This window comes from Faecalimonas umbilicata (assembly GCF_004346095.1).
GTDB classification, from domain to species: Bacteria; Bacillota; Clostridia; order Lachnospirales; family Lachnospiraceae; genus Faecalimonas; species Faecalimonas umbilicata.
The window spans coordinates 1-57671 of the sequence record NZ_SLZV01000020.1 but is presented as its reverse complement, the minus strand read 5'-3'; the positions used below and the strand labels follow the sequence as shown (position 1 = coordinate 57671).

54 protein-coding genes, 1 pseudogene and 1 other annotated feature (1 of these 56 running past the window's edge) are annotated in these 57671 nt (G+C 43.1%); all 55 genes and pseudogenes read left to right on the top strand.

Translation table 11 applies throughout. From position 1 onward, the window contains the following. Positions 1–232, top strand: the final stretch of a protein-coding gene (locus tag EDD74_RS10060) for a carbohydrate ABC transporter permease (protein WP_009262538.1). The gene continues 572 nt to the left of window position 1, outside the view; only the last 232 of its 804 coding nucleotides appear in the window; its start codon lies off the left edge, out of view; it ends in the stop codon at positions 230–232. Between the two features lie 20 nt (positions 233–252). Next, positions 253–1701 (top strand): ABC transporter substrate-binding protein, encoded by a 1449-nt coding sequence (locus tag EDD74_RS10055; protein WP_116441925.1) that lies wholly within the window; start codon positions 253–255, stop codon positions 1699–1701. Between the two features lie 109 nt (positions 1702–1810). Further along, positions 1811–2060: a binding site (T-box leader), on the top strand. A gap of 398 nt (positions 2061–2458) precedes the next feature. After that, positions 2459–3478, top strand: coding sequence for an ABC transporter substrate-binding protein (locus EDD74_RS10045; protein WP_116441927.1), 1020 nt, complete (start codon positions 2459–2461; stop codon positions 3476–3478). A 27-nt stretch (positions 3479–3505) separates the two neighbouring features. Beyond that, entirely contained in the window at positions 3506–4387 is an 882-nt protein-coding gene (locus EDD74_RS10040) for an ABC transporter permease (protein WP_116441928.1), read from the top strand. Beyond that, entirely contained in the window at positions 4380–5153 is a 774-nt protein-coding gene (locus EDD74_RS10035; RefSeq protein ID WP_009262533.1) for an ABC transporter ATP-binding protein, read from the top strand. Before EDD74_RS10040 ends, EDD74_RS10035 begins: the two co-directional genes overlap by 8 nt. Before the next feature lie 226 nt (positions 5154–5379). Further along, positions 5380–7500, top strand: a complete 2121-nt coding sequence (nrdD, locus tag EDD74_RS10030) for an anaerobic ribonucleoside-triphosphate reductase (RefSeq protein WP_008975994.1) — start codon at positions 5380–5382, stop codon at positions 7498–7500. A gap of 1 nt (position 7501) precedes the next feature. Next, the gene (nrdG, locus tag EDD74_RS10025) at positions 7502–7993 is read left to right on the top strand and encodes an anaerobic ribonucleoside-triphosphate reductase activating protein (RefSeq protein WP_008975993.1); all 492 of its coding nucleotides are present in this window, start codon (positions 7502–7504) and stop codon (positions 7991–7993) included. Between the two features lie 177 nt (positions 7994–8170). Beyond that, complete coding sequence (locus EDD74_RS10020; protein ID WP_009262530.1) at positions 8171–8686, top strand: dCTP deaminase/dUTPase family protein; 516 nt, start codon at positions 8171–8173, stop codon at positions 8684–8686. A gap of 268 nt (positions 8687–8954) precedes the next feature. Continuing rightward, positions 8955–9707, top strand: coding sequence for a 30S ribosomal protein S2 (gene rpsB, locus EDD74_RS10015; protein WP_008975991.1), 753 nt, complete (start codon positions 8955–8957; stop codon positions 9705–9707). Positions 9708–9786: 79 nt separating this feature from the next. Further along, a complete protein-coding gene (gene tsf / locus EDD74_RS10010) occupies positions 9787–10707 on the top strand; it encodes a translation elongation factor Ts (RefSeq protein ID WP_009262529.1) in 921 nt (306 codons plus the stop codon). Between the two features lie 590 nt (positions 10708–11297). Continuing rightward, complete coding sequence (locus EDD74_RS10005; RefSeq protein ID WP_116441929.1) at positions 11298–11939, top strand: hypothetical protein; 642 nt, start codon at positions 11298–11300, stop codon at positions 11937–11939. Positions 11940–11952: 13 nt separating this feature from the next. Next, positions 11953–12564 (top strand): AbiTii domain-containing protein, encoded by a 612-nt coding sequence (locus EDD74_RS10000; RefSeq protein ID WP_116441930.1) that lies wholly within the window; start codon positions 11953–11955, stop codon positions 12562–12564. Between the two features lie 363 nt (positions 12565–12927). Continuing rightward, a complete protein-coding gene (locus tag EDD74_RS09995) occupies positions 12928–15015 on the top strand; it encodes an ATP-dependent DNA helicase (RefSeq protein ID WP_116441931.1) in 2088 nt (695 codons plus the stop codon). A gap of 167 nt (positions 15016–15182) precedes the next feature. Beyond that, positions 15183–16013: a ParA family protein gene (locus EDD74_RS09990; RefSeq protein ID WP_116442498.1), complete on the top strand. Its 831-nt coding sequence runs from the start codon at positions 15183–15185 to the stop codon at positions 16011–16013. Then, positions 15967–16926 (top strand): ParB/RepB/Spo0J family partition protein, encoded by a 960-nt coding sequence (locus EDD74_RS09985; RefSeq protein ID WP_116441932.1) that lies wholly within the window; start codon positions 15967–15969, stop codon positions 16924–16926. The genes EDD74_RS09990 and EDD74_RS09985 overlap by 47 nt, the downstream gene beginning before the upstream one ends. A 239-nt stretch (positions 16927–17165) precedes the next feature. Then, positions 17166–17363: a hypothetical protein gene (locus EDD74_RS15125; protein ID WP_165851593.1), complete on the top strand. Its 198-nt coding sequence runs from the start codon at positions 17166–17168 to the stop codon at positions 17361–17363. Beyond that, positions 17360–20467, top strand: a complete 3108-nt coding sequence (locus EDD74_RS09980) for a VaFE repeat-containing surface-anchored protein (RefSeq protein ID WP_165851594.1) — start codon at positions 17360–17362, stop codon at positions 20465–20467. Before EDD74_RS15125 ends, EDD74_RS09980 begins: the two co-directional genes overlap by 4 nt. 73 nt (positions 20468–20540) lie before the next feature. Continuing rightward, positions 20541–20768, top strand: coding sequence for a hypothetical protein (locus EDD74_RS09975; RefSeq protein WP_116441933.1), 228 nt, complete (start codon positions 20541–20543; stop codon positions 20766–20768). An 866-nt stretch (positions 20769–21634) separates the two neighbouring features. Next, on the top strand, positions 21635–22075 hold the full coding sequence (locus EDD74_RS09970; RefSeq protein WP_334295633.1) for a TnpV protein: 441 nt from the start codon (positions 21635–21637) through the stop codon (positions 22073–22075). 1484 nt (positions 22076–23559) lie between these two features. Next, a pseudogene (locus EDD74_RS09965) lies at positions 23560–27543 on the top strand (N-6 DNA methylase); the annotation flags it as partial. Then, positions 27524–27898 carry a TnpV protein gene (locus EDD74_RS09960; protein WP_001129922.1) on the top strand — a complete coding sequence of 125 codons (375 nt, stop codon included), beginning with the start codon at positions 27524–27526 and terminating at the stop codon, positions 27896–27898. The pseudogene EDD74_RS09965 and the gene EDD74_RS09960, both read left to right, overlap by 20 nt. A gap of 366 nt (positions 27899–28264) precedes the next feature. Beyond that, positions 28265–30184 (top strand): tetracycline resistance ribosomal protection protein Tet(O), encoded by a 1920-nt coding sequence (tet(O), locus tag EDD74_RS09955; RefSeq protein ID WP_002596250.1) that lies wholly within the window; start codon positions 28265–28267, stop codon positions 30182–30184. 51 nt (positions 30185–30235) lie between these two features. Continuing rightward, positions 30236–30409 (top strand): cysteine-rich KTR domain-containing protein, encoded by a 174-nt coding sequence (locus tag EDD74_RS09950; protein WP_008724758.1) that lies wholly within the window; start codon positions 30236–30238, stop codon positions 30407–30409. A 490-nt stretch (positions 30410–30899) separates the two neighbouring features. Next, positions 30900–31409, top strand: coding sequence for a sigma-70 family RNA polymerase sigma factor (locus EDD74_RS09935; protein ID WP_002596252.1), 510 nt, complete (start codon positions 30900–30902; stop codon positions 31407–31409). Between the two features lie 95 nt (positions 31410–31504). Next, a complete protein-coding gene (locus EDD74_RS09930; protein ID WP_002596253.1) occupies positions 31505–31936 on the top strand; it encodes an RNA polymerase sigma factor in 432 nt (143 codons plus the stop codon). 76 nt (positions 31937–32012) lie between these two features. After that, positions 32013–32486, top strand: coding sequence for an RNA polymerase sigma factor (locus EDD74_RS09925; RefSeq protein WP_002596254.1), 474 nt, complete (start codon positions 32013–32015; stop codon positions 32484–32486). 155 nt (positions 32487–32641) lie between these two features. After that, entirely contained in the window at positions 32642–33673 is a 1032-nt protein-coding gene (locus EDD74_RS09920) for an AAA family ATPase (RefSeq protein ID WP_002596255.1), read from the top strand. Positions 33674–34003: 330 nt separating this feature from the next. Beyond that, entirely contained in the window at positions 34004–34183 is a 180-nt protein-coding gene (locus EDD74_RS09910; protein ID WP_004613323.1) for a hypothetical protein, read from the top strand. Between the two features lie 6 nt (positions 34184–34189). Continuing rightward, positions 34190–35155 carry a MobV family relaxase gene (gene mobV, locus EDD74_RS09905; protein ID WP_002596256.1) on the top strand — a complete coding sequence of 322 codons (966 nt, stop codon included), beginning with the start codon at positions 34190–34192 and terminating at the stop codon, positions 35153–35155. An 8-nt stretch (positions 35156–35163) separates the two neighbouring features. Further along, a complete protein-coding gene (locus tag EDD74_RS09900; RefSeq protein WP_002596257.1) occupies positions 35164–36018 on the top strand; it encodes a ParB/RepB/Spo0J family partition protein in 855 nt (284 codons plus the stop codon). 45 nt (positions 36019–36063) lie between these two features. Beyond that, the gene (locus EDD74_RS09895; RefSeq protein ID WP_002596258.1) at positions 36064–36294 is read left to right on the top strand and encodes a YdbC family protein; all 231 of its coding nucleotides are present in this window, start codon (positions 36064–36066) and stop codon (positions 36292–36294) included. A 70-nt stretch (positions 36295–36364) separates the two neighbouring features. After that, on the top strand, positions 36365–36556 hold the full coding sequence (locus tag EDD74_RS09890; protein WP_002596259.1) for a hypothetical protein: 192 nt from the start codon (positions 36365–36367) through the stop codon (positions 36554–36556). Between the two features lie 54 nt (positions 36557–36610). Continuing rightward, positions 36611–38542 carry a recombinase family protein gene (locus EDD74_RS09885; RefSeq protein ID WP_116441935.1) on the top strand — a complete coding sequence of 644 codons (1932 nt, stop codon included), beginning with the start codon at positions 36611–36613 and terminating at the stop codon, positions 38540–38542. Further along, positions 38521–39408: a hypothetical protein gene (locus tag EDD74_RS09880; protein ID WP_132038452.1), complete on the top strand. Its 888-nt coding sequence runs from the start codon at positions 38521–38523 to the stop codon at positions 39406–39408. The genes EDD74_RS09885 and EDD74_RS09880 overlap by 22 nt, the downstream gene beginning before the upstream one ends. Positions 39409–39666: 258 nt before the next feature. After that, a complete protein-coding gene (locus tag EDD74_RS09875) occupies positions 39667–41001 on the top strand; it encodes an AAA family ATPase (RefSeq protein ID WP_116441937.1) in 1335 nt (444 codons plus the stop codon). A 2-nt stretch (positions 41002–41003) separates the two neighbouring features. Beyond that, positions 41004–41663 (top strand): RloB family protein, encoded by a 660-nt coding sequence (locus tag EDD74_RS09870; RefSeq protein ID WP_116441938.1) that lies wholly within the window; start codon positions 41004–41006, stop codon positions 41661–41663. A gap of 23 nt (positions 41664–41686) precedes the next feature. Then, on the top strand, positions 41687–42094 hold the full coding sequence (locus EDD74_RS09865; protein ID WP_132038451.1) for a hypothetical protein: 408 nt from the start codon (positions 41687–41689) through the stop codon (positions 42092–42094). 146 nt (positions 42095–42240) lie between these two features. After that, positions 42241–43212 carry a DUF3991 and TOPRIM domain-containing protein gene (locus tag EDD74_RS09860; protein ID WP_165851595.1) on the top strand — a complete coding sequence of 324 codons (972 nt, stop codon included), beginning with the start codon at positions 42241–42243 and terminating at the stop codon, positions 43210–43212. Beyond that, positions 43209–43613 (top strand): hypothetical protein, encoded by a 405-nt coding sequence (locus tag EDD74_RS09855; protein ID WP_116441941.1) that lies wholly within the window; start codon positions 43209–43211, stop codon positions 43611–43613. The genes EDD74_RS09860 and EDD74_RS09855 overlap by 4 nt, the downstream gene beginning before the upstream one ends. Beyond that, complete coding sequence (locus tag EDD74_RS09850; RefSeq protein ID WP_132038450.1) at positions 43541–43930, top strand: hypothetical protein; 390 nt, start codon at positions 43541–43543, stop codon at positions 43928–43930. The genes EDD74_RS09855 and EDD74_RS09850 overlap by 73 nt, the downstream gene beginning before the upstream one ends. Next, positions 43917–44885: a DUF5688 family protein gene (locus EDD74_RS09845; RefSeq protein WP_116441943.1), complete on the top strand. Its 969-nt coding sequence runs from the start codon at positions 43917–43919 to the stop codon at positions 44883–44885. Before EDD74_RS09850 ends, EDD74_RS09845 begins: the two co-directional genes overlap by 14 nt. Continuing rightward, positions 44882–45247, top strand: a complete 366-nt coding sequence (locus tag EDD74_RS09840) for a plasmid mobilization protein (RefSeq protein ID WP_116441944.1) — start codon at positions 44882–44884, stop codon at positions 45245–45247. Before EDD74_RS09845 ends, EDD74_RS09840 begins: the two co-directional genes overlap by 4 nt. Position 45248: 1 nt before the next feature. Further along, positions 45249–46697 (top strand): relaxase/mobilization nuclease domain-containing protein, encoded by a 1449-nt coding sequence (locus EDD74_RS09835; RefSeq protein WP_116441945.1) that lies wholly within the window; start codon positions 45249–45251, stop codon positions 46695–46697. Continuing rightward, positions 46672–47535, top strand: a complete 864-nt coding sequence (locus EDD74_RS09830) for a PcfB family protein (RefSeq protein ID WP_116441946.1) — start codon at positions 46672–46674, stop codon at positions 47533–47535. Before EDD74_RS09835 ends, EDD74_RS09830 begins: the two co-directional genes overlap by 26 nt. Positions 47536–47540: 5 nt before the next feature. Further along, a complete protein-coding gene (locus EDD74_RS09825) occupies positions 47541–48470 on the top strand; it encodes a hypothetical protein (RefSeq protein ID WP_242990163.1) in 930 nt (309 codons plus the stop codon). A 67-nt stretch (positions 48471–48537) separates the two neighbouring features. After that, the gene (locus EDD74_RS09820) at positions 48538–48741 is read left to right on the top strand and encodes a hypothetical protein (protein ID WP_116441947.1); all 204 of its coding nucleotides are present in this window, start codon (positions 48538–48540) and stop codon (positions 48739–48741) included. Then, positions 48728–50554 carry a VirD4-like conjugal transfer protein, CD1115 family gene (locus EDD74_RS09815; RefSeq protein WP_116441948.1) on the top strand — a complete coding sequence of 609 codons (1827 nt, stop codon included), beginning with the start codon at positions 48728–48730 and terminating at the stop codon, positions 50552–50554. The genes EDD74_RS09820 and EDD74_RS09815 overlap by 14 nt, the downstream gene beginning before the upstream one ends. Before the next feature lie 31 nt (positions 50555–50585). Further along, the gene (locus EDD74_RS09810; RefSeq protein ID WP_116442499.1) at positions 50586–50933 is read left to right on the top strand and encodes a glutamyl-tRNA amidotransferase; all 348 of its coding nucleotides are present in this window, start codon (positions 50586–50588) and stop codon (positions 50931–50933) included. Between the two features lie 74 nt (positions 50934–51007). Further along, positions 51008–51847: a VirB6/TrbL-like conjugal transfer protein, CD1112 family gene (locus EDD74_RS09805; protein WP_116441949.1), complete on the top strand. Its 840-nt coding sequence runs from the start codon at positions 51008–51010 to the stop codon at positions 51845–51847. A gap of 15 nt (positions 51848–51862) precedes the next feature. After that, positions 51863–52228: a PrgI family protein gene (locus EDD74_RS09800; RefSeq protein ID WP_116441950.1), complete on the top strand. Its 366-nt coding sequence runs from the start codon at positions 51863–51865 to the stop codon at positions 52226–52228. Continuing rightward, positions 52221–54563 carry a VirB4-like conjugal transfer ATPase, CD1110 family gene (locus EDD74_RS09795; RefSeq protein ID WP_116441951.1) on the top strand — a complete coding sequence of 781 codons (2343 nt, stop codon included), beginning with the start codon at positions 52221–52223 and terminating at the stop codon, positions 54561–54563. The genes EDD74_RS09800 and EDD74_RS09795 overlap by 8 nt, the downstream gene beginning before the upstream one ends. 16 nt (positions 54564–54579) lie before the next feature. Then, positions 54580–54984 carry a DUF6075 family protein gene (locus EDD74_RS09790; RefSeq protein ID WP_116441952.1) on the top strand — a complete coding sequence of 135 codons (405 nt, stop codon included), beginning with the start codon at positions 54580–54582 and terminating at the stop codon, positions 54982–54984. Between the two features lie 4 nt (positions 54985–54988). After that, positions 54989–56683 carry a lysozyme family protein gene (locus tag EDD74_RS09785; protein WP_116441953.1) on the top strand — a complete coding sequence of 565 codons (1695 nt, stop codon included), beginning with the start codon at positions 54989–54991 and terminating at the stop codon, positions 56681–56683. A 140-nt stretch (positions 56684–56823) separates the two neighbouring features. Beyond that, a complete protein-coding gene (locus tag EDD74_RS09780) occupies positions 56824–57183 on the top strand; it encodes an MmcQ/YjbR family DNA-binding protein (RefSeq protein ID WP_174704853.1) in 360 nt (119 codons plus the stop codon). A 205-nt stretch (positions 57184–57388) separates the two neighbouring features. After that, the gene (locus EDD74_RS09775) at positions 57389–57595 is read left to right on the top strand and encodes a response regulator (protein ID WP_330410004.1); all 207 of its coding nucleotides are present in this window, start codon (positions 57389–57391) and stop codon (positions 57593–57595) included. The last annotated feature ends 76 nt before the right edge of the window (positions 57596–57671 follow it).

Sequence of the window (57671 nt, the reverse complement as noted above, 5' to 3'; positions counted from 1 at the left end):
CACGCAATCAATCTGGACATGGAACTCTTTCCTGTATCCACTTATTTTGTCTGTGAATCAGCCGAAAATCCGTACACTTTCTGTCGGTCTGTATTCTTTTCAGGGAGAAAATATTGTGGAGTGGGGAAGTATTGCAGCGGGAGCTTGTATTACCATTCTTCCGATGCTATTGTTGTTTGTAACATTCCAAAAATATTTTATCCAGGGAATTTCAGGGGCAGTCAAAGAATAGCGGAAAGAAAGGGATGCCATATGAGAAAAAGAATTGCAGTGCTGTTGGCAGGAGCATTGATAGGTATGACTGGCTGTGGTGGAGTAAAGGTTGTAAGTCCGGAAGCAGGAAACAGCAGTCAGAAAGCAGAGTTTGAAAAAATTAAGACACCGGAAGATGAAAAAGTCGTATTGAATATCGTCGACTGGAGTGACAGTACAAAAGATGCCAGAGAAAAATTGAATGAGCAGTTTATGAAGGATCATCCAAATGTCACTGTAAATTATACGACGCTGACACAGGCGCAGTTTAATGAAACGATGCTGTCCGGAATTCGGGCAGGAGATGCTCCGGACTTATTTCCATTACCGTCTACGGTTACGTTTTCCACGGCAGTCAGTGAGGGATGGTTTCTTCCGATGAATCTATATTTGGAAGAAGATTTCTTTGCGCAGATCCAGCCGGAATTTCTATGTGAAAATGTTACAATGAAAGGGGAAGATGTCTATCTTCTTCCAGAAGCGGTAGACATTCCGAGTGCACTTTTATTTTATAACCGGGCTCTCTTGGAAGAAGTGGGGGCAGAGATTGATCCGGAGAAAGTAACCTGGGAGGAGCTTCGACAAATCTGCGAGCAGGTTACGGAAAATGGAGATGGCAAGTATTACGGCATGGTTGCAAGCGGTGCACAGAAAAATCGTATGGATATTGAGCTTCGTGCCTTTTCAGAAGTAGGAGGAGCAAAATTAGGACCGGCAGGACAAGTATTTTTGCAGAAAGAGCAGACAACATTTGCAGATCCTGAGGTGGTTCAAGCGTTTGACCTCTATCAAGAGTTGTATGAAAAAGGATGTTTTCATCCGGATACAGCATCGTTGACAGCGCCGGAGGCAAGAAAGCTGTTTGGAGAAGGCAAGGCAGCATTTCTTGTGCAGGGAGCATGGTGCATTCCAGTTTGGGAGAAGGATAATCCGGATTTGGATTTCGGAGTGATGAAAGTTCCGGTGAATGAAAAACTTCCGGATGGGAAACTACTGCGTCCATTTACAAAGGGATGGATGGGAATTTCAGCGAACAGTAAACACCCGGATATTGCGGCAGAATATTTAAAATATCTCTATTCTTATGAATATCAGAAAAAACTGATGGCGCAGGGAGGATTTGTGTCTGTGCGAGGAGATCTCGGAGAAAAAGATATTGAGAATGAACATATGAGACGTTATTATCAATATGCGATGGAGCAGAGCATTGCTGTTCCGAATCCGGTGGCAGAAAATGGCAATATCGAGCTGGTTTACAGTATGATCCAGCCGGTTGTTCCAGATTTTGGTGACATTGCCTCTTCTATTTTTTCTGGAAAAGAGATTTACAAAAAAGAATTAAAAAACTACGCGAGTCAGATGCAGGAGAACCTGAAACGATCTGTAGAAACCGTGAAGAAGCAGAAGGATATCTCTTTGTCAGATTTTAATTATAAGGACGGAAGGTAGAGAAGTTCCTTTTGAAATTGCTTTAGACAGAAAAATAAAAATGTTTTGAAAAGATGTAAAAAGTATTGACAAATTTATATTTCTGTAATAAATTAATAAAAAATAACTTTTTAAACCGTTGAGAAAGAGGAGTAGGTTATCAAACGACATTCCAGAGAGTGGCAGGAGGTGCGATTGCCATATGAAGTTGATGATTGAATGGACTTTCGAGGGCGGCCTGAAATCAGTAGGAGAGTATGGTACGTCGGGAACCGAACCCGTTATCAATCAGGAGTGTATGTTAGTACATGAGAAAGAGGACAGTACGTGTCAATTTGAGTGGTACCGCGATAATAATACCTATTATTACCGTCTCAAGCAAGAGCTTGAGGCGGTTTTTTTCGTGTTGGCAAGGATCGTGAGCATTTTTCCAGGAAGGCGCTCGTTGTGCTCGCACAAAAGAGAGCATTCCTGGAAAAATATTCGCGGGCTGCCCGCGACTGAGAGGCGAAGCCTCGAAGTGCTCACGATCCCATTGCGAAATGTGAAGCATAAGAAGGCGCTCGTTGTGCTCGCACAAAAGAGAGCATTCCTGGAAAAATATTCGCGGGCTGCCCGCGACTGAGAGGCGAAGCCTCGAAGTGCTCACGATCCCATTGCGAAATGTGAAGTCTCGAAGGAATCACGATCCGAATTGTCTAATCTTTGCTAACATCATAGTTATCTGCCTGGCAAGTGGATATCAGCATAATTAAAAAAGGAAAAGGAGCAGAGAAAGATGATGAGAAGAATGAGTAAAAAGGTAGGAAAATTAACAGGAAGTCTGGCAGCTGTGCTAGCGATTGCGGCAATCACAGGCTGTGGAAGCAAGCAGGAAGCAAAGAACGAGCAAGGAGAGCAAATCTATCGTATCGGTATCTCGCAGTTTGCGGAGCATGCCTCTCTTGATAACTGCAGGGAAGGGTTTTTGGAAGGATTAAAAGAAGAAGGGTTGGAAGAAGGGAAAAATCTAAAAATCGAAGTGAAAAATGCAGCGGCGGATATGGGCACTGCAAGTCAGATTGCGGATCGGTTTGTGGCAGATCAGATGGATCTGATCTGTGCAATCGCAACCCCAAGTGCACAGACTGCATTTAATGCGGCGATGGATACAGAGATTCCAGTCATCTATACGGCGGTGACAGATCCAGAAACGGCAGAGTTGGCAGGAAAAGATAAAAAGCCGGCAGGGGAAGTGACCGGGACAAGTGACAGACTTCCGATCAAGGATCAGCTTGAAATGATTCGTCAGATTCTTCCAGAAGCGAAAAAAATCGGGATTCTCTATACGACAAGCGAAGTAAACTCTTTGTCCGCAATTCGAGTATATGAAAACTATGCAGAAGATTATGGATTTGAGATTGTGACAGCAGGTGTCAGCAATACATCGGAAATTGCGATGGCAGCAGAAGCATTAGTAGGAAAGGTAGATTGTCTGACCAATCTGACAGATAACACGGTAGTAAATTCCCTTCCGACGATTCTTGAACGAGCAAAAGAAGCAGAGATTCCAGTATTTGGAAGCGAAATTGAGCAGGTCAAGCTTGGATGTCTGGCGGCAGAAGGACTTGACTATGTGGAACTTGGAAAGCAGACTGGGAAAATGGCAGCAAAGATACTGACAGGAGAGGCAAAGGCATCGGAATTGGAATATGAAGAGATTTCAGGAGGAAATCTTTATTTGAATACTGCAGTGGCAGAACAACTGGGGATCTCTTTTGGAGAAGAACTTTTGGAAAACGCTGAGATATGCGAATAAAGGATATGAGGAAAGGATGGCAGGAAAATGAGCTTGATCATAACAACAATGGAGCAGGGGTTAATCTATGGAATACTTGCTCTTGGTGTCTATATTACTTATAAAATACTGGATTTTCCAGACTTAACTGTAGATGGAAGTTTTCCGCTCGGCGGAGCGGTAGGAGCTGCGCTGATCACAAAGGGAATGTCCCCATTTCTGGCACTGCTTCTGGCATTTCTGGCAGGAGCGCTGGCAGGAATGCTCACTGGATTGATTCATGTGAAAGGAAAGGTCAGAGATCTTCTGGCCGGGATCATTATGATGACAGCTCTGTGGACGGTAAACTTACGGATTGCCGGGACGTCAAATGTCCCACTGTTTTCTCAGAAAACCATTTTTAAAAATGATCTGATCGATAGGATGTTTCCGGGAACACTTAGAAACTATGCCACACTGGCACTGATTTTTGTTATTGCGGTTGGGGCAAAATTATTGTTGGATCTTTATTTGGGAACAAAGTCAGGATTTCTTCTGCGGGCGGCAGGTGACAACGACAAGTTAGTCACTTCTCTTGCAAAAGATGCAGGAAATGTAAAAATCATCGGACTTGCGATTGCCAATGGTCTTGTGGCACTTGCGGGATGTGTATTCTGTCAGGAGGAGAGGGTTTTTGAAATTTCTATGGGAACCGGGGCGATGGTCATCGGGCTTGCCAGTGTGATCATCGGAACGAGCCTGTTTCGCAAGCTTTCCTTTCTGAAAACAACTACTACTGTCTTTTTCGGAGCGGTGATTTACAAGTTGTGTGTCGGTATTGCAATTAAAAACTTTGAACCAAGAGACATGAAATTGATCACAGCAGTGCTGTTTCTTGTGATTTTGTTGATCAGTACGGAGAGAAAAAGGAAGGTGAAAGGAAATGCTTGAATTAAATCATATTTATAAATACTATAATCCCGGGACGGTTCATGAAATGTGTTTATTTGAAGATTTTGGAATGAAAATAGATCGGGGGGATTTTGTTTCTGTGATTGGAAGTAATGGGTCAGGGAAAACCTCTCTTCTAAATCTGATCTGTGGCAGTATCCTGCCGGAAGCAGGGCAAATCTGCATGAACGGGAAAGACATCACAAAAGAAAAGGAGTATAGGAGAAATCAGAAGATCGGAAGAGTGTATCAGAATCCTGCATTTGGTACTTGTCCTGGGATGACGATTCTTGAAAACATGGCGATAGCGGATCACAAAGGAAAACGTTATGGATTTGCAAGAGGAATCAATAAAAAACAGATTTCCTATTATCGGGAACTATTATCTTCCTTAAGGCTTGGTCTGGAAGAAAAGTTGGAGACAAAAGTGGGAGCATTGTCCGGCGGACAAAGACAGGCAATGGCTCTTCTGATGGCTACTATGACACCGGTGGATCTTCTGATTCTCGATGAACATACAGCGGCGCTGGATCCAAAGACGGCAGAGCGGATCATGGAGCTGACAGATGAAATTGTGAAAAAGAAACAATTGACAGCGATCATGGTGACACACAATCTTCGCTATGCTGTAGAGTATGGGAATCGGCTCTTGATGATGCATCAGGGAGAGATCATAATGGATCGGTCAGGCAAAGAAAAGCAGCAGACAAGTGTGGAAGAAATTTTAAAGTTGTTTAATGAAATCAGCATTGAGTGCGGCAACTAAAATAGAAGAGAGAAAATAAGGATGGAACAGCAATGTCCATCCTTATTTTTCACAAAATTTAGAAGAACGGAAACGAAGATTTTTGTATAATATTTTCGCGCAGTTCTTGTTGACGGTGCTTGCAGGAAGTGGTAATATTGTTCGTGCAGACACATTATCTAGTTTGCTAAAAGATAATAAAACACTAAATATAGATGAAATAATGGGGAAAGGAAGCAAGTGTAGTATGGTGAAAGTAATCAAGAAAGACGGGACTTCAGAAGAGTTTAATGTACAGAAAGTAGTAGTCGCAGTCAATAAATCAGCTTATCGTGCATTGATCCAATTTACAGATGCAGAGCTTGAATTTATCTGTAAATTTGTGGAAGAGAAAGTAAGAGATATGGGAGTGGAAGAAGTCCGGATTGCCGAGATGCACAACATCGTAGAAGGTGCATTGGAGAAAGTGAATCCGCTTGTGGCAAAGAGCTATCGTGATTACCGCAACTATAAGCAGGACTTTGTGCAGATGCTTGACGAGGTGTACAAAAAGAGTCAGTCAATTATGTACATCGGTGATAAGGAGAACAGTAATACAGACAGTGCGCTCGTATCTACAAAGCGCAGTCTGATTTTCAATGAACTGAATAAGGAACTTTACAAGAAGTTTTTCCTGACAACAGAAGAGATTCAGGCATGCAGAGATGGATACATCTATATCCACGACATGTCCGCGAGACGCGATACAATGAACTGCTGTCTGTTCGATGTAAAAAACGTGCTGAGCGGGGGATTTGAGATGGGAAATCTCTGGTACAATGAGCCGAAGACACTGGATACAGCATTCGATGTGATCGGAGATATTGTTCTAAGTGCAGCAAGCCAGCAGTACGGTGGATTCACTGTGCCAAGTGTAGATGATATCTTAGAGCCATTTGCAGAGAAATCATTCCATAACCATGTGGAGAAATATCTGGGACTTGGAATCGAGCGGGAGAAGGCAGAAGAGGTCGCATGGAAAGATCTGGAAAAAGAGATGGAGCAGGGATTCCAGGGGTGGGAATACAAATTTAACTCCGTATCTTCCAGCAGAGGAGATTATCCGTTTATTACAGTGACAGCAGGAACCGGAAGAAGCCGTTTTGCAAAGCTTGTCACGATCACGATGCTGAAAGTCAGAATGAACGGACAGGGAAAAGAAGGTCATAAAAAGCCGGTATTGTTCCCGAAAATCGTATTCCTCTATGATGAGAACCTGCATGGACCGGGAAAAGAACTGGAAGATGTATTTGAAGCAGGAATCGAATGTTCAAGAAAGACAATGTATCCGGACTGGCTGAGTCTGACTGGAAAAGGTTACATCGCAAGTATGTATAAGCAGTATGGTAAAATCATCAGCCCGATGGGATGCCGTGCATTTTTATCCCCATGGTACGAAAAGGGTGGTATGTATCCAAAAGATGAGACAGATACGCCGGTATTTGTCGGAAGATTTAACATTGGTGCAGTAAGTCTTCACTTGCCAATGATCTATGCAAAGGCAAAACAAGAGAACAAAGATTTCTATGAAGTACTTGATTACTACTTAAATCTGATCCGGAAGCTCCATATTCGTACATATGAGTATCTCGGGGAGATGAAAGCATCGACAAATCCGCTTGCATACTGTGAAGGTGGATTTTACGGTGGAAATCTTGGTCTGCACGACAAGATCAAGCCTCTATTAAAATCAGCGACTGCTTCCTTTGGAATCACAGCATTCAATGAGCTTCAGCAGCTTCATAATAAAAAATCACTTGTGGAAGACGGCGCATTTGCACTGGAAGTATTAGAGTACATCAACAAGCGTGTCAACGAATTTAAAGAAGAAGATGGACATCTGTATGCAATCTATGCGACACCGGCAGAAAATCTCTGCGGGCTTCAGGTAAAGCAGTTCCGCAAGAAATACGGAATCGTAGAAAACGTATCTGACCGTGAATATGTCAGCAATGGATTCCACTGTCATGTGACAGAAGACATCACACCGATTGAAAAGCAGGATCTGGAGTATCGTTTCTGGGAACTCAGCAACGGAGGAAAAATCCAGTATGTGAAATATCCGATCAACTACAATAAAGAAGCAATCAAAGCCCTTGTGCGCCGCGCGATGGATATGGGGCTTTATGAAGGGGTCAATCTGTCTCTGGCGTACTGCGACGATTGCGGACACGAAGAACTTGCGATGGATGTCTGCCCGGTATGCGGAAGCAAAAATCTGACGAAGATCGACCGGATGAATGGATACCTTTCTTATTCAAGAGTCAAAGGAGATACACGTCTGAACGATGCAAAGATGGCGGAAATCGCAGAAAGGAAGAGTATGTAAGATGCGATATCACAACATAACAAAAGACGATATGCTAAACGGGGATGGACTTCGTGTCGTATTGTGGGTGGCAGGCTGCTCTCACTGCTGCAAAGAATGCCACAACCCGATCACATGGGATCCGAACGGGGGATTGGATTTTGATCAGGCAGCAAAAGAAGAGATTTTTGAGGAACTTTCCAAAGATTATATCAGTGGAATCACATTTAGCGGAGGAGATCCGCTTCATGTCAGAAATGCTTATGATGTCAAAGAACTGGCAAAAGAAATCCGAGAGAAATTTCCACAAAAGACAATCTGGCTTTACACAGGTTCTCTCTGGGAGGAAATTAAAAACACGGAGATTGTGAAATATCTCGATGTGCTTGTAGATGGCGAATTCGAGTGTGATAAAAAAGATGTAAGTCTTCACTGGAAGGGAAGCGCAAATCAGAGAGTCATCGATGTGCAGGAGTCTCTTCGCCAAGAGAAAGTGATCTTGCACGATTCCTAAAATTTCATTTTTGTCGGCGAAAATGTAAGCTTGTCCGGCAGAAAGACTGGGAAAGAAAACGATAGATTAGCCGGGACTTCTTATGATTTTCAGCATGGAGGAACCGGCTATCTGTTTCGGAATACAGAAACATAAAGAAGAAACGACAAGAGAGAAAATAGAAACGGGAGAAAACAAATGAAACGAATTGCAAAATTTCAGAAAGTAAGTTACGAGCAGTTTACAGAGGGATGGATCGACACTTTTGGTGCTACCAATGCAGAAGAAATCAAGACGATTTACGATCATATCAAACTTCCAAAGCGTGCTACTTCAGGATCGGCAGGATATGATTTCTATGCACCGGTGACATTGACAATGAAACCAGGGGAAACTGTGAAAGTTCCTACAGGAATCCGTGTGGAGATGGAAGAAAATTGGGTTCTAAAATGTTATCCGAGAAGCGGTCTTGGATTCAAATATCGTCTGCAATTAAATAATACGGTTGGAATTATTGACAGCGATTACTTTTACTCTGATAATGAGGGGCATATTTTCGCAAAGATCACAAATGATACAAACGAAAATAAAACCGTTGAGATTCCAGAAGGAACAGGATTTATGCAGGGAATTTTTGTGGAATATGGAATCACAGTTGATGATGATGTGACAAGTGTGAGAAACGGTGGTTTCGGAAGTACGACACAGTCATAGAAAATGCGAAAACTGTAAAAAAAGTATGATAAAGTACTTGCAATCCATAGATTTGCTATGCTATACTTAAACGGTCGTAAAAAACACGCATATGGTAATCTCTGCCGGTGCCAATATTCTTCAATGGATTCTGAATAGGATTTTCATCTGTATCTCATTTGAGAGAAAGATGGAAGCCAGATAAGATCAGGACCGCATTATATATAGAAGAAACGGTTGCAGAGTACAGGAAATATGCGGAAGAGTAAAAACCAATGGAGGAAAAATCATGAGCGTTATTTCAATGAAACAGTTATTAGAAGCAGGTGTTCACTTTGGACATCAGACAAGAAGATGGAACCCTAAAATGGCAGAGTACATCTACACAGAGAGAAACGGAATCTACATTATCGACTTACAGAAATCAGTTGGAAAAGTAGATGAAGCTTACAAAGCAATCTCTGACATCGCAGCAGAAGGAGGAACAATCCTTTTCGTTGGAACAAAGAAACAGGCACAGGATGCAATCAAATCTGAAGCAGAACGTTGCGGAATGTTCTATGTAAACGAGAGATGGTTAGGTGGAATGCTCACAAACTTCAAGACAATCCAGAGCAGAATCGCACGCTTAAAAGATATCGAAAGAATGGCAGAAGACGGAACATTCGACGTATTACCTAAGAAAGAAGTTATCGCAATCAAAAAAGAGTGGGAGAAACTTGAAAAGAACTTAGGCGGAATCAAAGATATGAAGAAAGCTCCAGATGCAATCTTTATCGTAGACCCTAAGAAAGAAAGAATCTGTGTTCAGGAAGCACACACACTTGGAATTCCGTTGATCGGTATCGCAGATACAAACTGTGATCCAGAAGAATTAGACTATGTAATTCCAGGAAACGATGATGCAATCAGAGCAGTTAAGTTAATCGTTGCTAAAATGGCAGACGCTGTAATCGAAGCAAACCAGGGTGTTACAGGAGAAGAAGAAATTTTTGAAGAAGTAACAGAAGAAGCAGCTGAAGAAGTAACAGAAGAAGCTTAAGATTGGAACTAAATGCTTCAGCCTGAATACAGGTTGAAGCATTTTTTTAAAGAAACTATTATCAATGGAGGAAATGATCATGGCAATCACAGCTAGTATGGTAAAAGAATTAAGAGAGATGACAGGTGCAGGAATGATGGACTGCAAAAAAGCTCTTAATGAAACAAACGGAAACATGGACGAAGCAGTAGAATACTTAAGAAAGAACGGACAGGCAAAAGCTGACAAGAAAGCAGGAAGAATTGCAGCAGAAGGTCTTGTAAAAGCTGTTGTAAAAGATGACAAAGTAGCAGCAATCGTAGAAGTAAACTCTGAGACAGACTTCGTTGCTAAGAACGCTGACTTCCAGGCATATGTAGAAGAAGTTGCAAATCAGGCAGTAGCAACAGAAGCAGCTGATATGGATGCTTTCTTAAGCGAAGCATGGTTAGCAGACAACACAAAGACTGTAAAAGATGCTTTGACAGAGAAAATCGCTGTTATTGGAGAAAACTTAAGCATCAGAAGATTTGAAAAAGTAGTTACAGACGGATGTGTAGTACCTTACATCCACGGTGGCGGAAGAATCGGTGTTTTAGTAGAGGCTGAGACAGACGTAATCAACGACGAGATCAAAGCTTGCTTAAAGAACGTAGCAATGCAGGTAGCAGCTATGTCTCCAAAATACGTTTCACGCGATGAAGTATCTGCAGAATACTTAGAGCACGAAAAAGAAATCTTATTAGCTCAGGCTAAGACAGAAAACCCAGAGAAGCCAGACAACATCATCGAAAAGATGATCATCGGACGTCTCAACAAAGAATTAAAAGAAATCTGCTTATTAGATCAGGCATACGTACAGGATGGTGACTTATCTGTTGCTAAATATGTAGAAAAAGTAGCAAAAGAAAACGGTGCTAACGTAACAGTTAAGAAATTCGTTCGTTTCGAAACTGGAGAAGGATTAGAGAAGAAAAACGAAGACTTTGCTGCTGAAGTGGCTGCACAGATGGGAAACTAAATTCCTAGATAAAATGCAGGTTAAACCCCTTGAAAAGCTCAGAAAATGGGCATTTTCAAGGGGTTTTTGCAGTTGGAGAGAAAATTCATAAATTATCGTAAAATACCGTATTTTATCATTAGATTTGGGGGAAATTTGGGGGAAGACTTGGGGGAAAAGCTTCCCCCAAATGCCATCTTAAACTTTGCCTCTTTCTTCTGAATAAAGAGGAGAAGTTTGCTTGTCGTTTCTTTTTGGGGGATAACGCTATCCCCCAAATTTGAACGTAAAATAGTATATCTTCCCCCAAATTATCGTAAGTTATCGCATGGAAAATAGGGATTGTGGAAAGACGGGGGATAATTTATAATATAAAGAAAGAGACAAGTGAATACGTGGCAGAATATTTTGTCTCCTAGTGTGTCGGAGCCTTAAAAAGCGTGATATTTGGCAGTATTTAGTGCTGTTTTGTACGGAATTTGCGGATATAGAAGATCTAAATGGACAGGATGATACGAGCCGAATGGATGGAATTTGTGACTTTTTGTGGAGAAAATTCGTAATGAGAATAGTACATGCATAAAAAAAGTGGTGTAGTGTGGAGGAAAAGAATGAGATTACTTGCAAGAGATTTGAAACCAGTAACATTAATGAAAGTAAACGGTGACCTTTATCATGGTATAAGAGTGAATCTGCAAAGTTCGGTAAATAAACTATTAACGCAAGCTTTTGATATACCTTTTGAAGAAGGTGATTTTATTGAACGGGAACTGAAGAATGGTATAAAAGAAAAATACATAATTTTAAAAATAAATTATTCTACAAATGTGATTAACATGGATATTGAGAAGGTTACAGATTTAACTAAAAATAGAGGAGAGAAGATCATGGAGGAGAGGGAGAGAATAGTAAATAACACAAATAATTTTTATGGAGAGGCAACAGGAATACAAATTCAGCAAGGAACAAACAATTCTTTACAAGAGCAGACAATAACCCAAGAGTTTAATTATGCTAAAGTGAAAGAAGTTTTAGAGCAAATTAAAAAGTATGATAGTATGTTTGATGAAGAGTATGGAGAAAAAGCACCGGAGCTAAGAAATATGATTGAAGAAATAGAAGTTTTATTACAAAAGAGAGAAAATCCGAGTAAAATAAAAATGGTATTGACTGAAATTAAAAATTTATCTATTGGTATAGCAGGCAGTTTAATTGCTTCGGGTATCCTTGCAACTATTGCTCCGATATTATAGGTGGTGAACAAAAGTGGGAATAGTAATTGAATTACAAAGAGAGGCGTTAGATGAAAAAATATCTATTGAATCTTTGATGAGAAAGGCTTACTTAGTAGCCAGAAAGCTTAATCTGAAAGAGTTTGAAGAATGGATAAGCCAAGAGCAAAATGGGTACAAACAAGAAGTTCCGGAATATCGGAATATAGCAGGTGAAATTAAAGCATGGAATCCTTATCATGGCTGGATTCCAATGGTCTTATCTGCTGACATATCAGATTTGGTTTCTAAAATGCCGATACCTACTTCAATTTCAGAATTACAAGATGTGTATAACTCAAGTGAAGGTACAGTATGTTTATCTGTAAATGGAACCTTAACCGAATGGTTTAATTCTAATATGGATTTTATACCCACCAAGTATCAATTTTTTTCTACGAAAAGTGAATTGTATAGAATTATGAGTACGGTGAGAAATAAGATTTTGGATTGGGCATTACTTCTTGAAGAAAATGGAATAGTGGGCGAAGGAATGACATTTACCGATATAGAAAAGAAAATAGCTCATAACACTCAAGTTATCAATAATTACATAAATAACTTTTATGCTGAAGTTTCTGATATAGATATGCAACAAGGACAATAATGAGCTTTATATATCTAAAAGATTTTTTGCATTTTTGAAAATTCAAAGCATCATTTCTATTACTATAAAATTAAAGCGGAGGTGTTGATAATGACATTCAGAGAGGGTGTAGTTATTTCTGCTTATATAGGGGGGGCTTTGTGAATTGTTTCGATTTGTTCACGAATACATCAAGGAAATATTGGGAGGGGAACTGTTTAGATATTAAAAAGTTTAATATTTGGCGATATTCAGAGCTGTTTTGTACGGAATTTGAGGATGAAAGAGGACTAAACGGACGGGATGATATGAGGTAAATGGATGGAATTTTTGACTTTTGGTTTTATAAAGATTTATAATAGGGAAAATTGATTGGGAGGATACATGGCATTAGATTTTTGGTACAATGAAGCTGAGAAAAAAGAACAAGATGAAAAATGGAAGCAGGATTTTAAAAATATCGGAGGAGATGTATATTCCTTTTTTATAGACACTGCGATTGAAAAAGGATATGAAAATCGAGAGGGACAATGGGATATGTCTTTTGAAATAACAGATGCAATGAAGAATCGACAGCATATTGTAGTCGAAGCAGGCGTTGGAATTGGAAAGACATTTGCTTATATTGTACCTCTTTTATATTATCATAAGAGATATAAAAAGCCGATAGTAATAGCGACATCCACCATTGCATTACAGGAGCAGTTAGCAGCGGATATTAAAATCATCGAGGATATAATTGGATACTATCCAGATATAGTTCTTGCAAAAGGGCAGAATCATTTTCTATGCAAATATAGATGTGATGCGTATTTCCTTTGTGAAAAAGATGAAACGATTAGAAAAATATATGCGGAAATTGAAAAAGGCGGATGTCAGAAGGCAGATTGGGATATTTATATACCAGATAATATATGGAATCAAATAAATGTAAAAGAGTTTAATCCTGTATTTTGTAGGCAGAATTGCGTTCATAAAGATTACTGTTTCTATTATAGCTTGAGGCATGAACTATTAACCACAAATGGAATTATTTTATGCAATCAGGATTTATTGACGATAAATTTAAGAAAGCGTCATAATTTTTCAAAAGAAATTATTACAGATAGATTTCAATTCGTTGTAATAGATGAAGCACATAACTTGGAAGGTAAAGTTAGAAATTCATATACAACAGAGGTAAGTTATATTTCACTGCAAAGGACCGTTGAGCAAGCAAGAAAAATTGCCAGAGGATTGGGAAATACAATTGATAAGAAACTTAAAAGATATTATAAACATTTGGACAGCGTTTTTGATTCTTTAAACTTACAAGTAAAAGATCAGGATAGAATAGCAAAAAAAGAAAATCGTGAAATTGAGAGATATTATCTTGACCGAAACATTCCGGCATTGCAAGGATTAAAAGACTGTGTTCATGATATATTTTTGGAAGTATCTATGCAGTTTGGAGTAGATGATTCTTATAGAAATAAAGATTATGATGCAGAATTAGAAGCATTGGAGTTACAGGAAGAGTTTTGGACAGCTATGCTGAAAGAAGAGTGTGAAGATATATTTTGGATGACTTTAAATGGAAAAGGGAAAAAGGGAATAGTATTAGCAAATTGTCCAAAGGATGTTAATAAATTAACTGAACGTCTCTTTTTTTCGGATGCTGATTTTACAACAATACTGACATCAGCAACGATAACAAGTGGCGTCGGGGAAGATTATGAAGAAGGTTACAAATATTTTATTGCAAACACAAATTTCCCGATGGAGAAAGGTTTTATTGCTGAACCTAAATATTCTCCTTTTAACTATGATGAACATGCAATGATTTATTACACAGAGGATATGCCTCACCCAAGTCATGAACGGAAGAGGTTTATTGAAAGAGGGATTGACGAGATTGTACGGATATTGGAAATATCCAAAGGAAAGGCATTGATCCTTTTTACTGCTAAAAGTGATATGCTTGAAGTATACGAAGGGTTAAAAGAAAGAGTGCCATATAGAGTTTTAATGCAAAATGGAAGTGCATCACAAAGTGATACAATTGCTGAATTTAAAAAGGATGTTAATTCGGTATTGTTGGGAACGGGTACATATTGGGAAGGTATCAGTGTTGAAGGAATAGCATTGTCAAATTTAATTATCTTTAAATTACCGTTCCCAGTTCCAGAACCGATTATTGATTATAAAACAAGTATTTGCCAAGATGGCTTAATGGAAGTGTTAGTACCTGAGATGATTATAAAATTGAAACAAGGAATTGGTAGGTTAATAAGAAGTGAGAAGGATTTTGGAATTGTTTCAATTATTGATTCAAGAGTAGGTGAAAAATCTAAAGCAAAATATAAAAGGAATATTTGGGAAGCACTACCTATAAAGAATAGAACATCCGATTTTGATGAAATTGAAGAATTTTATAATTTATTGAATAGCGGCAAAAAGGAAGATGTATGTTTACAAAAGAGGAATCGGTAATAAAAAGTATTTTACTGATTCATAAGGAAATATTTACAGCAAGATATTACATACCCAGTTGGTTTTACAAGAATCAACTGGGATTTTTTATGCCTAAATTTCCATACATAGCCATTCCCCACAAAGGAGTGGCTATTAAATTTGAGAAGAAAGGAGGAAGTCAGAGGATGACATCAAAGTGTAAAGTAATTGCGATTGCGAATCAGAAAGGAGGCACAGGGAAAACAACGACAACGGTAAATCTTGGAGTGGGATTGGCAAATGAAGGGAAAAAGGTGCTTTTAGTAGATGCTGATCCGCAGGGAGATTTGACCACATCATTAGGTTGGGCAGATCAGGATAATCTTCCGGTAACACTTGCAACACACATGGAAAGTATTATCCGGGATAAGAGTATAAAACCGGATGAAGGAATGCTGCACCATGCGGAAGGCGTTGATTTAATTCCAGCAAATATTGAATTGTCAGGAATGGAAATGTTGCTCGTAAATGCAATGAGCAGGGAAACAACATTGAAAACGTATCTGGAAACGTTAAAGAAATCTTATGACTATGTTCTGATTGATTGTATGCCAAGTTTGGGAATGCTGACAATCAACGCATTAGCGGCAGCAGACAGCGTGATTGTGCCGGTTCAGGCGCATTATCTGCCTTTAAAGGGAATGACGCAGTTAATGCAGACGATTAAAAAGGTACAACGCCAAATCAATCCGTCTTTGAAAGTAGATGGAGTGCTGCTTACGCTTGCGGATATGCGGACAAATCTTGCCCGTGCCACAGAGAACAGCCTGAAAGAAAACTATGGAAAATTTATCAAAGTGTATCAGACTGTAATTCCGGTTGCAGTAAAGGCAGCAGAGACAAGCGCCGCCGGCAAGAGTATTTACAGTTATGACAAGGACAGCACGGTAGCGAAAGCATATCAAGCCTTTACAAAGGAGGTGGTTCGGGATGGCGAAAGGCAGAGAAATCAACTTCAATCTTCCCTCAGCCGATGATTTGTTCAGTACGCAGGAGGAACGAGATGAAGCGAAACGGGAAATGATTATGGAAATTTCTATTGAAGAGATCTGTGATTTTCCGAATCATCCGTTTAAAATCCGAATGGATGAGGAAATGGCGAATCTGGTGGAAAGTGTAAAACAGTATGGTGTTCTTTCGCCGGTGATCGTCAGACCAAAGGACGATGGCAGCTATGAAATGATTGCCGGGCATCGGAGAAGATATGCAAGTGAACTGGCAGAAAAAACAGAAATTCCATGTATTGTAAGAAATCTTTCCGATGAAGAATCGACTATTCTCATGGTTGACTCCAACTTACAGCGAGAGAAGATATTGCCATCAGAAAAAGCGTTTGCCTATAAAATGAAACTGGATGCCATGAAACGTCAGGCAGGAAGACCAAATAAAAATTATGTGCCAGTGGCACAGGATTTAAGGGGAAAGACATCAAGACAGATATTAGGAGAACAAGTAGGAGAAAGTCAAGACCAAATCCGTCGTTTTATCCGTTTAACAAATCTTATCCCGGAGTTGTTAGAGTTAGTGGATAATTCTGTACTAAAGGAAAAAGATAAGTTGCAGATTGCTTTGCGTCCGGCGGTGGAGTTATCGTATCTGTCAGAAGAGGAACAGTCAGATTTATATGAAACGATAGAATCGGAAGACTGTACGCCGAGTCATGCGCAGGCAATTAAACTGCGGAAGTTATCGGAAGAGGGACGGTTGGATGAAAATGTGATTTTTTCAATCTTGACAGAGGAAAAGGGAAATCAAAAGGAGCAGTTTCGGATGCCGAGAGAGCGGATACAGAAATATTTTCCACCGAAAGCAACGGAAAAGCAGATTGAGGATACGATTGTGAAAGCGTTGGAGCTGTATCGAAAACGGGAACGCAGTTTAGAACGATAAGGCTTGCCATTTTGGGAAACATGTCCCCGCATCTGGACAGCCTTTTTCTTTTTGTTCCCCCTTCCCACACCCTACCCCCTCAAGATTACCAGCAGTTTACCAGCCGAAAAAAGAATAAGGGGAATGTGGCTATCCACAATTTCCAACAGTTGTAGTAGATTTGGAGCAAGTTAAAAGTGAGAGAGAAACAGGAAATACCCCGCAGTTTGTGGGGATTTTTTTATGAAAGGATTTAGACTATGAGAAAGAAATTCAAAAGAAACAGCCGAAGAGTGCTGGCATTTATGTTAGGTGTTTTGACAATGCTGACAGCATTCGGAACATCAGTAACTACCGCATTTGCAGCGGACGGAACGCTGCATTTGCAGCGGACGGAACGCTGCATTTTAATTCCGGAGAAACCATTGCGTATGGAGATTATTATACAACAAGGATGACGTTTGATGGGGAAAACACAGCTTACTGTTTGGAACCTTTGAAGAAAACGCCGGAGGCGGGAGAGTATGAGTATAATTTACTTCCGCAGGACTCACCAATCCGCAAGGCATTGTATTATCTGAATGGTGGATATGGCTACGAAACGATTACAAGAGACCAGTGTTTTCATGGATGGTCTGATACGGATGCGTATGTGATCGGACATCTGACGGTTGCCTATATCTATGATAACTATAATGATGCAGGTGGGGCATTTTATGGCGCACCGCAAAATTTTATTGACAAGACAAAGGAAGTCGTAGGTGTGATCAATTCCCTGCCGGAACCGCCAAAATCGTTCCGTGCCTTTATTCTTCCGGCGGCAGATCATCAGACTGTTGCAGGAAGTTGGTATGAAAAACCGTATGGCTGGATTGAGCTGTATAAGAGTTCAGCAAATGGCAGTATTTCAGATGGAAATGGAAATTACAGTCTGAAAGGTGCAAAGTATGGTATTTATCAGGGAGAGACGCAGGTTGCAGTGCTTACAACGGATGAGAATGGGTATGCAAAGTCCGGGGAATTGGAAGAGGGCAGTTATACGGTGCGTGAAATCGAAGCTAGTCCCGGATTTGCGATTGATGCCAATGGATATGATGTGTCAGTTGAGTCAGATGTAACTGCGACGTTAAAGGTGCAGGAAGTTCCGCAAAACAACCCGATAGATATTGTGCTTCAGAAAATAGATTCTGAGACACAGAAGAATGAACCGCAGGGAGCCGCATCTTTGGAACATGCAGAGTTTACGGTAAAATATTTTAAAGAGCAGATGGACAGTAATCCAGAAGAGGCGGGAAAGACAGCGGAGAGAACGTGGGTATTTCAGACAGATCAGGAAGGGAAAATAAAATTTACAAAAGAATATCTTCTTTCCGGGGATGAATTTTATTATCAGATGGATGGAGCGACTCCATGTCTGCCGCTTGGAACAGTAACGGTGCAGGAGACAAAGGCGCCGGAAGGCTATCTGATCAATCCGGAGATTTTCGTTCAGAAGATTACCGGGGACGGGAAAGCAGAGACAGTTTTCTGTTATCAAGCAGCATCCGTTCCGGAGCAGGTGTATCGTGGAGATTTGGAATTTGTAAAAGTGGGAGACGGAGAACTGAACCGACTTGCAAATGTTCCATTTACGATTATCTCAAAGACAACTGGTGAGAGCCACACCCTTGTGACAGACAAAAATGGATATGCCAGCACATCTTCCGAGTGGGTAAAACATTCACAGAATACGAATCAAGGAGAATCTTCTGCCGATGGAATCTGGTTTGGAAACGAACCGGTAGATGACAGCAGAGGAGCACTTCCCTATGACACCTATCTATTGGAAGAACAGAGATGTGAAGCAAATGAGGGCATGAATCTTTTAAAAATCGAAGTCACAATTTATAAAGATTCCATTACTGTACCGCTTGGGACATTGACGGATGATCAGATTGAAATCGGGACAACTGCGCTGGATCAGGAAACGGAGTCTCATATTTCCAAGCCGGATGAAAAGGTGACGCTTGTGGATACCGTGGAATATGAGGGCTTGAAGAAAGGGCAGGAATATCAGTTGATTGGAACGCTGATGGATCAGAAAACAGGGGAACCGATTCTGATTGATGGGAAGCCTGTGACAGCAGAGAAAACGTTTAAAGCAAAGAAGAGCAGCGGAACGGTAACTGTAACATTTACGTTTGACGGTGTTTCCTTGAAAGGGAAAACCGTAGTTGTATTTGAAGAACTGTATCAGGAAGATTTAAAACTGGCAGTACATGCGGATCTTTCCGATGAAGACCAGACCATTCATTTCCCGGAAATTGGAACAACTGCGAAGGATGAGGCAACCGGGGAGAATTTCGCGCATGCAGGGGAAAAGGTGACGCTGATTGATACCGTGGCATATCAGAATCTGCTACCGGGACAAGAATATCAGGTAGTTGGAACTTTGATGGATAAGGAGACAGAGAAACCGGTAGAAGTAGATGGAAAACCGGCTACTTCCGAGGCGGTATTTACACCGGAGAATGCAGATGGGACGGTAGATGTAACCTTCACATTTGATGGAAATGTGCTGAAAGGGAAGACAGTTGTTGTATTTGAATCCTTATTATGGAAAGAAAAAGAGATTGCGGTACATGCAGATCTTTCGGATGAGGGGCAGACCATTTATTTCCCGGAAATCGGTACAACCGCAAAAGATACAGAGACGAATAGTCATGTATCGAAAGCAGATGAGGAAGTAACGATTGTAGATACGGTTTCTTATCAGAATTTGGTTCCAGGGAAAGAGTACAAAGTTTCCGGTGTGCTTATGGATAAGGAAACCGGAGAAGAACTGTTGGTGGATGGAAAGAACGTGACTGCGGAGACCGTATTTACACCGGAAAAAGCAGAAGGAACCGTGGAACTTACTTTTGTGTTTGATGGAAGCGCTTTAGAGGGTAAAACGATTGTTGCCTTTGAAACACTCACCTATCAGGAGAAAGAAGTTGCAACACATACCGATATCGAAGATCAGGAGCAGAGTATTTATTTCCCGCAGATTCATACAACAGCGAAAGATGGAACTGATGGAGATCAGGAAGTTACGGAGTCTGAGAAAGTGACGCTTGTAGACACGGTAGCCTACGAAAATCTGGAAACAGGAAAACAATATAAAGTGGCAGGCATGCTGATGGACAAAACGACCGGAAAAGAATTGCTGATTCAGGACAAGCAGGTAACAGCGGAAACCGTTTTTGAGGCGAAAGAAGCAAAGGGGACGGTGGATGTGACTTTTATTTTTGATGGAACCGGACTTGCGGGAAAGGAATTGGTTGTATTTGAAAAACTGTATCTTGTAAGCGAAGAAGGCGAGATTGAAGTAACCGCACATGAGGATCTGGAAGATCAGGGACAGACGGTAAAAGTTGTGGAAAAAGAGTTGCCGCCAAAACCGGAAACACCAAAATCAGATGCACCGAAAACGGGGGATCGCAGTCAGGCTATGTTGTGGTTGATTGTAGCGGGTATTTCCGCAGCAAGTGTAGCAGGCTTTTCTATTTGGAAACGAAGAGAAAACCGTAAGAAAAAATAAGAAACAGATAAAAGAAGTTATGTCAGGGGCGGAGTAATCTGCCCCTGTTTGAAAGCAGGGAGATGATCGATATATGGCACAAATCAATCAAAAAGCGGTGAAATGTCTGTCTAAGTTAATTAGTGAGGGATTTGATACCGAAAAAGCCGTTCTTGCAATGACAATGGATGAAATCTTATCCATACCCGGAATCACGGTGGCAGAAATCAGTCTGATCAATGAGATTCAAAAAGCAGTAAAAGCGAATAAGGTTTTTAGCTTTTTAGCGGGGACAGATAAGGAACAGAAAACAGAGGATTAAGTAACAAGAGGAAGGTGTTTGAAATGGCACGTTATGTTATAAGAGCAGAAACGGATCAAGAGATTCGTGTATTAGAAAAGGTAGGGTTGAAGCTATGGCGAAGAAATATGATTTGATTACAGAGTTGTATGCGGAAGGAATCAAAGAAGTAACAGCAACCGCAGAACAATGGCTTCACTTTTTAAATTCTGCCTGCCGGAATTTCCGGCTGCCCTTTGATGAACAGCTTCTTGTTTATTTGCAGAGACCGGAGGCGTCCGCAGTTCTGGGAATGGAAGACTGGAATCGGAAGTTTGGACGGTGGGTAAAACATGATTCCAAAGCGATTGCTGTATTTGACAAAAGTGGAAGTACCACAAAGCTGAAATATTATTTTGACGTCACGGATACGTCAGAAGGAAAATACAAGCGTTTGGTTCGCCCAGTTCCTTTGTGGGAAATTACAGAAGAAAACCGGGGAGCAGTTCAGGAAACGCTCCGCAATGCATTCCGGGTATCAGAGGATGTGACAGAATTTGCAGAGGTGATTTTGCAGGCAGCACAGCATGCGGCGGAAGATAACCTGTTGGATTATATGCCGGATATTCTTGCATACAGACAAGACAGCTTCTTAGAAGAACTGGATGCGTATAGTGTAGAGGTAGAAACGAGAAAACTGTTGTCAAACAGTATTGCATACATGTTAATGGTTCGGTGTGGGATCGACTCTGAGTTATATCTGGAAAAAGAAGATTTTCGCAATATCCGGGATTTTCATACACCAGAGCTTGTCAACTTATTTGGAACTGCTACCAGTGATGTGGCAGAGATGGCGTTAGCGGAGATATCCGATACCATCCGAACATTACAACAGGAACAGAAACGGAATGATCGCACCTTTGCACAAACAGAAAACGTTTCTTATACTGAAGAAAAAGGCAGGAAAACAGCCGAAAGAGAAAGGAGTTTTGCACATGAGAAGCGTGACATACAGCAGGCAGGGCGATTATCTGTTACCGAATCTGACCGTACCGGACGAACCGGAAGTACACATTGGGAAATATGGCTCCCTTCGTCTGAATTATCTGAAAGAACACCGTTACGGAATTTATCTGAATCTTCTGACGCAAGGGAAACTGAGCCGGCATTTGAAAGAGATACAGGAAACAGCACAGAGCAGAATGGAACAGCTGGTAACAGAGATGATGAAAGCACAGAACGTGACGGAAGAGATGAAAGCCAGCGATCCGATGCAATGGGTAGGAATGGTGAACAACATCCGGCAGTCAGCGGAGGAGATCGTGAGGACAGAATTGATCAACCGTTAGCATGGTATGACAGAAGTAAGGAAGATAAAAGCCTTCCATTTTTTCATCGGGATCAAGATATCAAAGAACTTTTGCTTACCACACCTTATTTGAAAGCGAAGAAAGCAGAAATCCGTGCATTTTTTGAATGGGAAGACGATCGGGAAAGACGCAGAGACTATATCAAGAATATTTTTAATAATGAACCGACAGAGTTGACATTGCAAGATGGCAGAACAGTTGGTTATAAAACCTATCAGAATGTGTTACATCTATGGGAAGGAAGCGTTTCTTCTCGTACTGCGCAAAGTTATTATGACTGGAGTGTGATTGCGGATTATTTTGAGGGCATGCGGCTGCTTGGGGAACTGCGGGATCAGACAGAACCCTTACGAACCGTGGATGGACAATTTGAATTTTTACAAGATTTGGCAGAGGAAAAGACCTCTGCTTTTTCTTTTTCACAGGAAATGGTAGATTATGTGCTGCGAAGCGGGAGCGGAATCCAGCATGGAAAGTTCCGCATTTACTCTTATTTTTTGCAGGGGCATAGCAGGAGAGAGCAAGAAGAGTTTCTGAAAGAAGAGTATGGAATGGGCGGACGGTCTCCAATTTTAAGTGGGACGGGAATCAGCGAAGAGCATAGTGCAAAAGGATTAAAGCTGAGCAGAGGATATCAGGAGGGAGCACCTCAACTTTTATTGAAATGGTCGCAGGTAGCGAAACGGATTGAAGAGCTGATAGCTGCTGAACGGTATATGACAGCGAAAGAACTGGAATATCTTCCAGAATATGAGAAACACATTCTTACTAGAGAAATCTATCATTTTTATTCTGATCAGCCGGAAGAGGTGATACGACCATATGAGCGCGGAGCGGTGTATGACGAAGCAGTCCGGCAGATACGACCACAGCTGGAAGAGAAAAAACGTGTGGAACAACTGGCGGAAGAAATGTCTGCTATTCTTGCCAATACCGCAGATTTTGATCGGAAGTATGCGTCTATGCAGAAGACATATCGGGATGTGTGCGAGTTCCGGGATGGTGTTTTCAGTTTGTTTACACCGATACCAGCCGAAAAAGAAACGGTTCCACTTTCTATGCTAGAGCCGATTCCTTCCCTTGAGCATATAGAGGAAGAAACGGAAAAAGCGGAAGAGAATACAGAAGATTTAGCGCCGGATCAGGAAGAACTCTATGAGTTACAGACAGATACGCTTGTATATATCGGAGTGGATGAATATGAGATTCTTTCCATTTCTGAGGATGTAGTTCGCCTGCGTAATCAGAAGTATCCGATTTTCACAGAGGAAATGCCACGAGAAGAGTTTGAGCGGAAACTGCGAGAAAATCCGGCAAATGATTCTTTGAAGAAAGGGAAAGGGACAGAAGAGATCTCTTTGCAAGAACCGGATTTACCAGCCGAAAAAGAAACCGCTCAGGACTTATCTCCGGCGTGGGAAAAAGCCACGCCGAGAAGGAAGGATTCTTTTGATCTCCATCCGGAAATTCCACAGTCCCAACGACTTCAGTTTCAGATCACAGACGATGCGCTTGGAAGGGGAACTGCAAGAGAAAAGTTCCGGGCAAATGTGAAAGCCATTCAGGTGCTGAAACAATGCGAAGCACAGAATCGCTATGCGACAAGAGAAGAACAGCAGATTTTATCTGGTTATGTTGGCTGGGGCGGATTAGCGGATGCGTTTGATGTGTCTGTTTCCGCATGGAATCGTGAATATGTGGAACTGAAGAGTATTCTGACAGAGGAAGAATATCGGGCAGCAAGGGAATCGACCATGACTGCTTTCTATACGCCGCCGATTGTGATTCGTTCCATTTATCAGGCATTAGAGAATATGGGAGTACAATCCGGAAACATTTTGGAGCCGTCTTGTGGAATTGGAAATTTTATCGGGATGAAACCGGAGCATTTATCTGACTGTAACATCTATGGAGTGGAAATTGACTCTATTTCTGGAAGAATTGCGAGGCAGTTATATCAGAAATCTGCGATTGCAGTACAAGGATATGAGGAGACAAACCTGCCGGACAGTTTCTTTGATGTGGTCGTTGGAAATGTGCCTTTTGCCAATTATAAAGTTTTAGATAAGCGGTATGATTCCTTAAACTTTTTGATCCATGATTACTTTATAGCAAAGTCTATTGATAAAACAAGACCGGGCGGCGTTCTTGCGCTGATAACATCTAACGGAATCAGCGGCGGCACAATGGACAAACGAGATAACCGGGTACGGAAGTATATCGCAGAGCGATGTGACCTGCTGGGAGCGATTCGTCTTCCGAACAATACTTTTTTGGAAAATGCAGGAACTATCGTCAACACGGATATTCTGTTTTTGCAGAAGAAAGAGAATCCTAGAAGTACAGAACTGCCGGCATGGGTGGACGTAAATGTTCTTCAGCGAAATGATTTTACAAATGAAAATGGAGAAACGAAGCATCGAATCGTCTGTATCAATCCGTATTTTCAGGAGCATCCGGAGATGGTTTTGGGGAAATTGGAGATTGTATCCGGTGCATATGGACCGCAGCTTGTCTGTAAACCATTTGCAGATGCCGATTTGGGAGAAATGCTTTCAGAAGCGATCCAAAATATTTCTGCACAGATTACAGAGTATGAAGTAGAAGAACTAGTAGAGACAGAAGATCATTCCATTCCGGCAGAGCCGGATGTGGCAAATTTTTCGTATGCGTTACGGGATGGGAAAATTTATTACCGGGAAAACAGCAGGATGCGTCCGGTGGAATTATCTATAACCGGAGAAAATCGGGTAAAAGGTATGATCGCCATCCGGGATTGTGTACGGGAACTGATTGCATATCAGATGGAAGAATATTCAGATGAAGTCATTGCAGACCAGCAAAGAAAATTGAATCGTTTGTATGACCAGTTTCAAAGCAGATATGGATTATTAAATTCCAGAGCAAACAGTCTTGTGTTTTCGGAGGACAACAGCTACCCGCTTTTGTGTTCTCTTGAAATTGTGGCAGAGGATGGAACATTAGAACGGAAAGCGGATATGTTTACCAAGCGTACGATCAAGCCGCATCAAACCGTTACACGGGTAGATACAGCCAGCGAAGCCTTGTCTCTGTCGCTGTCAGAACATGCGCGTGTGGATATGGAATATATGTGCACCTTGACTGGAAAGAGCGCAGAGGAGATTGAAAAGGAACTGGAGGGCGTGATTTTCCGTCTTCCGGATCTGTCGGGAAAAGAGCCGACGTTTGTATCGGAAGATGAATATTTGTCCGGAAATGTCAGGGAAAAGTTAAAAGAGGCAATGTTTGCTGCTGAGAGTTCGGAATTATATCGACCAAATGTAGAGGCGTTAAATCGGGTACAGCCCAAAGACCTGAGTGCATCTGAGATCAATGTCCGACTTGGAGCAACATGGATACCACCGGAAGATATCAAAGACTTCATGTTTGAATTGTTGCAGACACCGAATTACTGCCAATGGAAAATGAATGTCCGGTTTGTTCCTGTGACCGGAGAGTGGTATATCGAAGGGAAAAGCATTGATAAGGGAAATGTAAAGGCAAACAGTACCTATGGAACCCATCGGGTAAACGCCTATCGGATTTTAGAAGATACCTTGAATCTGCGGGATGTCCGTGTGTATGACTATGTGGAGGACGAGGCGGGAAGGAAGAAACCCATTCTCAACAAGAAAGAAACCGCCATTGCACAGGGCAAACAAGATTTAATCAAACAGGAATTTCTGAACTGGATCTGGAAAGAACCGGAACGACGCCAGCGGTTGACTGCGTATTATAATGAAAAGTTCAATGCCATCCGTCCGAGAGAGTACGATGGAAGTCATTTGAACTTTTATGGAATGAACCCGGAGATTCAGCTGCGCCAGCATCAGAAAAACGGAGTAGCCCGTATCATTTATGGAGGAAACACACTGCTTGCCTATGTGGTAGGAGCTGGAAAAACCTATACAATGGTTGCCGCCGCAATGGAGTGTAAACGTCTTGGTTTATGTAATAAGTCAATGATCGTTGTGCCGAATCATATCATTGATCAGTTTGCGGCAGAGTGGTTACAATTATATCCCTCTGCCAATTTGCTTGTGGCAACGAAAAAAGATTTTGAGACGAAAAACCGGAAAAAATTTTGTGCGAGAATTGCTACCAGCGAGATTGATGCAGTCATTATCGGACATTCTCAATTTGAAAAAATCCCGTTAAGTGTGGAGCGTCAATGCCGGATGCTGCAGGAACAGATTCAGGAGACGGTGCAGGGAATCCAGGAGGCAGGAAGGGAGAGAGGGAATCGGATTACAGTCAAACGACTGGAGAAAATGAAGAAAACGCTGGAAGCGAGACTAAAAAGGCTCAATGATCAGAGTAAAAAGGACGATGTGGTTTGTTTTGAAGAGTTGGGAATTGACCGTTTATTTGTAGATGAAGCGGATTCGTACAAGAATTTGTACCTTTATACCAAAATGCGGAATGTGGGTGGAATTGCACAGACAGAAGCGCAGAAATCTTCAGATATGTTTATGAAAACAAGGTATATGGATGAAGTGACTGGAGGGCGAGGTGTTATTTTTGCTACGGGAACGCCGATCAGCAATTCGATGGTCGAGTTATATACGATGCAGCGTTATTTACAGTACAACACGTTGGTGGAACACAATTTGCAGTTCTTTGATGCGTGGGCGTCTACCTTTGGGGAGACGGTTACTGCGATTGAGCTTGCCCCGGAGGGAACAGGATACCGGCTGAAAACAAGATTTGCAAAATTCTATAATCTACCTGAATTGATGATGATGTTCCGTGAGGTGGCAGATATTCAGACTGCTGATATGTTGAATCTTCCAGTACCAGAAGCAGAATACCGGGTAATCAGCGTAAAGCCAAGTGACATGCAAAAGGAGATGGTAACAGAGTTAGGGGAACGTGCGGAACGGGTGCGAAATGGTATGGTCAATCCGACAGAAGACAATATGCTTTTAATTACCAATGAAGGAAGAAAGCTGGCGTTAGATCAGAGGCTTGTCAATGAAATGCTCCCAGATGATGAGAACAGTAAGGTCAATGCCTGTGTTGATGAAGTATATCGGTTTTGGTACGATACGAAAGAAGATAAACTGACACAATTATTATTTTGCGACTTGTCTACACCGAAAAAGGACGGAAGTTTCAGTGTGTACAACGATGTGCGTGATAAGTTGGTTTCAAAAGGTGTGCCAGAAAAAGAGATTCAATTCATCCACGATGCGAATACGGAAGTCCGAAAAAAAGAACTGTTTGCAAAAGTGAGGAAAGGGGATGTTCGTATTTTGATGGGCAGCACCTTCAAGATGGGCGCCGGGACGAACGTGCAAGATTTGATTATTGCCAGTCATGATCTCGATTGCCCGTGGCGTCCCCGTGATGTAGGACGGATTTTGCGGACATTCAAAATAAAAAAGAATGTGGAGGTAACAGACAATGGCAAAATCATTATTTGAGGAACTGGGCGGCAAATACGAAAGGCAAGGGGATTATTTGATACCGTGCTTAACTGTACCCGCCGAAGAAGAACAGGCAATAGGCATCTGGGGGCAACGGCATTTAGATTATCTAAAACAGTACCGTAAAGTTACATACACCAATCTTCTTACAAGCGGCAGGCTAAACGCCTACCTTGCCGACATCAACAGACAGGCACAGGAACGCTTTGAAAGGCTCATAGAGGGTATGAAACAGGCACAGGGCATAACGGAACAGCTAAAGGCAGAAAACGCCTTAGAATGGACAGGATGCCTCAATAACATAAGGGCTTGTGCGAGGGAGATTGTGGAAAAGGAAATTATTTTTGCATAAACAGATGATTAGTGGCAGGGGGAAATCCTGCCGCTTTTTCTGCTTTAGTTTGTCAGCTTGACAAATAAAGGGTTAAGGAATATAATTAGATTCAGTATTATACAAGGAGTTAATAAATATGCGGCAAGGTATTCTTAAATAAACTGTCAATTTGATAGTGGGAACAAAAAGTAGCAGTCTCGTTTCACTTTTAATATGGGGCTTAGTTTTTTGTACCCAGTTTAAGAATACTTTTATCATGTAATTTTATATGCCCGAAAACATATAAGTGTTTTGGGGCTATTGGAGTTATTTACCCAGTGATAGGAGTATTTATCACTGGGTATTTTTATGCCCTTTTTTGGGTGTTGATAGGAGGAAAATCACATGAAAATAATTAACTTAGGCATTCTGGCTCACGTTGACGCAGGAAAGACAACATTAACGGAAAGTTTATTGTATACCAGTGGTGCAATTGCAGAACTAGGGAGCGTAGATGAAGGCACAACAAGGACAGATACAATGAATTTGGAGCGTCAAAGGGGAATCACTATCCAGACAGCAGTGACATCTTTTCAGTGGGAGGATGTAAAAGTCAACATTATAGATACGCCAGGCCATATGGATTTTTTGGCGGAAGTATACCGTTCTTTATCCGTATTAGACGGAGCAGTATTATTAGTTTCTGCAAAGGATGGCATACAGGCACAGACCCGTATACTGTTTCATGCACTACAGACAATGAAGATTCCGACAATTTTTTTCATCAATAAAATTGACCAAGAGGGGATTGATTTGCCAATGGTATATCGAGAAATGAAAGCAAAGCTTTCTTCGGAAATTATAGTGAAGCAAAAGGTTGGGCAGCATCCCCATATAAATGTAACGGACAATGACGATATGGAACAGTGGGATGCGGTAATTATGGGAAACGATGAACTATTAGAGAAATATATGTCAGGGAAACCGTTTAAAATGTCAGAACTGGAACAGGAAGAAAACAGGAGATTCCAAAACGGAACGTTATTTCCCGTTTATCACGGAAGCGCTAAAAACAATCTGGGGATTCGGCAGCTTATAGAAGTGATTGCCAGTAAATTTTATTCATCAACGCCTGAAGGTCAATCTGAACTATGCGGGCAGGTTTTTAAGATTGAATATTCAGAGAAAAGGCGGCGTTTTGTTTATGTGCGTATATATAGCGGAACATTGCATTTGAGGGATGTTATTAGAATATCTGAAAAAGAGAAAATAAAAATCACAGAGATGTGTGTTCCGACAAACGGTGAATTATATTCATCCGATACAGCCTGCTCTGGTGATATTGTAATTTTACCAAATGATGTTTTGCAGCTAAACAGTATTTTGGGGAACGGAATACTGTTGCCGCAGAGAAAATTTATTGAAAATCCTCTCCCTATGCTCCAAACAACGATTGCAGTAAAGAAATCTGAACAGCGGGAAATATTGCTTGGGGCACTTACAGAAATTTCAGATGGCGACCCTCTTTTAAAATATTATGTGGATACTACAACGCATGAGATTATACTTTCTTTTTTGGGGAAAGTGCAGATGGAAGTCATTTGTGCCATCCTTGAGGAAAAATATCATGTGGAGGCAGAAATAAAAGAGCCTACTGTTATATATATGGAAAGACCGCTTAGAAAAGCAGAATATACCATCCACATAGAAGTCCCGCCAAATCCTTTCTGGGCTTCTGTCGGGTTGTCCATAGAGCCGCTCCCTATTGGAAGCGGAGTGCAGTATGAAAGCAGAGTTTCACTTGGATATTTAAATCAATCGTTCCAAAATGCGGTTATGGAGGGGGTTCTTTATGGCTGCGAGCAGGGGCTGTATGGATGGAAAGTGACAGACTGTAAAATCTGTTTTGAATATGGATTGTATTATAGTCCTGTAAGTACCCCCGCAGACTTTCGGCTGCTTTCCCCTATCGTATTGGAGCAGGCTTTAAAAAAAGCAGGGACAGAACTATTAGAGCCATATCTCCACTTTGAAATTTATGCACCGCAGGAATATCTCTCACGGGCGTATCATGATGCTCCAAGGTATTGTGCAGATATTGTAAGTACTCAGATAAAGAATGACGAGGTCATTCTGAAAGGAGAAATCCCTGCTAGATGTATTCAAGAATACAGGAACGATTTAACTTATTTCACAAATGGGCAGGGAGTCTGCTTGACAGAGTTAAAAGGATACCAGCCAGCTATTGGTAAATTTATTTGCCAACCCCGCCGCCCGAATAGCCGTATAGATAAGGTTCGGCATATGTTCCACAAGTTAGCTTAACAGCTTGCAAAAGTCATATAAAATGAGATTTGAAAGGATTAGAGACTAATTATGATGAAATGCGAATGGATATTGTGTCCTGTTTGTGGGAACAAAACCCGTAATAAAATTAGGAAGGACACTGTTTTGGAGAATTATCCCCTTTATTGTCCAAAATGCAGACAAGAAAGATTGATTAAAGTTGACAACTTGAAGATAACTGTCATCAAAGAGCCAGACGCTTAAGACGCAGAGCCGATGAAATTGTGGAACAATTCACGAATCATCGGCTCTTTTTGTTTCGTATTTGAAAGAACAAACTCACCAAATAAAAAAAACGATATTCGGGTGGGTTATTTTGTTATACCCTAAATTACCCTCTGAATTTGTTTTTAAATTTGGAGGGATTTTTTTATGTCCTTTTTTCGGGCAGTTATCTATCTGCTCATACGAAGCAAAATTTATCAATACATAGCATATCAGAGAACGGCAGGAAACCAGTTAAAAAAATTTCTGCCTATGCAACGGCACTTCCTGCCTTGAATGTAGAAGTACAATCTCCATACAACAGAATTAATATTTCCCATAACCGTAAAGGTCATAGAGCCTTTGCGGTTTTTCTTTTGTCGATTTTTGTTGGAAAGTGCCATAGGGCTATTAGTGGTGTTAGGTGTCGTTCGCCACCTCTCCATCTGGATTTTGAACATTTCAAAAATTCAGATGGGAGGTACTTACAGTGAAATACGCACCGAGAAAGGTATATATCAAGGAAAGCGGCAGATATGTGGAACTGTCCTATACGGATTTCTGCCGCCGCAGGGAATCCGACCAGACCTATATGGACAAGCTGTTTATCCCCATTCAAGGCTGTCTGCTTGAAGTCGTGAGGGAGCAATACACGGACTTCTACCGAGATAAGGAACGGTGGCGTTATCTGAAAAAATTAGATACGAAGAACAGCCTGCTTTCTCTGGATGGATTTACGGACAGCGAGGGGAAGCCTTTAGACTTTATCGCTGATGAAGCGGCAGACATTGCGGAAACCGTTGTCAATGCGGTTATGGTGGACAGGCTGAAAGCCGCCCTGCCTTTGCTGTCGGATAGTGAACAGGAATTGATACAGGCAATCTTTTTTGACGGACTTTCTGAGCGTGAAGTCGGGGCGAGGTTCGGCATAACCCAGAGCGTTGTGAACAAACGCAAAGCCAGAATCCTAAGAAAACTAAGAAAGATAATAGAAAATTAAAATTTAAGGCGTTCAGCCCCCTTGTTTTTTCCTTTGGGAAAATGAGGGGGTTTTTCTCTGCCCTCTCAATCAATTCTGATTGGAGGAAAAGAAGCATGGCATATAACCACGGACGGGAGGACAGGAAATGGCGTATCTGGAAAGAAGCGGAGGAAAAGCTGCTGCGTGAGTGCGGCGTTGATGAAGCGACCATTGAGCAGATACGCATTGCGGACAGGGCAGACTTCAATTCCAACAGGCGGTTTTACCGATGGACGAATGACATTGCGGAATACCTTGAGGACATGGCAGACAGGGAGCGGCAGACGGAAGTGGGTACGGTTGCGGAGTTACTGGACGAGATTGAGAGCGAAAATCTCTATCAAGTATTAGTCGCGGTGGACGGGCGTACCTTGAAAATCGTCCTGCTGAAAATGCAGGGGTATTCCACAAAGGAGATTGCCCCGCTCGTGCATTTGACGACTGGTGCCATCTATGCGAGGTTAGACCATCTGCGGAAGAAGCTACGAAAATTTTATAGCGTCTAAAACAGCCTGCCGTCCTGCGGGCTACTGGGTGAGGGATGGAAATCCCCTCACTTATTTTTTGCAGGAGGCAAGCGGGATGGCATACAGAGTTAAGGCGTACACGCTTCGGGAGGAATCCACGGAAAGCGGCACAAGGTATTTTATCAGCTTTAAGGACGGGCAGGGCAAATCCCACGAGTTGGAAGTGTCGGAACAGTTCTTTATGGAGTTTCGGCAGATGGAACGCAGGAACAGGAATCTCCTCCAATGGGACGAGCGGCACAGGGAGTTTTCGGAAGTATGGGACGAAACGCTGAACAGGCGGGCGTTGAAGCTGCCTAAGAGCATAGAGGAACAAATGATTGAGGCAGAACGGGCAGAACTGCTCTGTAAGGCGGTTGACGGACTGCCAGAGATACAAAGGCGGCGTTTCCTGCTCTACTACGAGTATGAGTTCAATTTTTACCAAATCGCCGCTATGGAGCATTGCACCGCTTCGGCAATACAGAAATCTGTTGCGATTGCAAAGGAGAAAGTAAAGGCGGAAATGAGGAAGTATCTCCAACCGTGACCGACACCGCCCGAAAAAGAAATCTGTTTTTTATTTGTGTGGGATTGGCGGCATTACATACTCTCACTTTTTCTTCGTGGGAGTAAATCTATTTTTAAGGAGGTCAACGCCTATGTGCAACGAAAACAAAAACACCGCCCGAAAGGAGGAAAGCCATGCAGAAGTTACAGACAGTCAACGCCGAAACGCTCCTTTATGAACCGCTTGAGAAGCCGTCCTTTGTGGTGGACAGCCTTATCCCCACAGGCTTGTCGCTGTTCTGCGGCTCACAGAAGATAGGAAAGAGCTGGCTCATGCTGAAGCTATGTTTATGCGTGTCGCAGGGACTTCCCTTGTGGGATATGCCGACAATGGAGGGCGACGTGCTTTACCTCTGCCTTGAGGACACGTTCTGCCGTATACAGGACAGGCTGTTCCGATTGACGAACGAAGCGAGCAGGCGGCTTCACTTTGCCGTGGCAAGCTGCAAGCTGTCAGACGGTCTTATCGTGCAGCTTGAAGATTATCTGAAAGATTACCCAAACAGCAGGCTTATTGTCATTGACACTTTGCAGAAAGTCCGTACAGCTTCAAAAGACAATGCCTACGCAAGCGACTATGGGGACATCTCACTAATCAAAGACTTTGCCGACAGGCATTCATTGGCGGTCATTGTCGTACACCACATCCGAAAGCAGAATGACAGCGATGTGTTCAACAAGGTGTCTGGGACGACAGGCTTAACGGGGAGTGCGGACGCTACCTTTGTTCTGGAAAAGGAGAAACGGGCATCCGACACCGCCAAGCTGTATGTGACGGGCAGGGACACGCCCTATCAGGAATACACGCTGCGTTTCCGTGATTGCAGTTGGGAACTTGTGGAGAGAAAAACGCAGGAGCAGCTTGCGAAAGAAACGATACCAGACGTCCTTTTTCGGTTGGTGGATTTTATGAGGGATAAGGAAGAATGGGCAGGCACGGCAACGGAGCTGTTAGCCGCTATGAGGGAAACGGAAACCATACCCACGGTGATTACGAAATGGCTCAATGAATACCGCACCACATTTTTAAATGAGAACCATATCGTTTATCAGTACAGCCGCAAAAAACACGGCAGGCAGATTTCGCTTGCAAAGCGGGCGGGTGACAGCGGTGACGGTGGTGACAGCGATATTGGGATACCCCCTGTTACTGTCATTGACGCTTAAAGCCGTGTAAAGCTGGCGACTCTGCCCTGCGGGTGACAGCGGTGACGGCGGTGACAGTGATTTTAGGATACCCTGCCGCTGTCATCCCTGCGGGAGAACACCCCGTAAACGCAAAGTGCAGGCGTAGGATTTACCCGCCCTTTTCGGCGTGTAAAACCACCCCTGCGGTCAGAAAAATCCTTCCGATTTTTCCGACTGCGTTTACAGGGTGTAACACACTACACTTTGCCCTGCAAAGTCGTGTGCCAGACGTTCCCTCTGGACTCCCTTATGGCAGGTCTTACGCCCTGCTTATCCTACGCTCCACGCTTCGGATAAAAGAATGGCAGCATGACGGTGACGGCTCTTGCGAGGGGGTATTCCAAAAACACCGTCATCATCGACATGACCGTCATGCAGGGAATAAGGGTGACAGTTGAGGCAGTCGGTAGGGGGTATCCCAAAACTGCTGTCACCGCCGTCACCGCTGTCACCCAAAGGGCAGTTTACCCGCCGAAGAAAGGAAGATGATGAATTATGCCCTATGCAATCCTGCGTTTCCAGAAACGCAAAGCGGGCGGCGTTGCGGCTTGCGAACGCCACAACGAGCGTAAAAAAGAAGCCTATAAAAGCAATCCAGATATAGATATGGAACGCTCGAAAGATAACTACCATCTTGTGAATCCGCCGAGGTACACCTACAAGAAAGAGATTAACCGCATGGTAGCCGAAGCAGGGTGCAGGACGAGGAAAGATAGCGTGATGATGGTGGAAACGCTTATCACGGCTTCGCCAGAATTTATGAACAGCCTGCCGCCCAAAGAACAGAAAGCGTATTTTACGATGGCTCTGGATTTCATTTCAGAGCGTGTCGGGGAGAAAAATATCCTCTCCGCAGTCGTCCACATGGACGAGAGAACGCCGCATATGCACCTCTGTTTTGTGCCGATTACACCAGACAATAAGCTGTCTGCCAAAACAATTTTAGGCAATCAAAAGAGCCTGTCCGAATGGCAGACCGCCTACCATGAGCGGATGTCCTCACGGTGGAATCAGCTTGAAAGAGGTCAGTCCTCAATGGAAACGAAGCGGAAACATGTCCCCACATGGCTCTATAAGTTGGGCGGCAGGCTTGATAAACAGTATGAGGAAATTGTGTCTGCACTGTCCGACATCAACGCCTTTAATGCAGGGAAGAAGCGTGACAAGGCTCTGGAACTGATTGCGGCATGGCTCCCAGACGTGGAGAAATTCTCAAAGGAAATCAGTAAGCAGAGTGCCTATATCAATAGCCTAAAGGAGCAAATCGGGCAGGAATCAGACTATGCGGGGCGTATGCGTGATGAAAAGTATGAGCAGGAACTAAAGGTGCAGAAAGCGAACCAGAAGATATTTGAGTTGCAGAGAACCAACGAGCAGATGGGGCGGCTGCTCTCAAAGATACCGCCCGAAGTGTTGGAAGAATTGCAGAAAAACCATAAAAGCAGAGCGAAAGAAAGGTAGATATGTGAATGAAGAAACAGGATTTTAAGGTGTTAAAGACCAAAGACTTGTACCCGTTTCCCGACAATCCGTTTCATGTGGCAGAGGATGAAACGCTGTCAGAATTAGCGGAAAGCATCAAGGAATTTGGCATTGTCACGCCGATAATCACACGCCCGAAAGAGGACGGGAACGGCTATGAAGTGATTGCAGGGCAGCGGCGTGTCCGTGCGTCTGAACTTGCAGGGATAAATACCGTGCCTGCGTTTGTCCTGCCCTTAGACCGTGACCGAGCCATCATCACCCTTGTAGACAGTAATTTACAGCGTGAGAATATCCTGCCATCAGAGCGGGCGTTTGCCTACAAGATGAAATCCGAAGCCATGAAGCGGCAGGGTTTCCGCACAGACTTAACCTCGTCACAAGTTGTGACGAAGTTGCGGACGGACGACAAGGTGGCACAGGGCTTCGGCGTAGGCAGGATGACCGTACAAAGATTTATCCGTTTGACGGAACTGATACCGCCGATTTTGCGGATGGTGGACGAGGGGAAAATCGCCCTCACGCCTGCGGTGGAACTGTCCTTTTTGAAGAAAGACGAGCAGGAAAACCTCTTTGCCACGATGGAGAGCGAAGAAGCAACGCCCTCACTCTCACAGGCACAGCGGATGAAAAGCCTAAGCCAGAGCGGGCGGCTTGACATGGATACGATATTTGCAATTATGACGGAGGAAAAGGGAAACCAGAAAGAAACCTTGAAAATCAACACAAGCAAGCTGAAAAAGTATTTTCCGAAGAACACAACGCCGAAGCAGATGGAGGAAACCATCATTAAACTTTTGGAGCGTGAATTGCAGAGGAAACGGGGCAGGGACAGCCGCTAATCTTCTCTTTTCGGGAGGTAAATGCAGAAAATTGAGGTATGAAGAATGAAAGAAATCCAGTATGAGATTGTAAAGGAAATCGCCGTATTGTCTAAGGGCGACAGCGGCTACACAAAAGAAATCAATCTTATCTCATGGAACGGAAGAGAGCCGAAATATGACATCCGCAGCTTTTCCCCGAACCGTGAGAAGTGCGGAAAGGGTATCACGTTGAACGCTGATGAAGCAGCAGCACTCCTTGAAGCATTACAGAAAGAAGTAAACAGCGGGGATTGATGGTATCTGATTGACAGGGCGGGGCGTTTCCAGACGTTCTCCTGCCCTGTCTGGAAAGGAAGATTTAAGTATGGGCGAGGATAAGAAAGCAGATAAAAAGAGAAAGCGTATCGTGCCGAAAGCACCAGTTCAGATGATAATCAGCCGTGAATATGTCGGCACGCAGACAGTCACAGAAGCGTTTATCCCGATTATTTCCGAGGATATTCGGAAGAAGATTGCCGAGGGCGACACCTTCGACAATGAGGGGCTGTCCGCTTAGAATGTACGCAATGGAACATGAAAACAGATAGGACAGATATGGAGGTTTTACAGTATGGCAGGAATAAGAATGGAGAACAAGATTTATGAAGTCGGCATGTACTGCCGCTTGTCAAAAGACGATGGCACGGATAACGAGAGTGCGAGCATTGCGACACAGAAATCCATCCTCACGGATTATGTGAAAAAGCAGGGATGGCACTTAGCAAAAACGTATGTGGACGACGGTTACTCTGGTACAAATTTCCAAAGACCAAGTTTCCAGAACATGATTAAGGACATTGAAAGCGGTCTGATAAACTGCGTTATCACGAAAGATTTATCTCGTCTGGGGAGGAACTATCTTGATTGCGGACTGTATCTGGAAGTGTTTTTCCCAGAGCATAATGTGAGGTATATAGCGGTCAATGACGGCGTGGACACGCTCAATAAATCCGCTATGGACATCACGCCTTTCCGCAACATCCTAAACGAAATGTATTCCGCCGATGTGTCGGTCAAGATAAAATCGGCGTACCGAGCGAGGTTTCAGCAGGGGAAATTCATGGGGACGACAGCACCATACGGTTACGTCAAAGACCCCGCCGACCACAACCATCTGCTGATAGATGACAAAGTTGCCCATGTGGTAAGGGAAATATTTGACCTTGCGTTAGCGGGCAACGGAATCGCCAAAATCCGCAAGCACATCAACAAACAGCATATCTTACGCCCCGCCGCTTATGCGGCGGAGCAGGGGGCAACAGGCTATGAGAGGTATTTTGAGGAGAATGAGGAGAACCGTTATATTTGGAGCGAGAACAGCGTAAGGGGCATTTTAAGAAGCCCGATATATGCGGGAAACCTTGCAGGCTACAAGCGGATTGCCGCCAACATGAAAAGCAAGAAACGCCCCTCTAAGCTGCCCGAAGAATGGGAAGTGATACCAGACACCCATGAGGGGATAGTCACGCAGGAGGAATTTGATACCGTACAGCAGCTTATTACAAGCCGCAGATTACCAGAAAACAAGGGCGGCTTTGAGAACATCTTTGCAGGCGTTATTAAGTGTGCGGACTGCGGCTATGCGATGCGGGCTATGAGTGCCAACAGGAGGAAACGCCCCGACATCATCGACTGCGTACAATATTCCTGCAATAATTATGGCAGATACGGTAATATCATGTGTACCGCACACAGCATTGAAGCGAGGGACTTGTTCAACGCTGTCCTCACCGACATCAACCGATTTGCGGATATGGCAGTCAATGATGAAAAGGCAGTGAGGGCGATTGAAAAGCGGCTCACGGAAACAGACCAGAGCAAGGCAAAGGCACTGGAAAAGGAGCAAAGAAAACTGAACAAACGCCTTGCAGAACTGGACAGGCTGTTTTCCTCACTCTATGAAGATAAGGTGATGGAGCGTATTACCGAGCGGAATTTTGAGATGATGTCGGGAAAATACCAGAAAGAACAGCTTGAAATTGAAGCAAGGCTGAAAGAGGTAACGGAAACGCTCAGCGACAGCTATGAGAAGACGCAGGGTGTCCGTGATTTCCTCTCCCTAATCCGCAACTATCAAGGCATTAAGGAACTGGACGCAACCATCATAAACGCACTTATAGACAAGATACTTGTTTCGGAACGTGAGAAACTTACAGACGGAATGGTGCGGCAGGAAATCAAGATTTATTATAAATTCATCGGCTTTGTCGGTGAATTACATATCACACCGACAAAGCGGTGGACTGCGTTAAAGCCTAAGAATTGTACGGTGTGCGGTGTTGAATATGTTCCCCGCTCTGGCATATCGAAGTATTGTCCTGCTTGTGCCAAGAAGATACAGAGGGAGAAATCAAACGAGAGCAAACGCAGGAGCAGGGAGCGAAACAGACAGGCATGTATTGAACTGTCCGCAAAAAATGACCGACTGATCTGGAGCAGAGAGCCGGTAGGACGGTCCGTCAGGGAAATAAAAATAAGAAGGTGGACATTATTCGCTATGTGACGGAGGGAACCTTTGATGCGTATCTCTATCAGGTTATTGAAAATAAACAGAAGATTATCAGCCAGATCATGACTTCCAAAAATCCGGTAAGGGCAGTGGAAGATGTGGATGCAACCGCACTGTCTTATGCGGAAATCAAAGCGCTTGCTGCCGGGAATCCGTTTATCAAAGAAAAAATGGATTTGGATATTCAGGTGTCGAAGCTACAGCTTTTAAAGCAGAGTTATCTGAGCCAAAAGTATGAAATGGAGGATAAAGTGATGACGTATTTTCCACAGCAGATTAAACAGCAGGAAAAGTGGATTGCAGAATATAAGGAAGACTTGGCGCATGTAAAAGAATATACACCGAAAGATCGAGAGACTTTTCCACCGATGCAGATACAAGGAATAGTATATGCAGATAAAAAAGAGGCGGGACAGGCATTGATTGCGGCATGCAAAGCAATGAAATCTCCAGAGCCGGTTGTACTTGGAGTATACCGAGGATTTGGGATGGAACTTTCTTATAATACCTTTTCAAAAGAATTTGTTGTAGAACTGAAAGGAAAAAGAAGTTATCCGGTAGCGCTTGGAACAGATATCTATGGAAATATCACACGTATTGACAATGAGATTGAGAAGATACCGGATCGGCTCTTGCATTGTCAGGAGCGATTGGAAACGTTAAAGGAACAACTTGAAACAGCGAAACAGGAAGTGCAGAAGCCCTTTGCTCAAGAGGAAGAGTTACAACAGAAAACTGCAAGACTAGGGGAATTAAATGTAATGCTTGATATGGATAAGAAAGAACATCCGATTTTAGATGTGGAGCCGGATGAAAGTGTGGAAGTGGTAGAAACAAAGTGTAAAGTTCTGGAACGATGAGAGATGTGGTGTCAGAGGGCTGGCACCGCATATGATAGAATGAGCATTGTTTTATTAAAAGGATGGTTCAAAAAGAAGTAATGGATAGCCGGGGTGTTTTAGAAAAGACATCTCGGTTATTCTTATATGTAAACATAGAAAGTCTATCATTTTGTAAAAAAATTGCAAAATAAGAATGATATAATTGACGTTTGAGCATAATAAGCATATAATTATAGTATGATTTTGCAAGAATTAAGCAGAATGGAGGTAAAAAATATGCTTCTTGAATTTAAGACGAAAAACTATAAATCATTTGTTGATGAGGCGTGCTTTTCTATGATTACTGCACCGAAACAAAAGGGATTAGATTACAGTATTATGAAAGAAAAAGTGAAGGGAAAGGAAATTAAAGGGTTAAGTTCCTCTGTTATTTATGGACCAAATGCGGCAGGAAAAACAAATATCATCGGTGCAATGGATGTGCTGAGAGCCATTGTGCTAAGAGGAAATATCCGAAATGCAGAAGAGAAATCATCTCCTAACCCTGCTTCTGTGGCATTGGAACTAATCCCTAATAATAGTGCTACGGAGTCACACCCAGTATATTTTTCTGTTGAATTTTATGAAGAGGATGAAAAGAATAAATTCAAAATTCAGTATGAATTGGAAATTGATTTAGGGATGTTCCTTGATGAAGACTATGCAAGAAATATTGTATTTGAAAGTCTTACGGTAAATGATGAACTGATTTTCAGACGTACACAGGATTTAGAAATAGGAGATATGAAAGTAATTAAATCATATCTTTCGGATGTGACAGAACAGAATACAGAGAGTATCACTGAAATTGCGAAGAATAGTTTAAGCAGGGATGAGCTGTTTTTGGCAAACGGATTTAAACTGATTATTTCACAAAAATTTGCAAAATTGGTATTAGATTGGTTTACAAATAAATTTATGGTTATTTACCGTGCGGATTCCATGCAGTTGATTAAAAGATTTGCTGATCCGAAAAAGAAAGCGATTTATGTAGAGAAAACGACAGATGAAGCAGCAAAATTATTTGGAATCAATTCAAATGCAGTTGGATATGTCGTAAGTGAAGATGAGCCGGACGCAAAATTATATTCTGTTTTTCGGAATTCTAAAAATAAAAAAAATGCCGCGATTGCATCAGAGATATTTGAGTCTTATGGAACAATCCGCTTTATCAATATGTTTCCATTGGTCATAAAGGCAATTCAGACAGGCGGAACGCTGATTGTGGATGAGTTTGATGCATCTATTCATCCAATGGCATTGATGAGCATTATCAATGTATTCCATAATGATGATGTGAACATTCATCATGCACAGCTGATATTTAATACACATAATCCCATTTTCTTAAATTCTAATCTTTTTAGAAGAGATGAAATTAAATTTGTAGAACGGGATGATGATAGTCATCAAAGTGTTTTGTATGCACTTTCTGATTTTGGGACGACAGGAGATAAGGGGGTTCGCAGACACGAAGATTATATGAGTAAATATTTTATTAGTCAGTATGGTGCAATCAAAGATATAGATTTCACACCAATCTTTGAAGAAATTTTAGAACGAGAGGTGTAGTTATGCAAAAGAGAAAGCCAACAAATAAATATTATTTTAGTGTTGAGGGAGAAACTGAGCAATGGTATTTGAAATGGTTGCAGGATATGATTAACAGTACAGAGGAGTCCGTATGTAAAGTGTCTATTGATTGTCCTGTAAAGAAGAATCCATTAAAACATGCAAAATCCCTGACAGTTACCAGAAAAATAGAAATATATCATTTTTTTGATTATGAAAGTGATGAGCCGATCCATGTGCAAGGCTTTCAGGACGTTATGGATAACATGAAAAAGGCGGAAAAACTGGGAAAACAGATTAAGTATAAATCGGGATACAGTAACTTTACATTTGATTTATGGATCATTTTGCATATGATGAATTGTAATGCTTCTTATGCACATAGGAAACAATATGTTACTCAGATTAACCGGGCATTTGGAGAGAGATTTGAAAATATGGATGAATATAAACACGAGGATAATTTCAAACGGTGTTTAAGTAAAATGGATCTTTCAAATGTAATAGCTGCTATTGGCAGGGCAAAGAAAATCATGCAGAGAAACAAGGAGAATGGATATATTCTGCATCAATATAAAGGATACCAGTATTATAAAGAAAATCCATCCCTTACGGCATGGGAAGCAATAGAGAAGATTTTGAATGAGTGCAAATTATTGTAAAAAAGGAATGCGTGGAGTTAAAAATGGAAATGAAGATTGAAAATGTATTCAGAAAAATTCCGGAGTTTTCTAATATTGTTTTGGATACAATTCTTTTTGAAAGTAAGTATCCAGTAATGTTTACATGTAAAAATAAAGGAGATTTGTATTTGTTTATTTGCTGTCTTGTAAATGCTGAAAAAGTAGAGTGGATAGGAAGTAAGACAACATATGATAATTTAATTGATCTTCTGGAGAATAAAATTACTATTCGAGATGCTTTCCTGAATATTACAGAAAATAAAATTATTATTGAGTATAATGGAAAAGAGACAGATTATAAGATAGTGAAAGGAAATGATGTCCCTGATGATTTGTTACCTACTGCTGGTGAGTATATGGAAGCAGAAGGGGACGAATATGAGGAAGAGATTAGAATTGCCGCCATTTGAAGAAGAAACAACAGAATAAAATTTCCTTATCATCTACATAGCCGAGTGGTTTTCAATATGAGAATCACCCGGCTATTTTTATGCCCTGATATTCTAAAAATTCATTTGAGAATATCAAATCATGGGCAGGAGAGGAGATGAAACTTATGCCTTATATCGCACCGGAAGTTGTGCAGGAAGTAAAGAGAATGGATTTACTGACGTACCTGAAAAACTATGAGCCGCAGGAGCTTGTGCATTTTTCAGGGAATACCTACACAACGAAAAGTCACGACAGTCTGAAGATTTCCAACGGGAAATGGATGTGGTGGAGTCAGAGTATCGGTGGTAGATCGGCGCTGGATTATCTGATCAAAGTCAGAGGATATTCCTTTATGGAGGCAATAGAACTTATTGCAGGACAGGCGGCGATTCAGCCGCCGGTTTCGGTATCTGCCGAAAAGAAAACAGAGAAAGTGCTGCTATTGCCGAAGTCATATCGTTATGCAGAGTATGTGGTTTCATACTTGAAGAACCGTGGAATTGATATGGAACTGATTGAGTTTTGCCTGAAAACGGGGCGTTTGTATGAGAGTGCAGACTATCATAATGCTGTATTTGTGGGCAGAGATCAGGAGGATCAACCGAGGTATGCAGCGTTACGGGGAGTGGGAACAGATTTTATCGGAGAAGCAAGCGGAAGTGATAAACATTATTCATTTTCCATTCCGGCAGAAGCAAGTTGTAGTGAAGTGCACTTATTTGAATCAGCTATTGATCTGTTATCGTATGCCACGATGGAGAAACTGGACGGGAAAAACTGGAGAGAAACACATCTGTTATCTCTTGCAGGGGTTTACCGACCGGCACAGAAACTGGAGGAAAGTAAGATACCTTCTACGCTGGTTCGTTTCCTGAAAGAATACCCCTATGTGCAGACGATCGTATTTCACTTGGATAACGACCGGGCAGGAAGACTTGCAACAAAAGCGATTCGGACGGTGCTGCCGAAACAGTATCAGACGAAAGACAAACCGCCGCTGATCGGGAAAGATTACAATGATTTTTTGTGTTCCCGGTTGGGATTACAGCGGACAATCCGTGAGAAAAAGAGTCAGGAGAAAGGAAGAGAACGATGAAAGCAATCAAATATGAATTGAAAATGATCCACAAAAAAGAGATTGTACTGGCGGCAGACAGCCGAAAAATGATTGAAGAAAGTCTCAAAACAATGCTGCAAGCAGAGAAGGATTTGGATGTGACCGGAGAGGAATTGCTTGGAATTGTGGTGGAAGAAAAGGATGAAAGAGACTGTCCGGGAGCGTGTGATGGGTGTCCGTATTATTGTCCGAACGAGGAAGACTGTATGATGGATGATCTGGAGAACAGGTGTCAGGAATGTGAAGCTTTCTGTAAAAAATGTGGAAGTTGCACCATGATATCGTGCGGGGAATGTGGAGATGAAATGTGCGAAACCTGCCATTGGCGCTGCCAGGAGTGTGGGAGCTGTACCCATCCACAGGGAGAAAAGTTACCGTAAGAAATTGTTATTTTCGGCAAAGTGATTTTGGTACGCCCGAAGCGGTGACGCAAGGGGTACGGGATACACAATACCAGCAAGCAACGCCTTTGGATAGCCAGACGGATTTTCCGTCTGTGCCATCCTGCGGCAGCTTGTCAGGGAAGTTCCCTGAAACCCTTGTGAAAAAGTGCAGGAAGAATAAGAGCGCAGGAAAGGAAGTTGGAACGATGCAGGTACAGATAGAAGTCAAAGAGAAAAAGAAAGACCGGAAACGGATGGAGCAGTATTTGGAACAGTGGAAGAAGAAAGGGGGACACAAACATGCTGGCTGTTAAAGTGTTTGCGGAAGGAGTGGCAGAGCAGATCAAAGCCTATCTTCCGCCGGAATATGAATCGGTAACGTGTTCTGTAAAAGAGCAGAATAAGACAAATGGTGTGATGCAGGTGGGAATTCAGGCAGATATGCCGGGACACGCCGCTTCTCCGATTGTCTATATGGAATCGTTTTACAATGAAGTGCGGAGTGGAGAACCGATGGATCAGATTATGAGGAACATCGCAGAAGTGATTCAGGATGCACTGGATGGTCCGGCATTGGATCAGAGTATCCGGATTGAGGAATTTGAGTCAGTCAAAGATTATTTATCGGTTATGGTTGTGAATACGGCGGAGAACCGGAAACTGTTAGAGCAAGTTCCACATAAAGAAGTAGCAGATCTGTCGCTGCTTTGTTATGCGGATCTTCCGGTAGAGCAGGGTGGTTATAACGCAACGTTTAAGATCACGGAACAGATGTTGCAAAAGTGGAATGTAGATCGGGAGGAATTGTTTCAGATTGCATCAGAGAATACAAATCCTGCCAATACTCCGGTGTTACAAAACTTAGAGGAGGTAACAAGGCAGATTCTTATGGGAGGCGCTGCACCGGAAAATTTACTGAAGAAAGAATTTGATTTTTCCAATCAGGAAGCGATACTTCTGGTGCTTACAAATGAAAAGAAAAATTTCGGTGCTGCCATGATGTTTGAACCAAGGGTAATGGATCAATTAAGTCAGTCCTTTCCGGAGGGATTTTATATTTTACCCTCTTCTTTGCATGAAGTGTTAATTCTTCCCGATCGTGGGGGCATTTTACCGAAAGAACTGGGAGCGATGGTGCGGGAAGTCAATCGGAGTCAGGTAGAGAAAATGGAACAGTTATCCGATCGGGTTTACCGTTACGATAAGGAAGCACAGAAGATTGTAGAAGTTCCAGAATCCATAGAGCGGGGAAAGGAGATGTCGCGATGAGGAAACGGAATATTGCTATTATGTTTCGGTTGAATCGGAAAGAAGCAGAGGCGTTGGATAAGAAAGTGAAGAAAAGCGGTTTGAACCGGGAGGCTTATCTGCGTCAAGTCATTACCGGGATTGTTCCAAGAGACGCACCGCCGCCGGATTATTATTCCATGATGCGGGAGCTTCATAAAATCGGGAATAACCTGAATCAGATTGCGCAGAAAGCACATGTGCTGAATGTGATGGACGTTCAGAGATATGATGCAGCAGTCCGGTTGTTTGAGCAGACGGTAAAAGAGATTACTGAAGCTGTGATTTTACCGGAGAAAAATCCGCAGGAAAGAACGGGCAGATGTGAGAAAAGAGGTCAGTGAGATGGCAACCACATCCATTTGGAGTGTGAAAGGGTGGCTTGGAAAGGTCGTGATTTATGTAGAGAATCCGGAGAAGACGAGAAATCCAGTTTATGTGGAGCAAAAAGAAATCACGGAAGAAGAATCACAAGGGCTGTCCGATGTCATTGCATATGCGGTAAATGAAGAAAAGACAAGACTTAAACAACGTGGAAAGGAAATTGCGGAGGAAGTAATGGTTATGCAGCAGTATGTTTCCGGCGTGAATTGTGCACTTGCTACTGCCCGTGGAGAAATGATGGCAGTCAAAAAACGGTACGGGAAAGATGAGGGAATCATGGCATTTCATGGGTATCAGTCTTTTGCGCCGGGAGAATGTACGCCGGCGATGGCGCATGAGATCGGTGTGAAACTGGCAGAAACATTGTGGGGTGATCGGTTTCAGGTGTTGGTGGCAACCCATTTGGATAAGGAGAACCATTTGCATAATCATTTTGTAGTCAACTCGGTTTCCTTTTTGGATGGAAAACGGTATCACCGGACGAAACAAGATTATCGCAGGATGCGAAGGGAATCAGACAGATTATGTAAGGAGTATGCGTTATCTGTGATTGAACATCCAAGTGAGGGGAAGTCTCAGCATTATGGGGAGTGGAGGGCAAATCAGGAACAGAAGCCGACTTACCGGGGAATGGTACGGGCAGATGTAGATGAAGCAATCCGTATGGCAAGGACGGAAAATCAGTTTTTCCATTTTCTAAGGGAGAAAGGGTATGAGATCAAGTTCGGACAGGATATTACCTTGCGACCGTTGGGAAGAGACAGAGGATTGAAACTTGCCCGCAACTTTGGAGAGGCGTACACAATCGAAGCAATCCGCAGGAGAATTTTAGCAGAAGAAAAGAGTCCGTTTCTGAAAACTTCTTATCGTTTGGTACAAGAGCAAAGAAGAATCAGACAGATCTATCTGCGTGGAACATTCCAACCGAAACGAAAAATTGGAGGATTACGGGGATTGTACCTGCATTATTGTTATCTGTTAGGAATTCTTCCGAAAAATCGATCACCCATGAATCAAAAAGAACTGCATTTATTGCTGAGGGAAGATTTAAACAAATTGAATCAGATTAAAAAAGAAACAAGGCTGCTTTGTCGTTGTCATATTGATACCGCAGAGCAGCTTTTTTCGTGGAAAGAAACTTGTGAAAGCCGACGAAAACAGTTGGAGGATGAGCGCACACATCTCAGGTATCGACTCCGAAGCGCAAAGGATGAGAATGTGCAGGAAGCGTTGAAAGCTGAGATTTCCAAATTGACAGAAGAGATAAAAGAACTGCGGGAGGAGGTGAAACTTTGTGATGGAATTGCCACACGTTCTCAAATTTTAAAAGAGAAGATATCTATTGTGAGGCAGGAGACAACAGAGAGAAAGGAGGAGGTAAGACATGAACACATCAGGGGAAGCCGCTGATCAAGTAGTACGGATGTCGCTGGAAGTGGGAGAAGCAGCATTGAAAATTTCCGGGGCAGGAGCCAAACAGCTTGCAGTGCTTTTATATGCCATTTTGAAAGAACAGAAAAAGACGCGTGGGCGGGCGAGATTGGAAACGCTGGTGCGTTCGGGACGTCCGCTGACGGTATTTTCCGTGAAAGAAAGTGATTTGCGTAAATTTGTGCAGGAGGCAAAGCGGTATGGAATCTTGTACTGCGCGGTGCGAAATCCAAAAGGAAGCAGCGATGGAATGGTAGACATTATGGTAAAGGAAGAGGATGCGCCCCGGATCAACCGTATTGTAGAGCGCTTTCAGTTTGCAACGGTTACGGAGGCGGCGCAGATTAAGACGGAAATCGAAAAATCACGGGAACAGAAAGCAAAGACCGTTGGAGAAGAAAGAACCGGAGTGAAAAAATCCGGGCAGTCTCAGGATGTGCCGGAGCGAACCGGAAGGGAGAAATCCGATACGGATCAGTTGATGGAGGAGTTGATGGGTGCGCCGAGTAAGAAAGAGGAGACACAGCCGCGAAACCCCTCTTTGGCAAAGACAGAGAAATCCCTTCTGTCCGAGCCTATCTCCGAGAGGCACAGCAGAACCGCCGAGGGTACTTCTAATTTGTATATGCCGACAGCGCCGCAGAAGAAATCGGTGCGGGAGGAGTTACGGGAGATTCAGGCGGGAAGAAACCAGAAGAAACGAAATCAGCCAGTTTCCGATCGTGTACAGCAAAGGGGAAGAAGACAGCAAGAAAGAGTACTGGAGCATCGGCAACCACAGAACAGGAAAGTGAAAAAAACAAGCAAAGAGAGGTAAAAGAGATGAGTACAAATTTTGATTCTATGTTAAATGTATCCGCAGTTCCGCAGGATGACCGCACAGCGGCATTTATTGCGGAGAGTAAGAATAACCGGAACCGTTGTTATGAATTGTCAGAACAGATTACGGCGGCAGTTGCAACGGATAGTCAGATGTTTCAGAAATATCTGGATGTGCAGAGCCGCTTTGACCGCTATACTGCGAGTAATTCCCTGCTGATCTTAGCGCAGCGACCGGAGGCGCAGAAGTTAGGCGATTATAGCTACTGGAGAAGTCAGGGAACCTTTGTGAAACGACAGGAGCGGGACAATCCGGTACTCATCTTAGAGCCGGGAAAAGAGTATGAGCGTGAAGATGGAAGTATTGGAATGTATTACAATGCCAAGAAACTGTACGAGCCATCGCAGACCAGTTTACGCAATTATACGCAGGAGAAACCGCAGATCACAGAACAACAGTTAATCCGTGCGCTGCTCAGCAATCCTCCGGTGAATATTGTTCCGGCAGAACCGGATCAGATGCCGGAGGGGAAAGGTGCGCTGTTTGCACCGGATGAAAGATGTATCTATGTAAGAAAAGGGATGGATGCACAATCCATTTTTCTTTCCCTATCCCCGGAACTTGCGCTTGCAGGGTTCGCAGATGGAAAGAAGATATATGACCGGGATGCAGAGGCATTTCATGCTTACTGCGCGTCTTATATGCTTTGCAAGAAGTATGGTATTGACACACAGTATTTTGATTTTAGCCATGCGCCGGAGTTTTTTGAAAACATGGAACCGCAGGAAGTCCGTGCGGAATTAGCGAAAGCGCAGGAATCCTTTAAGAACATCAATGCCCGGATGGAGAAGTCTTTGCAGCAGGAACGCAATCAGACGGAACGCCAGCAGCCACGCGCGGAATCTCATCCGCAGAGAGGCGATGCGAGATAGAGCAGAGAACGAAAGGAGCGAAAAAACGAATGAGAAAAAGAAAGTTCCGTATGGGAGGTGAGGACATTTGCATGAGGAAAAAGTGACTTTGAAATTAGACCGATATGAGTGCGGCATAATTTTTCATTCCCTGAAAGATAAGCGGAATCAGTTGTTGGAAACGAATCAGGATACAGAGCTTGTAGAGGATGTGCTGATGAAAGTCATTGAAGGGATGGAACAACTGCCGGAGAAAGAACGAAAGGGGCGGTGGCACCGTGAAGAGCGATGAGAGGAAAGAGAGCAGGATACTGATTTTCTCCGGAATCGTTCCGGTGGTATGGCTTGCGCTATTGACTGCACCGTTTTTCTTTGATGGGCTTTTGCGTGTGATGGAAAAATTACCAGAAGCAATCCAGCACCCGTTTCGGATTCAAATGTGTAAGGACAGCCTGAAAACTGTCCTTCTTTTTCTTGCTTGCTATGGAATGGGAATCGGGATTTACCTGTCTACGAGAAGAAATTACCGAAGAGGTGAAGAACATGGTTCGGCACAGTGGGGAAACGCTCAGGAGATCAACAAGAAATACAGCGACAAGAAATTTGAGGCAAACAAGTTGATGACGAAACATGTGCGGATTAGCTATAACAGCCGGAAGCACCGGAGAAATCTGTTAACGATTGTCGTGGGAGGAAGTGGTTCTGGAAAAACCCGCTTTTTTTGCAAGCCCAATCTGATGCAGGCGAACACTTCGTTTGTAGTGCTCGATCCCAAAGGAGAGAATCTGCGGGATACGGGGCATCTTTTGGAGGCGGAAGGTTATGAAGTCCGGGTGCTGGATTTGATCAACATGGAGAAAAGTCATTGTTACAATCCCTTTGTATATCTGAAGGATGACAATGATGTGCAGCGGCTGGTGACAAATTTATTTAAGGCAACGACACCGAAAGGAAGTCAGAGCAACGATCCCTTTTGGGATACTGCCGCATCCATGCTTTTGCTGGCGCTGATTTTTTATCTGAAATACGAAGCGCCGAAAGAGGAACAGAATTTTCCGATGGTAATGGAAATGCTGCGGGCAGGGGAAGTGCGGGAGGACAACGATGATTATCAGTCACCGTTGGATGAATTGTTTGAGCGGCTGGAGATGAAGAACCCAGATCATATCGCTGTAAAGTATTATAAAGACTATCACTCAGGAAGCGCCAAAACCTTAAAATCCATTCAGATTACGCTGGCGGCAAGATTGGAGAAATTCAATCTTGCCAGTCTGTCTGCATTGACTGCAACAGACGATTTGGATCTGTCCTCCCTCGGAGAAAAGAAAGTGGCGTTGTTTGCGGTAATACCGGATAACGATACCAGTTATAACTTTTTGGTGTCTATTTTATATACTCAGTTATTTCAGCAGCTTTTTTATTCGGCGGATTATAAACATGGAGGAAGTCTGCCGGTTCCGGTCCATTTCCTGATGGATGAGTTCAGCAACGTATCGCTGCCCGATGATTTTTCTAAAATACTCAGCGTTATGCGCTCAAGGGCGGTGAGCGTGTCGATTGTCTTACAGAATATTGCCGCATTAAAAGCATTGTTTGAGAAAGAATGGGAGGCAATCATCGGGAACTGCGATGAATTTCTTTATCTTGGAGGAAATGAGCAGAGTACCCATAAATATGTGAGTGAATTGTTAGGAAAAGCCACCATTGACCTGAATACCTATGGAAAATCAACGGGGCATTCTGGAAATTATTCTACCAATTATCAAATCTCAGGGCGTGAACTGATGACGCCGGACGAAGTGCGTATGCTGGATAACCGCTATGCACTTCTTTTTATTCGCGGGGAGCGCCCGATTTTAGATGAGAAGATTGATATTTTAAGCCATCCGAATGTTGCGCTTACAACGGATGGAAAAGGAAAACCGTACCGCCACGGAGAAGTGACAAAGGCGGTTGCAGGAATTTCCCTGACGGATAGTCTGGAAGGAGAAATTCAGGCAGAAGACGTGGGAGAAGTGGATGTGCAAGCGTTGGAACTTTTCTCGAATGAAGAACTGGAAACTGTATTTAGTCAAAACAAGGAGGAAGAAACAGATGATGTTTAAACAGAGAGACAGACAGCAGAAGGGAGCAGAAATGAGAGGTAAGAAGAGAGGAGCAGCCGGAGAAATGCAAAAACTTCCTATGGGAGCAAAGACGAAAAAAGCCTTTGGCTTGTACTTGGTGCTGGTGTTGATGCTGACGATGGGAGGAACAACCGTATTTGCAGCCGGTGATCCCATTGCAGTAGTCAATAACCTGTCCGATTTTATTTTCGGACTGATCCGTGCCATCGGTATGATTTTGCTTGGGTTTGGAATTGTACAGATCGGGTTGTCTTTAAAGTCCCATGATCCGAGTCAGAGAGCGAACGGGTTTCTGACGCTGGCAGGCGGTGTAGTCATTACCTTTGCCAAAGAGATTTTGACTCTGATTGCAGGTTAAAAAGAAACAGGCAGGATTCCCCAAGTGCGTAAAAAGCAGCTTGGGGAATGTGCTGCCGGAAAGGAGGGTTGTGAATGGAATCAGACAACTGGGTAGTACAAAATCTCGTCAATGCGTTGGAAACGTGGAACAGTAAGCTGGCGGAAATCTGGCAGATTATCACACAGTCTCCGGAGACATTCAAAGGCGGTGATATCTGGAATGTGATTGTAAGTATTAACGGAGCATTGCAGGCGATCGGCTATGCTTTGCTTGTGTTATTCTTTGTTGTCGGTGTGGTAAAAACATGCGGAAGTTTTGTGGAAGTGAAGAAACCGGAACATGCATTGAAATTATTTATCCGTTTTGCCATTGCAAAAGGCGTCATTACCTATGGACTGGAATTGATGATGGCGCTCTTTGAAATCATACAGGGAGTAATGAGTACGATTATGAATGCGGCAGGCTTCGGACAGCCGCAGCAGACCGTTCTGCCGGAAGAAATTGTGACAGCGGTGGAAGACTGCGGTTTCTTTGAGAGTATTCCCTTGTGGGCGGTAACCTTGATCGGTGGACTGTTTATCACGGTATTAAGTTTCATTATGATTATGAGTGTGTATGGGCGTTTTTTCCGGCTGTATCTTTATACTGCCATTGCACCGGTTCCTCTTGCGTCTTTTGCCGGAGAGCCGACACAGAATGTAGGAAAAAGTTTTATGAAATCGTATGCGGCGGTTTGTCTGGAAGGTGCGGTTATCGTGCTGGCATGTATTATCTTTTCGGTCTTTGCGGCTTCGCCTCCGGTGGTGGATGCAGATGCGGCGGCAGTGACGATGGTGTGGAGTTATATCGGAGAACTGATCTTTAACATGCTGGTACTGGTTGGTGCAGTGAAGATGGCAGACCGGGTGGTACGGGAAATGATGGGATTGTAAAAGGAGGAACAAACGTTGGAAGTAAAAATCAATCGGGAAATCCGAAACTATACGGAATCTATGTTTTTTGGACTGTCCATGCGGCAGTTTATTTTTTCTGTCTTCGCCTGCGTGGTTGCAGTCGGACTCTATTTTCTGCTTCGCCCATACATGGGAACAGAGACAGTAAGCTGGGTGTGTATCTTAGGGGCAGCGCCTTTTGCAGCGTTGGGATTTTTCAAATATCACGGGATGACCGCAGAACAGTTTTTGTGGGCATGGTTGAAATCCGAGTTTCTCATTCCGAAAAAGCTGGTGTTCCGGTCAGAAAATCTGTATTACGAGCTGCTAAAAGGAGAGATTGAAGCAAGGGAAAAGGAGGAATGGAAGAAACATGATTAAGACATTGCGGACAATTTTTAAACAGGATAAGGAGAAGTTTTGCATACCGAGGAGTGTACAGCAGGTCATTCCCATCCAGGCGGTATGGGCAGACGGTGTCTTTCAGGTGGGGCGGAATAAGTTTACCCGGACGTACAAATTCATGGATATCAACTATGCGGTAGCAAGCCGGGAAGATCAGGAGGCAATGTTCTTGGAATACAGCGAACTGCTCAATTCCTTTGACAGCGGAGCGACCACAAAGATCACGATCAATAACCGGAGACTGAACCGGCAGGACTTTGAAAAAGCAATTCTGATCCCAATGCGGGAGGACGGACTGGATGTGTACCGGGAGGAATACAACGAAATGTTGTTGGAGAAAGCAACCGGTTCCAATCGAATGGTGCAGGAAAAGTATGTGACGGTATCGGTGTATAAGAAAACGGTGGAAGAGGCGAGAAGCTATTTTGCACGAGTGGGAACAGATCTGATGGGGCATTTTGCAAGACTGGGTTCCAAATGTGTGGAACTGGATGCGACAGAACGACTGCGGGCACTGCATGATTTTTACCGGGCAGGTGAGGAAACCGCTTTTTTCTTTGATCTGCAGCAGGCGATGAAGAAAGGACACAGCTTTAAAGATTTTATCTGTCCCGACAGCTTTGAGTTTGAACGGGATCATTTTAAAATGGGAGACCGTTATGGAAGAGTGCTGTTTTTGCGGGATTATGCGTCTTATATCAAAGACGATATGATTGCGGAGCTGACAGAATTAAACCGGAATCTGATGCTGAGTATTGACATCATTCCGATTCCGACGGATGAGGCAGTACGGGAAGTGGAGAACCGACTCCTCGGTGTGGAGACGAATATCACAAACTGGCAGAGAAGACAGAACGCAAACAATAACTTTTCCGCAGTGGTTCCTTATGATATGGAGCAGCAGAGAAAAGAAAGCAAGGAGTTTCTGGATGATCTGACCACCCGTGACCAGCGGATGATGTTTGGCATTTTAACGATTGTGCATACCGCAGATACAAAGAAAGAACTGGATGCAGATACGGAAACACTTCTGACCATTGCAAGGCAGCATTTGTGTCAGATGGCTACTTTAAAATTTCAGCAGATGGACGGGCTGAATACCGCTTTGCCGATCGGACAACGGAAAATCAATGCGGTTCGCACCCTGACAACGGAAAGCCTTGCGGTGCTGATGCCTTTCCGGGTGCAGGAGATTATGGACGAGGGCGGCATTTACTGCGGGGAGAATGCGATTTCCCATAATTTAATCATGTGTAATAAGGCGAAGCTGCTGAATCCTAATTCTTTTTTACTTGGTGTTCCGGGAAGTGGAAAGTCCTTCAGCGCAAAAATGCTGATAGTATTCCTTGCCCTTGCGACCGGGGACGATATTTTGATTTGTGATCCGGAGCGGGAGTATGCATCACTCATTGAGGCGATGGGCGGAGAAGTCATCCGGATTGCGGCGGGAAGCAAAGACCATATCAACGCTATGGATATGGTGGATGGTTATGGGGACGGTGGCAATCCAGTCATTGATAAGTCAGAGTTTGTATTATCGCTTTTTGAGCAATTAGACAAAAAAGGGGTAAGCGCCAAAGAAAAATCAATCATAGACCGTTGCACCGCCGCTGTATATGACGATTACCAACGAGGCGGAAATATACCGACGCTTTGCGTACTCCGGGACAAAATACTGGAGCAGCCAGAGCGGGAAGCGCAGGATCTTGCACTGGAACTGGAATTGTTTACAAGCGGAAGTCTGGATGCCTTTGCCCATGAAAGTAATGTGGATGTGAAGAACCGGATGGTGGTGTATGATATTTTGGACTTGGGAAAACAGTTGAAAACGATGGGGCTTTTGGTCATTACAGATGCGATGTTAAACCGTGTGACAGAGAACTGGAAACTGGGAAAACGTACCCATATTTTTTTGGATGAGTTCCATGTAGTATTTGAAAATGAATATTCCGGAGCGTTCTTTAATTCTGCATGGCGCAGATTTCGTAAGAGAAATGCCTATCCGAATGCCATTACGCAGAATGTAGATTATCTGTTGGATTCCGTTCTTGCAAGAACCATGTTGTCCAACAGCGAGTATATCGTGATGTTAAATCAGGCGGCGCCGGATCGGGAGAAACTGGCACAATTACTCAATATTTCCAATGAGCAGATGGGATATATCACCAATGCAGATGCAGGATGTGGACTGATCAAATATGGAAGTTCCCTTGTGCCATTTGTGAATCAGTTTCCGAAAAATACGAAGCTTTATCAACTGATGACAACGAAACCGGGCGAAGATCATGCCAACCGGAATCGTCAGCCATAGAAAGGGGAAAAGAAGAATGGAATTACGATTTGCATCGAAAGAGCATAAACAATTTTTCTTTGCCATGATGGAGGAAGTGAAGAAAAAGGACAGTTATCATCAGGCATTTTTCTACTGCGTGGGAATTTCGGATATGACAAGAGATAATGTGAAACGTCTGTTTTCATTTCGGGAAGACTGTATCAACCCAGCGGCATTGCATGAAGGATGGCAGACAAGCGGAAGTATGCGGATTACCCGGCTTGCTTTTAATTTATGGAACGGATACAGCGAGAAGGGGATGGAAAGAATGTCTACCCCGTATGAACTTTTTGATTGTGGATATGCCCCTTATTTCTTTGAGGCAATCCGGTTGAAGTACCCGGAATTTTGCAGGGAGTTCCAATCCGGTAAAGCGTGTCCGCATAGGGAAGAACGGTAGTAGTATGAGCAAGGAGATTAAGACGCGTAAGGTTCGCAAAGACATCAAGGTGTTAGATAAAGCGGCAATGGGAACCGAGCATGTAAAGCGGGCATATGTGCGGACGAAAGAACAGACAGAGGAGACAAGAGAACCGGCAGCGGCAACACCCGTGGAAGATGCGGAAAATCAGATTGCAGCCGGGACAGAACGAAGTGTGTTGGGGGCAGTGCATCAGGTACGAAAGCAAGGCGGCAGGGTGCAGCGTCAAAGAGCAAAGAGGAAGGTGTCTGCGGACACCTTCAACCAGCCGAAAGAGCAACTACAAAAAACCGGGCAGGAGTTGGCGAAGAAGAAACGGGTTTCCGCAGGAAAACTTCAAAATGCCACCATTAAAACCATAGAGCCCGGAGAAAAAACGATCAAAACCGTGGGGAGTAAGGGGAAGCAGACCGGAAAAGGAACGGTGAAAACTGCCAGCCGGACAATCAAAGGTACGAAGCAGACAGTACACAATACAGTGAAGACGAGTCAGACTGCCGCAGTTCAGGCAAAACGGTTGGCTCAGACAACAGCAAAGACAGCAGAAAGAACAGCGATGGCAGCCAGACAGGCGGCAAGAACAGCAGCCCAGACCGCAAAGGCAACTGCCAGAGCCACGTTGGCAGCTGTCCGGGCAATCATTGCAGGAACAAAAGCGCTTGTGACAGCACTTTTGGCAGGGGGATGGATTGCGGTACTGATTTTGTTGGTTGTGATTCTGTTTGGAGGTGTCCTTTGCATGACGGGTGGAGGAAATTCTAATACGGTTTCTGCTGTCAGCGCGGAAGTGGAAGCCTATGAACCGTTGATCCGTCAATATGCCACACAATATGGGATTGGAGAATATGTGGAACTGATCAAAGCGATTATGATGCAGGAAAGCGGCGGGCGAGGACTTGATCCAATGCAAAGTTCAGAAGGGGCATTTAATACCCGGTTTCCGAGACAACCCAATGGGATTACTGATCCGGCGTATTCCATTGAATGCGGGGTTCAGGAGATCAAAGCGTGTCTGGTCAGTGCAGAAGTGGAAACTCCGGTGGATATGGAACGCATTAAGCTGGCGCTTCAGGGCTATAATTACGGGAATGGTTATATCCCGTGGGCAAAAGAAAAAGATGGAGGGTACACCCCGGCAAATGCGATTGAATTTTCCGATATAATGGCAGAAAAACTGGGATGGAGCAGTTACGGGGACAAGCAGTATGTGGCACATGTATTGCGCTATTATCCATTTGGACGGATTCCGACCGGAACGGGAAGTCAGGCAATCGTGCAGGTGGCGCTGTCTCAAGAAGGAAATGGCGGAGAGACGTACTGGAGCTGGTATGGATTTGACAGCCGGGTAGAATGGTGTGCCTGTTTTGCATCGTGGTGTGCCGATCAATGCGGCTATATTGAAAGCGGTGTGATACCAAAGTTTGCCAAGTGCGATGTCGGTGTAAACTGGTTCCAAAACAATGGACAATTTCAGGATGGAAGTTATACCCCGGCGGCGGGAGATTTCATTTTCTTTGACTGGGGAAATGATGGAAGCATCGACCATGTGGGAATCGTGGAAAGTACGGCGGATGGTGTTGTGCACACCATTGAGGGAAACAGTAGTGATGTAGTCAACCGGAGAAGTTATAGTATCGGAAGCGCATCGATCTATGGGTATGGTGTTCCGGCATATTAAGAAAAGCAGGAGAAAAATTGTAAGAGCAAAGGAACAATGCTATAATAGGAAAAGCGGGCAGGGCAAATGTCCTGCCTGTTACAAATTTGAAACGTACAATCGTCAGATTGAGAACATAGAGTCATTGGGGAGTGGAATATTTGAAACGGGAAGAGATTTTTGAATATGTAAAAAAGCAATATGGAACAATTCCAGAATATCTTTGGAAGAGTTCTCCGGAGAACGCAATCCTCCGGCATAAAAATGGAAAATGGTATGCAGCTATTCTGCGAGTTGAAAAATCCAAGTTGGGATTAGAAGAAGAGGGCATGGTAGATGTGATCAATGTGAAGTGCGAACCGGATATGGTGGGACTTCTGACACAGACCTATGGCTTTCTTCCGGGATATCATATGAATAAGAAGTATTGGATCACGATGCTGCTGGATGGAAGCGTAAGTGAGGCGAAAATCTTAGACTTTCTGGATCTGAGTTATGATTTGATAGATGGAAAGAACTAGAGAAAATTTAGAATGGAAGATAGAGACAGATATTGAGAAACCCATGCTGCTGCTTTTCATAACAGTATCATGGGTTTCTTTATCAAGGGAAACGGATTGTGGACAATGAAAAAACAGCAAGGTAAAATAAAACAGAAAAAAGAGTATTTCGTGAGGTTTCTGTGACATTTGGGTGATACTCTAAAAAGAAAAAGGATGTGATACGATGCATATTTTAGTAGTCGAAGATGACCACTTATTAAATAATACGTTATACTACAACTTAAATGCCGCCGGATACAAGGTGGACTCTGCACTCTGTAAACAAGAGGCGGAAAATTATATTGAGAAACAAAGGTATGAGTTGATCGTACTGGATGTGAATCTGCCGGATGGGAATGGTTTTGATTTCTGCAAGGAGCTTCCTGTATAATTCAAATATAAGGAATTCCAAGAAAGAAGGTTGAGAAAAAAATACCTCAGTGTAGAATAAGATTACTGACTTTGCA

Bases quoted from the DNA above. Each gene is read 5' to 3' on its own strand.
- EDD74_RS09845 (WP_116441943.1), top strand. From the start codon at position 43,917: ATGCTGGCTGTTAAAGTGTTTGCGGAAGGAGTGGCAGAGCAGATCAAA.
- EDD74_RS10045 (WP_116441927.1), top strand. From the start codon at position 2,459: ATGATGAGAAGAATGAGTAAAAAGGTAGGAAAATTAACAGGAAGTCTG.
- mobV (WP_002596256.1), top strand. From the start codon at position 34,190: ATGCCCTATGCAATCCTGCGTTTCCAGAAACGCAAAGCGGGCGGCGTT.
- EDD74_RS09805 (WP_116441949.1), top strand. From the start codon at position 51,008: ATGGAATCAGACAACTGGGTAGTACAAAATCTCGTCAATGCGTTGGAA.
- EDD74_RS09950 (WP_008724758.1), top strand. From the start codon at position 30,236: ATGATGAAATGCGAATGGATATTGTGTCCTGTTTGTGGGAACAAAACC.
- EDD74_RS09990 (WP_116442498.1), top strand. From the start codon at position 15,183: ATGACATCAAAGTGTAAAGTAATTGCGATTGCGAATCAGAAAGGAGGC.
- EDD74_RS09910 (WP_004613323.1), top strand. From the start codon at position 34,004: ATGACGGTGACGGCTCTTGCGAGGGGGTATTCCAAAAACACCGTCATC.
- EDD74_RS09810 (WP_116442499.1), top strand. From the start codon at position 50,586: ATGAGAGGTAAGAAGAGAGGAGCAGCCGGAGAAATGCAAAAACTTCCT.
- EDD74_RS10040 (WP_116441928.1), top strand. From the start codon at position 3,506: ATGAGCTTGATCATAACAACAATGGAGCAGGGGTTAATCTATGGAATA.
- EDD74_RS09825 (WP_242990163.1), top strand. From the start codon at position 47,541: ATGAGTACAAATTTTGATTCTATGTTAAATGTATCCGCAGTTCCGCAG.
- EDD74_RS09900 (WP_002596257.1), top strand. From the start codon at position 35,164: ATGAAGAAACAGGATTTTAAGGTGTTAAAGACCAAAGACTTGTACCCG.
- EDD74_RS09890 (WP_002596259.1), top strand. From the start codon at position 36,365: ATGGGCGAGGATAAGAAAGCAGATAAAAAGAGAAAGCGTATCGTGCCG.
- EDD74_RS09870 (WP_116441938.1), top strand. From the start codon at position 41,004: ATGCAAAAGAGAAAGCCAACAAATAAATATTATTTTAGTGTTGAGGGA.
- EDD74_RS09785 (WP_116441953.1), top strand. From the start codon at position 54,989: ATGAGCAAGGAGATTAAGACGCGTAAGGTTCGCAAAGACATCAAGGTG.
- EDD74_RS09985 (WP_116441932.1), top strand. From the start codon at position 15,967: ATGGCGAAAGGCAGAGAAATCAACTTCAATCTTCCCTCAGCCGATGAT.
- EDD74_RS09930 (WP_002596253.1), top strand. From the start codon at position 31,505: ATGGCATATAACCACGGACGGGAGGACAGGAAATGGCGTATCTGGAAA.
- EDD74_RS10035 (WP_009262533.1), top strand. From the start codon at position 4,380: ATGCTTGAATTAAATCATATTTATAAATACTATAATCCCGGGACGGTT.
- EDD74_RS09775 (WP_330410004.1), top strand. From the start codon at position 57,389: ATGCATATTTTAGTAGTCGAAGATGACCACTTATTAAATAATACGTTA.
- EDD74_RS09860 (WP_165851595.1), top strand. From the start codon at position 42,241: ATGCCTTATATCGCACCGGAAGTTGTGCAGGAAGTAAAGAGAATGGAT.
- EDD74_RS10005 (WP_116441929.1), top strand. From the start codon at position 11,298: ATGAGATTACTTGCAAGAGATTTGAAACCAGTAACATTAATGAAAGTA.
- EDD74_RS10055 (WP_116441925.1), top strand. From the start codon at position 253: ATGAGAAAAAGAATTGCAGTGCTGTTGGCAGGAGCATTGATAGGTATG.
- EDD74_RS09865 (WP_132038451.1), top strand. From the start codon at position 41,687: ATGGAAATGAAGATTGAAAATGTATTCAGAAAAATTCCGGAGTTTTCT.
- EDD74_RS09840 (WP_116441944.1), top strand. From the start codon at position 44,882: ATGAGGAAACGGAATATTGCTATTATGTTTCGGTTGAATCGGAAAGAA.
- EDD74_RS10020 (WP_009262530.1), top strand. From the start codon at position 8,171: ATGAAACGAATTGCAAAATTTCAGAAAGTAAGTTACGAGCAGTTTACA.
- EDD74_RS09885 (WP_116441935.1), top strand. From the start codon at position 36,611: ATGGCAGGAATAAGAATGGAGAACAAGATTTATGAAGTCGGCATGTAC.
- EDD74_RS09970 (WP_334295633.1), top strand. From the start codon at position 21,635: ATGATCGCACCTTTGCACAAACAGAAAACGTTTCTTATACTGAAGAAA.
- EDD74_RS09855 (WP_116441941.1), top strand. From the start codon at position 43,209: ATGAAAGCAATCAAATATGAATTGAAAATGATCCACAAAAAAGAGATT.
- nrdG (WP_008975993.1), top strand. From the start codon at position 7,502: ATGCGATATCACAACATAACAAAAGACGATATGCTAAACGGGGATGGA.
- EDD74_RS09980 (WP_165851594.1), top strand. From the start codon at position 17,360: ATGACGTTTGATGGGGAAAACACAGCTTACTGTTTGGAACCTTTGAAG.
- EDD74_RS09790 (WP_116441952.1), top strand. From the start codon at position 54,580: ATGGAATTACGATTTGCATCGAAAGAGCATAAACAATTTTTCTTTGCC.
- EDD74_RS09995 (WP_116441931.1), top strand. From the start codon at position 12,928: ATGGCATTAGATTTTTGGTACAATGAAGCTGAGAAAAAAGAACAAGAT.
- rpsB (WP_008975991.1), top strand. From the start codon at position 8,955: ATGAGCGTTATTTCAATGAAACAGTTATTAGAAGCAGGTGTTCACTTT.
- EDD74_RS09835 (WP_116441945.1), top strand. From the start codon at position 45,249: ATGGCAACCACATCCATTTGGAGTGTGAAAGGGTGGCTTGGAAAGGTC.
- tsf (WP_009262529.1), top strand. From the start codon at position 9,787: ATGGCAATCACAGCTAGTATGGTAAAAGAATTAAGAGAGATGACAGGT.
- EDD74_RS09920 (WP_002596255.1), top strand. From the start codon at position 32,642: ATGCAGAAGTTACAGACAGTCAACGCCGAAACGCTCCTTTATGAACCG.
- EDD74_RS09895 (WP_002596258.1), top strand. From the start codon at position 36,064: ATGAAAGAAATCCAGTATGAGATTGTAAAGGAAATCGCCGTATTGTCT.
- EDD74_RS09975 (WP_116441933.1), top strand. From the start codon at position 20,541: ATGGCACAAATCAATCAAAAAGCGGTGAAATGTCTGTCTAAGTTAATT.
- EDD74_RS09830 (WP_116441946.1), top strand. From the start codon at position 46,672: ATGAACACATCAGGGGAAGCCGCTGATCAAGTAGTACGGATGTCGCTG.
- EDD74_RS09925 (WP_002596254.1), top strand. From the start codon at position 32,013: ATGGCATACAGAGTTAAGGCGTACACGCTTCGGGAGGAATCCACGGAA.
- EDD74_RS09960 (WP_001129922.1), top strand. From the start codon at position 27,524: ATGGCAAAATCATTATTTGAGGAACTGGGCGGCAAATACGAAAGGCAA.
- nrdD (WP_008975994.1), top strand. From the start codon at position 5,380: ATGGTGAAAGTAATCAAGAAAGACGGGACTTCAGAAGAGTTTAATGTA.
- EDD74_RS15125 (WP_165851593.1), top strand. From the start codon at position 17,166: ATGAGAAAGAAATTCAAAAGAAACAGCCGAAGAGTGCTGGCATTTATG.
- EDD74_RS09875 (WP_116441937.1), top strand. From the start codon at position 39,667: ATGCTTCTTGAATTTAAGACGAAAAACTATAAATCATTTGTTGATGAG.
- EDD74_RS09795 (WP_116441951.1), top strand. From the start codon at position 52,221: ATGATTAAGACATTGCGGACAATTTTTAAACAGGATAAGGAGAAGTTT.